The following is a 55,443-nucleotide window of genomic DNA, read 5'->3' as shown; positions in this document are numbered from 1 at the left end:
CGTCGGCGCCGGCGTTGAGCGCCTGGACGATGTCGCTCTCGCCGTCGCGGCTGGTGAGCATGATGGCGGCCGGTGGCGCTTCCATGTGTTCGCGGGTCCAGCGCAGCAAGGCCAGGCCGGTGAGATCCGGCAGTTGCCAGTCGAGGATCAGCAGGTCGAAGGTTTCCCGGCGCAGTTGCCGCAGCAGCTCTTCGCCCCTCTCGAAGCTGTGCAGCGACCAGGGCTGTTCGCCGTGCTCGGCCATTTGCTGCAGGGTCTGCTCGACCCGGCGCAATTCGGCCGGTTCGTCGTCCAGTATCGCAACGCGCATACGCGATCATTCCTTTTCGTTGGGCGATGGGTCGGGACTGCAAAAGTCGGCGGCCCGGTGTTCCGGCGTCCGCTATGATTCTTTGAAATCATTCAGACACGCCCTCAGACCTTTGGCCGATGAAACCATTCAACCCGCCCTGCCCCGTTCCCCATGAATAACCCGCGCCGGCACGAAAGCCGGGTGCCGAGCCAGGTGCAGAGGCTGTTTCGGCGGCTGGTGCGCGAGTGGTTGTGGATAAGTCTAGTGCTATTGCCGCTGACTGCGCTGTTGTCGTGGCGTTCGCAGCTCAACCTGAACGATCCCTCGCCCGTCATGGGCGCGCTGCTGTCGGTGGCGCTGGTGACGAGCGTGCTGGGCCTGCTGCTGTGGCGTCCGCGCCTGGCGCTGTGGCTGACCCTGATCGGCATGGCCTGCGCGCTGCTGGCCAGCGCCGGGCTGGCGGAACTGCGCCATTGGTGGTCGCCGACGCCGGCGGTGCTGGGGATGCTGTTCGGTTACCTGATCTGGAACTGGCGGCGCCTGAGCGTGGTGCTGACGTACTTCGGCTGGGAGCTGGCGCGCCTGGACAGCGAACCGAAGGTGTTCCCTGAGCGCCGCCGCACCCGGTTTCAGGGCGCCGACCGCCTGCAGGGGCAGATCATGGCGCTGGAACAGGCCATGAGCCGCACCCGCGACACCCGGCGCTTCATTGCCGATGGCCTCGAATACCTGCCGGTGGCCACCCTGATCAGCGACCCGCAGGGGCAAATCCTGCTGGGCAACCGCAATGCGCGGAACCTGTTCGGCAGTGACCTGGTGGGGGACGACGTGCTCGATCAACTGGCCCGTCTCGGCTATCCCGAACTGGACCAGGCGCCGCGCCCGCTGCTGTCCGCCCTGCCGCTGCTGGAGTTTCGCGACCGCAAGGACCGCAGCCTGCGGCTGGAACGGGCGGCGTTGCTGCCGGTGGACGGCGACACGCCGATCGGCTGGCTGCTGAGTCTGACCGACCTCAGCGCCGAGCGGGCGGCGGAAGAGCAGCGCAGCGTGCTGCTGCGGTTTCTCTCCCATGACCTGCGCGCACCCCATTCGGCGATCCTCGCCTTGCTGGACGTGCACCGGCACCAGGCCGGCGGGGACTCGCCCCTGTTCGAGCAGATCGAGCGCCAGGTACGGCGGGCGCTGGATCTCACCGATGGCTTCGTGCTGCTGGCCCGCGCCGAATCCCAGGCCTATCAGTTCCAGCCGAGCCTGTTCGCGATGCTGGTGCTGGACGTGCTGGATCAGGCCCTGCCCATCGCCCAGCAAAAGCGCATCGAATTGCTCCACGACATGGACGAGCCCGCCCAGGAACGCCTGGTCATGGCCGATCAGGGCCTGCTGACCAGGGCCCTGTTCAACTTGCTGGAGAACGCGATCAAGTACAGCGATCCGGGAACGGCAGTGCGTCTGCGCATCCGTTGCCACGAAGACTGGTTGTGCATCGAACTGACGGATCAGGGCAAGGGCATCGCCGCCGGGGAACTGCCTGAGCTGTTCAGCCAGTACCGGCGTTTTTCCTCCGCCCAGGGCATCGACGGCGTCGGGTTGGGGCTTTCGATGGTCAAGGCAGTGGTGGATCACCACGGTGGACGGATCGAGTGCCTGAGCGTGGTCGGGCAAGGCACCACGTTCCGCCTGGAGCTGCCGCTGCTGGCGGAAGAGCACGCATAAAAAAACCGGCTATATCAGCCGGTTCCTTTGCGCCCGGAAAAACTTATGCACCATTTCCGGGGTTTTATGAGCTTGGGAAATATATAAGTAAATCAATTATTTAAAACTTGAATCCGCTGCTTTTCAACGAACTCGTACACAGGTTATCCACAAAATCTCAGACAGTGGCCTCACCGTTGGCGACAGGCGCCGGCGGCAACGAGCCCATGTCTCGCTGGGCCTGCTCGTTCCAGGCCTGGACCCGGTCGTTCAGCTCGGCGATGGCCCGCGGGCCTGAGCCTTCGGCGTACATCGGCTGGCCGATGACCACGGTGATGACGCCCTGCTTCTTGCCCCAACCGGTCTTGGGCCAGAACTTGCCGGCATTGTGGGCGACCGGCAGCACCGGCAGCGACGCGTTCACCGCCAGGGCAGAACCGCCCCGCGAGAACTTGCCCATGGTGCCGTAGGGAACGCGGGTGCCTTCAGGGAAGATCAGCACCCACACGTTGTCCTTGAGCAGTTCGTCGCCCTTGGCCGCCACATGCTTGAGCGCGGCTTTCGGGTTGTCGCGGTCGATGGCGATGGGGCGCAGCATGGCCATCGCCCAGCCGAAGAACGGCACGTACAGCAGTTCGCGCTTGAGCACCTGGCTCAAGGGCTGGAAATAGGCGGAGAGAAAGAACGTCTCCCAGGTGCTCTGGTGGTTCGACTGAATCACGCAGGGCCGGTCAGGCACGTTTTCCGCGCCTTTGACTTCGTAGCGGATGCCGAGGAACACCTTGCTCAGCCACAAGGCGCAGCGGCACCAGTACACGTTGATGAAGCGATAGCGCGCCTTGAACGGCAGAAAGGGCGCGATGAAAAAGCTCAGGCTGCACCACAGCAGGGAACTGGTGCCCAGCAGCAGGTAAAAGAGAGCAATTCTGATGGCCTGCAGTATCGACATGGCGACGTTTACCGTTACGGGCGATGCCCGACTGTTCAAGCGCACTCCCGATCAATCCTTGGTCAGGAACGTCAGAAGCACTCTAGTTGTGGATAAGTTCTGCGGCAATCGCCGCCAGATCGTCAAAAATCAAGGTGCCGACCGGCAAGCTTTTGGCCTGGGTCCTTTCGCCCTTTCCGGTCTTCACCAGAACAGGCTGTGAATCGACGGCTTTGGCGGCCTCCAGGTCACCAAGGCTGTCGCCCACGAACCACACGCCGGCCAGGGGCACACCGTAATGCTGCGCAATGGCCTTGAGCATGCCGGGTTTGGGTTTGCGGCAATCGCAGCCCTCGTCCGGCCCGTGCGGGCAATGCACGATCAGCCCGACTTCGCCGCCCTGCTCGGCCACGAGCGCGCGCAGGCGCGCGTGCATGGCCTCGAGGGTGGCGAGGTCGTAATAGCCGCGGGCAATGCCCGACTGGTTGGTGGCCACCGCCACCGTCCAGCCGGCCTTGCTCAACTGCGCGATCGCTTCGATCGAGCCGGGCAGCGGAATCCACTCCTCCACCGACTTGATGTAAGCGTCGGAGTCGAAGTTGATCACTCCGTCCCGATCGAGAATCAGCAGCTTCAACGGCAATCCCTCAACCCAGCAGCGAAATGTCGGCAACGCCGAGGAACAGGTTACGCAGACGCGCCAGCAGCGCGTAGCGGTTCGCCCGTACGTTGGCGTCGTCGGCATTGACCATCACGGCTTCGAAGAACGCGTCCACCGGTTCGCGCAGGGCGGCCAGTCGCGCCAGCGATTCGCTGTACTGGCGCGCAGCGGCCATCGGCTGCACGGCCTGGTCGGCCTGCTGAATGGCGGAGTACAGGGAGAACTCGTTGGCGTTGTCGAAGTACTTGGCCTCGACCACGGTCGGCACCGAGCCTTCCACCTTGCCCAGCAGGTTCGACACGCGCTTGTTCACCGCCGCCAGCGCCGCCGCTTCCGGCAGCTTGCGGAACGACTGCACCGCTTGCACGCGCTGGTCGAAGTCCAGCGCCGAACCCGGCTTCAGGGCACGCACCGACAGGTAGGTGGCGACATCCACGCCTTCGTCTTCGTAGCGGGCACGCAGACGGTCGAAGATGAACTCCAGCACCGCGTCGGCCAGGCCGGCGGCCTTGACCTTGGCGCCGAAGCCGTTCACCGCGAAGGCCACGGCGTCGTTCAGGTCCAGGTCCAGCTGCTTCTCGATCAGGATCCGCAGCACGCCCAAGGCCGCACGGCGCAGGGCATACGGGTCCTTGCTGCCGGTCGGCAGCATGCCGATGCCGAAGATGCCGACCAGGGTGTCGAGCTTGTCGGCGATGGCCACGGCCGCACCGGTCAGGGTGGCCGGCAGTTCGGCGCCGGCGCCGCGCGGCATGTACTGCTCGTTCAGCGCCAGGGCGACGTCTTCCGGCTCGCCGTCATTGAGGGCGTAGTAGTAGCCGGCCACGCCTTGCATTTCCGGGAACTCGCCGACCATTTCGGTGGCCAGGTCGCACTTGGACAGCAAGCCTGCGCGGGCCGCCCACGAAGCGTTGCCGCCGATGCGCGCAGCGATGTAGGCCGCCAGCCTGGAAACGCGTTCGGCCTTGTCGTAGACGCTGCCGAGCTTTTCCTGGAAGACCACGTTCTGCAGACGGTCGTTGAACGCTTCGAGTTTCTGCTTCTTGTCCTGCTTGAAGAAGAACTCGGCGTCGGTCAGGCGCGGGCGAACCACTTTCTCGTTGCCGGCGATGATCTGCTGCGCATCGGTGCTCTCGATGTTGGCCACGGTGATGAAGCGCGGCAGCAGCTTGCCGTCGGCGTCCAGCAGGCAGAAGTACTTCTGGTTGTCCTGCATGGTGGTGATCAGGGCCTCTTGCGGCACGTCGAGGAAACGCTCCTCGAACGAGCACACCAGCGGCACCGGCCATTCGACCAGCGCAGTCACTTCGTCGAGCAGCGCCGGCGGCACGATCGCGGTGCCTTCCTGGCGGGTGGCCAGCTCTTCGGTGCGCTTGCTGATGATCTCGCGGCGTTCGTTGGCGTCGGCCAGCACATACGCGGCGCGCAGGTCGGCCAGGTAGCTCGACGGCGAACCGATGCGCACGTTTTCCGGGTGGTGGAAACGGTGGCCGCGGGACTCGCGGCCGGCCTTCTGGGCAAGGATGGTGCAGTCGATGACCTGGTCGCCGAGCAGCATCACCAGCCATTGGGTCGGACGCACGAACTCTTCCTTGCGCGCAGCCCAACGCATGCGTTTGGGGATCGGCAGGTCGTTCAGCGAGTCTTCGACGATGGTCGGCAGCAGGCTGGCGGTCGGCTTGCCGGCGATGTTCTGGCTGTAGCGCAGTTTCGGACCGCTCTGGTCGATTTCGCTCAGCTCGACGCCACACTTCTTGGCGAAGCCCAGGGCGGCCTGGGTCGGATTGCCTTCGGCATCGAACGCAGCCTGGCGCGGCGGGCCGTCGAGGTTGATGCTGCGGTCCGGCTGCTGGGTGTCCAGCGCGGTGATCAGCACCGCCAGACGGCGCGGCGCGGCGTAGACGGCCTTGCCCCGGTAGTTCAGGCCGGCGGCCTGCAGGCCTTTCTCGATGCCGGCCAGAAACGCTTCGGCCAGGGTGTTCAGGGCTTTGGGTGGCAGTTCTTCGGTGCCCAGTTCAACCAGAAAATCTTGAGCACTCATTGTGCAGCCTCCAGCTTGGCCAGTACTTCGTCACGCAGGTCCGGGGTCGCCATCGGGAAGCCCAGCTTGGCGCGGGCCAGCAGGTAGGCTTGGGCGACGGAACGCGCCAGGGTGCGCACGCGCAGGATGTATTGCTGACGCGCGGTCACCGAGATCGCCCGGCGCGCATCCAGCAGGTTGAAGGTGTGCGAGGCCTTCAGCACCATTTCGTAGCTCGGCAGCGGCAGCGGCTGGTCGAGTTCGATCAGGCGCTTGGCTTCGCTTTCGTAGAAGTCGAACAGTTCGAACAGCTTGTCGACGTTGGCGTGCTCGAAGTTGTAGGTGGACTGCTCCACTTCGTTCTGGTGGAACACGTCGCCGTAGGTCACCTTGCCGAACGGGCCGTCGGCCCAGACCAGGTCGTAGACCGAGTCCACGCCCTGCAGGTACATGGCCAGGCGCTCAAGGCCGTAGGTGATTTCGCCGGTCACCGGGTAGCACTCGATGCCGCCCGCCTGCTGGAAGTAGGTGAACTGGGTCACTTCCATGCCGTTGAGCCAGACTTCCCAGCCCAGGCCCCAGGCGCCGAGGGTCGGCGATTCCCAGTTGTCTTCGACGAAACGGATGTCGTGCACCAGCGGGTCGAGGCCCACGTGCTTGAGGGAGCCCAGGTACAGCTCCTGGAAGTTTTCCGGGTTCGGCTTCAGCACCACCTGGAACTGGTAGTAGTGCTGCAGGCGGTTCGGGTTTTCGCCGTAGCGGCCGTCAGTCGGACGGCGGCTTGGCTGCACGTAGGCGGCGTTCCAGGTTTCCGGACCGATGGCGCGCAGGAATGTAGCGGTGTGGAAAGTGCCGGCGCCTACTTCCATATCGTAGGGCTGAAGTACCACACAACCTTGCTCGGCCCAGTACTGCTGGAGCGCGAGGATCAAGTCTTGGAAGGTACGCACGGCTGGCGTAGGCTGGCTCACGAAATTCACCTGTTTCTTGGGCTGCGATTTAAAGAGCGGGAGTATACCCGATTCAGTCGCGCCACCACCCCCTGGAGCCTTATGCCACGCTGCTTTTGGTGCACCGAAGATCCGCTGTACATGGCTTATCACGATCAGGAGTGGGGAACGCCGCTGCGCGAGGCGCAGGGATTGTTCGAGTTGCTTTTGCTCGAAGGGTTCCAGGCCGGGCTGTCGTGGATCACCGTGCTGCGCAAGCGCGAGCGCTACCGCCAGGTGCTGTTCGGCTTCGACGCGCAGCGGGTGGCGCAGATGAGCGACGCGTACATCGCCGAACTGATGCTCGATCCGGGCATCATCCGCAACCGCCTCAAGCTCGAGGCCGCCCGGCGCAACGCCCGGGCCTGGCTGGCGCTGGAGGATCCGGCAGGGTTCCTCTGGTCGTTCGTCGGCAACGAGCCGGTGGTCAACCATTTCAAGGACCGCAGCGAGGTCCCGGCCATCACCCCGCAGGCCGAAGCCATGAGCAAAGGCCTGAAGAAGGCCGGCTTCACCTTCGTCGGCCCGACCATCTGCTACGCGCTGATGCAGGCCTCGGGCATGGTCATGGATCACACCCGGGACTGCGACCGCTACGCGCAGCTCGTCAACGCCGGTTAGAATGGCCGCCTCGCGCACAGCACAAGATCAGGAGTGACCTGTGGATAAGTTTAAAGGCGCCTTGCTGGTAGGCGCTCTGCGGCTGTTTGCCCTGCTTCCGTGGCGGGCCGTGCAGGCCGTGGGTTCGGCGATCGGCTGGATCATGTGGAAAACCCCCAACCGTTCCCGCGACGTGGTGCGGATCAACCTGGCCAAGTGTTTCCCCGCGATGGATCCGGCCGAGCGCGAGCGCCTGGTCGGCCAGAGCCTGAAGGACATCGGCAAGTCCCTGACCGAAAGCGCCTGCGCCTGGATCTGGCCGGCGCGGCGCTCCATCGAGCTGGTGCGCGAAGTCGAAGGCCTGGACATCCTCAAGGACGCCCTGGCGTCCGGCAAGGGCGTGGTCGGCATCACCAGCCACCTGGGCAACTGGGAAGTGCTCAACCACTTCTACTGCAGCCAGTGCAAACCGATCATCTTCTACCGCCCGCCGAAGCTGAAGGCGGTGGACGAACTGCTGCGCAAGCAGCGGGTGCAACTGGGCAACCGCGTCGCCGCCTCCACCAAGGAAGGCATCCTCAGCGTCATCAAGGAAGTGCGCAAAGGCGGTGCGGTGGGCATCCCCGCCGACCCGGAACCGGCCGAATCCGCCGGGATCTTCGTGCCGTTCTTCGCCACCCAGGCCCTGACCAGCAAGTTCGTGCCGAACATGCTGGCCGGCGGCAAGGCGGTCGGCGTGTTCCTGCACGCCTTGCGGCTGCCCGACGGCTCCGGCTACAAGGTGATCCTCGAAGCCGCGCCCGAAGCCATGTACAGCACCGACACCGAGGTGTCCTGCGCCGCGATGAGTCAGGTGGTCGAGCGTTACGTCGCGGCCTACCCGAGCCAGTACATGTGGAGCATGAAACGCTTCAAGAAACGTCCGCCGGGCGAGGCCCGCTGGTATTGAGTCGATTGGCATGATCTGTGGATAACCTTCCCGGGGAAGGTTATCCACAATCGTTCATTCAAGGGCGCAGCAGATGTCCGAACACCGCAAATCGTTTCGCATCAAGATCACTCACGAGAGCTTCGGCGAATGCCTGGGCCAGACCCGCAACCTGTCCACGACCGGGGTGTACGTCGAGCATCCGCGCCTGGCGTCGTTGCCCAAGGGCGCGGTGGTGTACGGCCAGGTCCAGGACTTGCCCACAGGCGCGCCGCGGGTGCGGATGGAAGTGGTGACGGTGGACGCCGAAGGCATCGGCCTCCGTTACCTGTAGCGTCGCAGGGTCAGCGGGGCTGGCGGTCGAGCTTCTTGAGGAACACCGTCATTTCCTTTTCCGCCTGCTTGTCGCCGTGGGCGCGGGCGGCCTCCAGGCCCTGCTCCCACGCCTGGCGTGCGGCGGCGGGCTCGCCCGACGCGAGCTGCGCCTTGCCCAGCAGCTTCCACGCCGCCGAATACTTCGGATCGAACGCCACGCAGCGCTGCAGATGCTCAGCCGCCTTGGCGTTCTCCCCCAGATCCAGGTAACCCTTGCCCAGGCCGAAGCGCAGCAGTGCGTTATCCACACCCTTGGCGAGCATTTTTTCCAGGGATTCGATCATCGCTGGACTCCTTTGCCGGTTGTGTCAGTTGTCGGTCGGGCTCAGACAGATCGCTGCTCCCACAGGGGCCGGAACAGGCACCACCAGCCTCAGAAGAAGCTCAACCCCACATGGAACAGCTTCTCCACATCGCGGATGTGCTTCTTGTCCACCAGGAACAGGATCACATGGTCGCCGGCCTGAATCACCGTGTCGTCGTGGGCGATGATCACTTCTTCGTCGCGGATGATCGCGCCGATGGTGGTGCCCGGCGGCAGGGCGATGTGTTCGATGGCCTTGCCGATGACCTTGCTCGACTTCGCGTCGCCGTGGGCCACCGCCTCGATGGCCTCCGCCGCGCCCCGGCGCAGCGAGTGCACGCTGACGATGTCGCCGCGGCGCACGTGGGCCAGCAGGGTGCCGATGGTCGCCAGCTGCGGGCTGATGGCGATGTCGATGTCGCCGCCCTGGATCAGGTCGACATAGGCCGGGTTGTTGATGATCGTCATCACCTTCTTCGCCCCGAGGCGCTTGGCCAGCAGCGACGACATGATGTTGGCCTCGTCGTCGTTGGTCAGGGCCAGGAAGATGTCGGCGTCGGCGATGTTCTCTTCCAGCAGCAGGTCGCGGTCCGAGGCGCTGCCCTGCAGCACCACGGTGCTGTCGAGGGTGTCGGAGAGGTAGCGGCAGCGCGCCGGGTTCATCTCGATGATCTTCACCTGATAGCGGCTTTCGATGGCCTCGGCCAGCCGTTCGCCGATCTGCCCGCCGCCGGCGATGACGATGCGCTTGTAGGTTTCGTCGAGGCGGCGCATTTCGCTCATCACCGCGCGGATGTTCTCCCGGGCGGCGATGAAGAAGACTTCGTCGTCGGCCTCGATCACCGTGTCGCCCTGGGGCAGGATCGGCCGGTCGCGGCGGAAGATCGCGGCGACCCGGGTCTCGACGTTCGGCATGTGCTCGCGCAGCTGGCGCAGCTGCTGGCCCACCAATGGCCCGCCGTAGTAGGCGCGCACCGCCACCAGTTGGGCCTGGCCTTCGGCGAAGTCGATCACTTGCAGCGCGCCCGGGTGCTGGATCAGGCGCTTGATGTAGTTGGTGACCACCTGCTCGGGGCTGATCAGCACGTCCACCGGAATCGCTTCGTTCTGGAACAGCTGCTCTTCGCGGGTCAGGTAGGCGGCCTCGCGCACCCGGGCGATCTTGGTCGGGGTATGGAACAGGGTGTGGGCGACCTGGCAGGCGACCATGTTGGTTTCGTCGCTGTTGGTCACCGCCACCAGCATGTCGGCGTCGTCCGCGCCGGCCTGGCGCAGCACGGTGGGCAGCGAGCCGCGGCCCTGCACGGTGCGGATGTCGAGGCGGTCGCCGAGGTCGCGCAGGCGTTCGCCGTCGGTGTCGACCACGGTGATGTCGTTGGCTTCGCTGGCCAGGTGTTCGGCCAGCGTGCCGCCGACCTGCCCCGCGCCGAGGATGATGATCTTCATCCAGTCACTCCGTTGAATCCGTTTAGCCGCGCGCGGCAGCGATCTTGATCAGCTTGGCGTAGTAGAACCCGTCGTGCCCGCCCTGTTGGGCCAGTAGCTGGCGGCCGTGGGGCTGCTTGACGCCGGCCGCCGTGGCCAGGTCCAGCTCCCGGGCGCCGGGGGTGCGCTCAAGGAACGCGGCGATGACCTCGGTGTTCTCGGTGGGCAAGGTCGAGCAAGTGGCGTAGAGCAGGATGCCGCCCACCTCGAGGGTTTTCCACATTGTGTCGAGCAGCTCGCCCTGCAGTTGCGCGAGGGCGGCGATGTCGTCGGCCTGGCGGGTGAGCTTGATGTCCGGATGGCGGCGGATCACGCCGGTGGCCGAGCACGGCGCGTCGAGCAGGATCCGCTGGAACGGCTTGCCGTCCCACCAGGCGGCGGTGTCGCGGCCGTCGGCGGCGATCAGCTCGGCGCTGAGGCCGAGGCGGTCGAGGTTTTCCCGGACCCGCACCAGCCGCTTGGCTTCCAGGTCCACCGCCACCACGCCGGCCAGCGCCGGTTCGGCTTCGAGGATGTGGCAGGTCTTGCCGCCGGGGGCGCAGCAGGCGTCCAGCACCCGTTGGCCCGGCGCCAGGTCCAGCAGGTCGGCGGCCAGTTGCGCGGCTTCGTCCTGGACGCTGATCCAGCCCTCGGCAAAACCCGGCAGGCTGCGTACGTCGGCGGCGGCCTCAAGCACGATGCCGTCGCGGCTGAAAGTGCACGGCTGCGCGGCGATCCCGGCGCCGGTCAGCAGCGCGAGGTAGGCGTCGCGGCTGTGGTGGCGGCGGTTGACCCGCAGGATCATCGGCGGGTGTGCGTTGTTGGCCTCGCAGATCGCTTCCCACTGCTCGGGCCAGAAGGCCTTCAGGGATTTCTGCAGCCAGCGCGGGTGGGCGGTGCGTACCACCGGATCCCGGGCCAGTTCGGCGAACAGCGCTTCGCTTTCCCGTTGCGCCCGGCGCAGCACGGCGTTGAGCAGGCCTTTGGCCCAGGGCTTCTTGAGCTTGTCGGCGCAGCCGACGGTTTCGCCGATGGCCGCATGGGCCGGCACCCGGGTGTAGAGCAGTTGGTAGAGGCCCACCAGCATCAAGGCCTCGACGTCCGCGTCGGCGGCCTTGAACGGCTTCTGCAGCAGTTTTTCCGCCAGGGCCGACAGCCGCGGCTGCCAGCGGGCGGTGCCGAACGCCAGGTCCTGGGTGAAGCCGCGGTCGCGGTCCTCGACCTTGTCCAGTTGCGTGGGCAGGGAGCTGTTGAGCGAGGCTTTGCCGCTGAGGACGGCGGCCAAGGCCTTGGCGGCGGCCAGACGTGGGTTCATGGGGCGTCCGCCGTTTCGCCGAGGACGGTGCCGACGGCGAATTTCTCGCGGCGGCTGTTGAACAGGTCGCTGAAGTTCAGCGCCTTGCCGCCGGGCAGTTGCAGGCGGGTCAGGCACAGCGCCTGGTCGCCGCAGGCGACGACCAGACCGTCCTTGCTGGCGCTGAGGATGGTGCCGGGGGCGCCCTTGCCGTCGGCCAGGGTGGCCGCCAGCACTTTCAGCGCTTCGCCGTCGAGGGTGCTGTGGGTGATCGGCCACGGGTTGAAGGCGCGCACCAGGCGCTCCAGTTCGATGGCCGGACGGCGCCAGTCGATGCGCGCCTCGTCCTTGTTCAGCTTATGGGCGTAGGTGGCGAGGCCGTCGTCCTGCACTTCGCCTTCCAGCGTCCCGGCGGCGAGGCCGGCGATCGCCTGCACCACGGCCGGCGGGCCCATCTCGGCGAGGCGGTCGTGCAGGCTGCCGCCGGTGTCGTCGGCGCCGATCGGGGTGATGACCTTCAGCAGCATCGGGCCGGTGTCCAGGCCGGCCTCCATGCGCATCACGGTCACGCCGCTTTCGGCGTCGCCCGCTTCCACGGCGCGCTGGATCGGCGCCGCACCGCGCCAGCGCGGCAGCAGGGAGGCATGGCTGTTGATGCAGCCCAGGCGCGGGATGTCCAGCACCGCCTGCGGCAGGATCAGGCCGTAGGCCACCACCACCATCAGGTCAGGCTTGAGCGCGGCCAGTTCGGCCTGGGCGTCGGCATTGCGCAGCGTCGGCGGCTGCAGCACCGGGATATGGTTATCCACAGCCAGTTGCTTGACCGGGCTCGGCATCAGTTTTTGCCCGCGGCCGGCCGGCCGGTCCGGTTGGGTGTAGACCGCCACGATCTCGTAAGGGCTGTCGAGCAGGGCCTTGAGGTGTTCGGCGGCGAATTCCGGGGTGCCGGCAAAAACGATGCGCAGTGGCTCAGTCATTCAGGGTTCTCTAAGTGCAAAGCGTCTTGAAAAAGAAAAAGGCTTGCCGCAGCAAGCCTTTGAAGGAGGGCATCAAGCGTTCTGGCGGTGGAGCTTTTCCAGTTTCTTCTTGATGCGGTCGCGTTTGAGCGTGGACAGGTAATCGACGAACAGCTTGCCGTTGAGGTGGTCGCATTCGTGCTGGATGCACACCGCGAGCAGGCCTTCGGCGATCAGTTCGTAAGGCTGGCCGTCGCGGTCCAGGGCCTTGATCTTCACTTTCTGCGGTCGGTCGACGTTCTCGTAGAAGCCCGGCACCGACAGGCAGCCTTCCTGGTACTGCTCCATCTCGTCGGTCAGCGGTTCGAACTCGGGGTTGATGAACACCCGGGGCTCGGTGCGGTCTTCGGAAAGGTCCATCACGACGATACGCTTGTGCACGTTGACCTGGGTCGCGGCGAGGCCGATGCCCGGCGCTTCATACATTGTTTCAAACATGTCATCGACCAGTTGACGCACTTCGTCGTCCACTACGGCCACGGGTTTGGCGATAGTGCGAAGGCGCGGGTCCGGAAATTCGAGGATGTTCAAAATGGCCATAGGCTTGATTGCTGCACGTGTGAGGTAAAGTCGGGTCGATGGCCTGGCGGGTCCGAGGATGCAGGCTACCGTTGTGAAGCGTAGCCCCTGGCTTTTGCAGTGCAGGCCGGGGCGAGCCACGGGGGCTCTGACGATTCACGCGAAAGCACATGATAAAGGGATTCACCGCATGAGGAAAACACTGTTCGCCCTGCTGCTTCTGGCCTCGGCCGGCGTCGCGCACGGGCAAGTGCAGCTCAAGGAAGGTTTTCCACGGCAATACACGGTGGTTTCGGGGGACACCCTCTGGGACATCTCCGGCAAATACCTGCGCGAGCCCTGGCAATGGCCGCAGCTGTGGCACGCCAACCCGCAGATCGAAAACCCCAACCTGATCTACCCGGGCGACACGCTGACGCTCGACTACGTCGACGGCCAGCCGCGCCTGACCCTCAACCGCGGCGCCTCGCGCGGCACCATCAAGCTGTCGCCGCGGGTGCGCAGCAGCCCGGTGGCCGAGGCCATCCCGAGCATTCCGCTCAAGTCCATCAACAGCTTCCTGCTCAGCAACCGGATCGTCGACAAGGTCGAGGATTTCGACAAGGCGCCGTACATCGTCGCCGGCGATGCCGAACGGGTGCTCAGCGGCACCGGCGACCGGATCTTCGCCCGCGGCCGCTTCGACATGAGCCGGCCTGTGTACGGGATCTTCCGCCAGGGCAAGGTCTACACCGACCCGCAGAGCAAGGAATTCCTGGGGATCAACGCCGATGACGTCGGCGGCGGCGAGATCATCGCCACCGAAGGCGACGTGGCCACCCTCGCCCTGCAGCGCACCACCCAGGAAGTGCGCCTGGGCGACCGCCTGTTCAGCGGCGAGGAGCGTTCGATCAACTCGACCTTCATGCCCAGCGCGCCGCAGACCGACATCAACGGCCTGATCATCGACGTGCCGCGGGGCGTCACCCAGATCGGCGCCATGGACGTGGTGACCCTGAACAAGGGCAAGCGCGACGGCCTGGCCGAAGGCAACGTGCTGGCGGTGATGAAGACCGGGGAAACCGTGCGCGACCGGATCACCGGCCAGCCGCTGAAGATCCCGGACGAGCGCGCCGGCCTGCTGATGGTGTTCCGCACCTACGACAAGCTCAGTTACGGCCTGGTGCTGAACGCCACGCGCTCGCTGGCGGTGCTGGACAAGGTGCGCAACCCTTAGTTGGCTTCACAAGTTACCAACAGAGTTATCCACAACTTGTCCCGAACGGTTCGGGACGCCCGACGGTCAAGGATGATCCATGCAACTGTCTGCCTGTACGCCGGTTTCTCCGGCGGAACTGGAGGCGCGTTTGCGCCTCCACCGATTGCCGGACATAGGTCCCAAACGTTTCGCCAAACTGCTCGAAGCCTTCGGCTCGGCGTCCAAGGCCATCAGCGCACCGGCCAGCGCCTGGCGGGCGCTGGGGTTGCCGGCGACCTGCGCCGAGGCCCGGCGCTGCCCGCAGGTGCGCGACGGCGCCAGCCACGCATTGCGCTGGCTAGAGCGGCCGGACCGGCATGTGCTGATGTGGGGCCAGCCCGATTACCCGGCGCTGCTGGCGCAGATTGCCGATCCGCCGCCGCTGCTGTTCGTGGCCGGCGACCCGCAGATCCTGGAGAAGCCGCAACTGGCGATGGTCGGCAGCCGCCGGGCGTCGCGCCCTGGAACGGACAGCGCCGCTGCGTTCTCGCGCAGCCTGGCCGGGGCCGGTTTCGTCATCACCAGCGGGTTGGCGCTGGGCATCGACGCGGCGGCGCACCAGGCCGCCGTGGATGTCGGCGGACGCACCGTCGGCGTGTTGGGCACGGGGCTGGAAAATTTTTATCCACAGCGCAACCGACGGCTGGCCGACGCGATGATCGCCTCCGGCAGCGCGGTGGTGTCGGAGTTTCCGTTGGACACCGGCCCCGTCGCCGGCAACTTTCCCCGGCGCAACCGGATCATCAGCGGCCTGTCGCTGGGTGTGCTGGTGGTCGAGGCCAGCGTGGCCAGCGGTTCGCTGATCACCGCCCGGCTGGCGGCGGAACAGGGGCGCGAGGTCTTCGCGATACCCGGCTCGATCCATCACCCCGGCGCCCGGGGCTGTCATCAGCTGATCCGCGACGGCGCGGCACTGGTGGAGACCATCGAGCACATCCTCGAAGCCTTGCGCGGCTGGCAGCGCGTGCCGTTATCCACAGCCCCGTCGCCGGTCGATCACCCGTTGCTGCGGCTGCTGCATGCCGCGCCGCACACCAGCGAAGCCCTGGCCCAAAGCAGCGGCTGGGCCCTGCCCAAAGTGCTGGCGGCGCTGACCGAGCTGGAAATGGACGGCCACGCCGTGTGCGAAAGCGGCCGCTGGCTGGCGCGGGTGAGCTGACGTTCGGGAGGCTGGGTTTTGCGGGGAAGATCGGTAAACTGCGCGAAACTTGTTTGCGGAGAGTGTTTCATGGTCAACAGTTGGCGTATGCAGCAAGCCGCACGAGAGATTCGCGCCGGGGCGGTGATTGCCTACCCAACCGAAGCCGTCTGGGGGCTGGGGTGCGACCCGTGGAACGAAGAGGCGGTGGATCGGCTGCTGGCGATCAAGAACCGCTCGGCGGACAAGGGGCTGATCCTGGTCGCCGACAACATCCGTCAGTTCGACTTCCTGTTCGAAGACTTCCCGCAGGAATGGATCGACCGCATGGCCGCCACCTGGCCCGGGCCGAACACCTGGCTGGTGCCGCACCAGAACCTGCTGCCCGAGTGGATCACCGGCGTGCATGACACCGTGGCGCTGCGGGTCAGCGATCACCCGCAGGTGCGCGACCTGTGCGCGTTGGTGGGGCCGCTGGTGTCGACGTCGGCCAACCCCCAGGGGCGTCCGGCGGCGCGCACGCGGCTGCGGGTCGAGCAGTACTTCCGCGGCCAGGTCGACCTGGTGCTGGGCGGCATGCTCGGCGGGCGCAAGAACCCGAGCCTGATCCGCGACCTGGCGACCGGCAACGTGGTGCGCCCGGCCTGAGACCGGGTGCGCCGCCATCGCCGGCGGGTTGGCTTCAGGGCAACAGGATGGTCGAGCCGGTGGTGCGCCGCGCCGACAGTTCGGCCTGCGCCTTGGCGGCGTCCGCCAGCGGATAGCGTTGGCCTATCTCCACCTTGAGCTTGCCGGCGGCGATCATCCCGAACAGCTCGTCGGCCATGCGCTGCAGGCTCTCGGCGTTGTTGGCGTAGGTCGCCAGGGTCGGGCGGGTCACGTACAGCGAGCCTTTGGCCGCGAGGATCCCCAGGTTGACCCCTTCCACCGCGCCGGACGCATTGCCGAAGCTCACCACCAGCCCCCGCGGGGCCACGCTGTCCAGCGAGGCCGGCCAGGTGTCCTTGCCGACGCCGTCGTACACCACCGGGACCTTCTTGCCGTCGGTCAGCTCCAGCACCCGTTGCGCGACGTTTTCGTGGCTGTAGTCGATGGTCGCCCAGGCGCCGTTGGCCTTGGCCAGTTCAGCCTTTTCTTTCGAACTGACGGTGCCGATCAGTTTCACGCCCAGGGCTTTGGCCCACTGGCAGGCGAGCAGGCCGACGCCGCCGGCCGCGGCGTGGAACAGAATGGTTTCGCCGCCCTTGAGCTCGTAGGTCTGGCGCAGCAGGTACTGCACGGTGAGGCCCTTGAGCATCACGCCGGCGGCGGTCTCGAAACCGATGGCGTCCGGCAGGTGCACCAGGTTGGCTTCGGGCAGGACATGCACGTCGCTGTAGGCGCCCAGCGGGCCGCTGCCGTAGGCCACGCGGTCGCCGACCTTGAACCGGGTCACCGCGCTGCCCACCGCCTCGACGATGCCGGCGCCCTCGGCGCCGAGCCCCGACGGCAGGGACGGCGGCGAATACAGGCCGCTGCGGTAGTAGGTGTCGATGAAGTTCAGGCCGATGGCCTTGTTGCTCACGCGGACCTGCTGCGGGCCGGGCTCGACGGGCGAGTGGTCGACGTACTCGAGCACGTCGGGGCCGCCGTGGGCGCGGAACTGGATACGCTTGGCCATCTGCCTGCTCCTTGAGACATTCGGGAAGCCTGCTATCGAACCCCCAAGCTTGATCTTCGTCAACTGCGGCAGGTTCGCCTGCGATGGTATGCTGTGCGCCCATTTGCGCGGCGCCCCTTGTTTGCGGGGGCCGCGCACAGTTTTGCCCGATCCAAGGTGATGCCATGACGACCCGCACCGACGCCGTAAAGGCGTATCTGCTCGACCTGCAAGACCGCATCTGCGCCGCGCTGGAAACCGAAGACGGCGGCACGCGCTTCGTCGAAGACGCCTGGTCCCGTCCGGCCGGCGGCGGCGGTCGCACCCGGGTGATCGAGAACGGCGCGGTGATCGAAAAGGGCGGCGTCAACTTTTCCCACGTCTTCGGCAGCGGCCTGCCGCCGTCGGCCAGCGCCCACCGGCCGGAGCTGGCCGGACGCGGCTTCGAGGCCCTTGGCGTGTCGCTGGTGATCCATCCGCACAACCCGCACGTGCCGACGTCCCACGCCAACGTGCGCTTCTTCATCGCCGAAAAGGAAGGCGAGGAGCCGGTCTGGTGGTTCGGCGGCGGCTTCGACCTGACCCCGTACTACGGCAACGAAGAAGACTGCGTGCACTGGCACCGCATCGCCGCGCAGGCCTGTGCGCCGTTCGGCCCGGACGTCTACCCGCGCTACAAGGCCTGGTGCGACACCTACTTCCACATCAAGCACCGCCACGAACCGCGCGGTATCGGCGGCCTGTTCTTCGATGACCTGAACGAGTGGGACTTCGACACCAGCTTCGCCTTCATGCGCGCCATCGGCGATGCCTACATCGACGCCTACCTGCCGATCGTCCAGCGCCGCAAGCACGAGGCGTTCACCGCCAAGCAGCGCGAGTTCCAGGAGTTCCGCCGCGGGCGCTACGTCGAATTCAACCTGGTCTACGACCGCGGCACCCTGTTCGGCCTGCAATCGGGCGGGCGCACCGAGTCGATCCTGATGTCCCTGCCGCCGCAGGTGCGCTGGGCCTACGACTGGAAAGCCGAGCCCGGCAGCGAAGAGGCGCGCCTGACCGACTATTTCCTGCAAGACCGCGACTGGCTGGCCCAGGCCTGAGGAGTGTCGATGGACCGTTACGTCGTTTTCGGCAACCCGATCGGCCACAGCAAGTCGCCGATGATCCACAGCCTGTTCGCCGGGCAGACCGGCCAGCAGCTCGACTACAGCACCCTGCTGGCGCCGCTGGACGGCTTCAGCGACTGCGCCACGGCGTTTTTCCGGGAGGGGCGCGGCGCCAACGTGACCGTGCCGTTCAAGGAGGAGGCCTATCGCCTGGCCGACAGCCTGACAGCCCGCGCGCAACGGGCCGGCGCGGTGAACACCCTGAGCCGGCAGGCCGACGGCAGCCTGCTCGGCGACAACACCGACGGCGCCGGACTGGTGCGCGACCTGACGGTCAACGCCGGTTTCAGCCTGACCGGCAAACGCATCCTGCTGCTGGGGGCCGGCGGCGCGGTGCGTGGCGCGCTGGAGCCGTTGCTGGCCGAGCAGCCGGCGTCGGTGATCATCGCCAACCGCACGGTGGACAAGGCCGAGCTGCTGGCTGAACTGTTCTGCGACCTGGGGCCGGTGTCGGCCAGCGGTTTCGACTGGCTGCAGGAGCCGGTGGACGTGATCATCAACGCCACCTCGGCCAGCCTCACCGGCGATGTGCCGCCGATCGCCCCGAGCCTGATCGAGCCGGGCAAGACCCTGTGCTACGACATGATGTACGGCAAGGAACCCACCGCGTTCTGCCGCTGGGCCAACGAACACGGCGCCGGGGTGGTGATGGACGGGCTGGGGATGCTCGCCGAGCAGGCGGCGGAAGCGTTTTTCCTGTGGCGCGGGGTGCGCCCCGACACCGCGCCGGTGCTGGCCGAACTGCGCCGCCAATTGGCGCAATGACCCCACAGGGGCGGGTCAGTCCTCGAAGCGGATCGGGCACTTCTGCGGCCCTTCCAGTTTGAGCAGTTCCTCGACCACCTGCGGCCGCGCCCGGCGCAACGTCAGGCAACGGTCCTGGCTCAGCAGGCGCCGGGCCTCCTGGTGCAGCATCTCCACCCCTGAGTAATCGATGAAGTTGATCTGCTGCGCCTCGATCACCACCCGGGCGCCGTGCAGGCGTTGCAGGCGCACCTGCAGGTAGTGGCTGGCGCCGAAGAAGATCGAGCCGCCGACCCGCAGCACATCGTCCTCGCCGTCGCGCCAATGCTGCACCCGCGGCTGCGAGGTGCGCTTGAGGTAGAAGAACAGCGACGCCAGCACCCCGGCGTAGATCGCCGTCTGCAGCTCCAGCAGCAGCGTGGCGGCGCAGGTCAGGGCCATCACCGCGAACTCGGCGCGGCTGACCCGCAGCAAGGCGCGGATGCCGCGATGGTCCACCAGCCCCCAGGCGATCAGCAGGATGCTGCCGGCCATGGCCGGAATCGGAATGTGCGCGATCAGCGCGGCGCCGAACAGTGCGAACAGCGCCACCCACACCGCCGAAAACACCCCGGCCAGCGGCGAGCAGGCGCCGGCCTCGTAGCTCAGCCCGGAGCGGGTGAACGACCCGGCGGACAGCGAACCGGAAAAGAACGCGCCGACGATGTTCGACAGCCCCTGGGCGCGGACTTCCTGGTTGGCGTCGAGCAACTGCTGCGAACGGGCGGCGATGGACCGGGCGATCGACAGGCTGGTGACCAGCCCGAGCATGCCCACCGCCACCGCACTGGGCAGCAGGCGCAGGACCAGGTCCAGATCCAGCGGCAGCGCACTGAACGGCGGCAGGCTGCCGGTGAACGCGCTGACCAGCCGCACATGGCCGAGCATCGCCGGCCACAGCCACACCAGCAGGCTGCCCAGCGCCAGGGTGATCAACAGGGTCGGCCAGCGCGGCAGCAGGCGCTTGAGCACGGCGCCCACCGCCACCGTGGCGAGGCCCAGGGCCAGCGACGGCTTATCCACAGCCCCCAGGTGGCCCAGCAGGTCGGTCAGGCTCGCCAGCGCCGTGGCCTTGGCGGGCAGGTCCAGGCCCAGCAGGTTCGGCAACTGGCCGACGGCGATCACCACCGCCGCACCGAGGGTGAAGCCGAGCACCACCGAGTGCGACACGAAGTTCACCAGGGCGCCGAAGCGCAGCAGGCCGAGCAGCCACTGGAAGATCCCGGCCAGGAAGGTCAGCAGCAGGATCAGGGTGACGTAGTCCTGCGAGGCGGGGACGGCCAACGGGCTGACGCTGGCGTACAGCACGATCGAGATCGCCGCCGTCGGCCCGCAGATCAGGTGCCAGGACGAGCCCCACAGGCAGGCGATCAGCACCGGAACGATTGCCGCATACAGCCCGTACTCCGGCGGCAGGCCGGCGATCAGGGCGTAGGCGACCGACTGGGGCAGCGCGAGGATCGCGCCGCTGAGGCCGACGATCAGGTCGCGTCCGACGCTGGCGCGGGTTTGCCGGGGCAGCCAGGTCAGGAAGGGCAGCAGTGAACGGCGGCTGGGGAGGGCCATGGATCCTCTCGGATGGAATTTTGCGCAAGGGTATCAGGCACACACCCTCACAGGTGGCTTACGGCTTGCAGCTTACGGCTTGCAGCTTACGGCTTGCCGCTTACGGCTTGCCGCTTACCGCTTACCGCTTACCGCTTACCGCTTACCGCTTACCGCTTGCCGCTCGCCCCAGGCAATTCAGAGTCGGGCCCTGACCGCAGGCAGCGCGTCTTTGCCGTCCACGGTCTTCACCCCGTCCAGCCATTTCTCCAGCACCGCCGGGTTGGCCTTGATCCACGCCTTGGCCGCGTCGGCGTTGCTGATCTTCTTGTTCACCACCTCGGCCATGATGCTGTTCTCCATCTGCTGGGTGAACGACAGGTTGGTCAGCAGCCTGCCCACGTTCGGGCAGGCCTCGGCGTAGCCTTTGCGGGTCAGGGTGTGGACGCTGCCGGTGTCGCCGAAGTACTTCTCGCCGCCCTTGAGGTAATGCATTTTCAGTTGGACGTTCATCGGGTGCGGCGTCCAGCCGAGGAAGGTGACGAACTTCTGTTTCTTCACCGCCCGCGACACTTCGGCGAGCATCGCCTGTTCGCTGGACTCGATCAGTTTCCACTGGCCCATGCCGAAGTCGTCCTTCTTGATCATCTCCTGCAAGGAAATGTTGGCCGGCGCGCCGGAGCCGATGCCGTAGATCTTCTTGTCGAACTTGTCGGCGTACTTGTTCAGGTCGGCGAAGTCGTGCACGCCGGCGTCCCACACGTAGTCCGGCACGGCCAGGGTGAATTCGGTGCCGTCGAGGTTCTTCGCCAGTTGGGTGACGTCGCCGGTGGCCACGAACTTGTCGTAGAACCCCTGCTGCGCCGGCATCCAGTTGCCGAGGAACACATCGACCTGGCCGTCCTTCAGGCCGCCGAAGGTGATCGGCACCGCGAGGGTGTCGACCTTGGGCTTGTAGCCCATGCCGTCCAGCAGGAACCCGGTGATGGCGTTGGTGGCGGCGATGTCGCTCCAGCCGGGGTCGGCCATCTTCACGGTTTCGCAGCTTGCCTCGGCCCAGGCCTGGGCGCTGCCCAGCGCGAGCAGGCCGACCGTCACGATTGTGGATAACTTGACCATGGACTTCCCCTTTGCGTTATTGGTTTTGGCAGGGTTGTGGATAACGGGCCTTGCGCTCCAGGTCATCGAGGTCGATGTGGTTGCGCATGTACTGCTGGCTGGCGTCCACCAGCGGCTGGTGATCCCAGCTCTTGAGTGTGCCGAGTGTCAGCGCCCCGGCGACGAAGCGCCGCCGGCGCTGGCTGGCGAGCACGTCCCGGCGGATCGCCGGGATGTCCCAGCGGGCCCGCGCCTCGGCGAGAAAATCGTCGAACAACTGGCGATGTTGCGGTGAATGGCTGAGTTCCTCCTGTTCACGCGGGTCGTTGTCCACGTCAAACAGCAGGCAAGGGTCGTCTTCACTGTAGATAAACTTGTAGGCACCGCGCCGGATCATCATCAGCGGGCCCACCGTGCCTTCGGCCATGTACTCGCCGAACGCTTCGTCGTGCCCGCCCTGCCCTTGCAGGTGCGGCACCAGTGACCGGCCGTCCAGCGGCAGCCCGGGTTCCAGGCTGCCGCCGGCCAGTTCGACGAACGTCGGCAGCAGGTCGGCGGTGGACACGGCGGCGCTGACGCGGCGGGCGCCGAATTGGCCGGGGGCGCTGACCAGCAGCGGCACCCGGGCGGCCATCTCGAACCAGTGCATTTTGTACCAGAGACCGCGCTCGCCGAGCATGTCGCCGTGGTCGCCGGAGAACACGATGACGGTGTCGTCGGCCAGCCCGGTTTCCTCCAGGGTCTGCAGGAGTTTGCCGACGTTGTCGTCGATGTAGCTGCACGCACCGAAGTAGGCCCGGCGCGCGTCACGGATCTTATCCACAGGCAGCGGCTTGTCCCACAGGTCGTAGACCTTGAGCAGGCGTTGGGAATGCGGATCGAGCGAATGTTGTTCCGGGGTGGCCGGAAGCGGGATGTCGGCATTGTCGTACAGGTCCCAGAATGCCTTGGGAATCGTGTACGGGTCGTGCGGGTGGGTCATCGACACGGTCAGGCAGAACGGCCGGTCGCCGTCCTCGCGGACATGGTCGTACAGGTACTGCCGGGCCTTGAACACCACTTCTTCGTCGAAATCGAGCTGGTTGGTGCGCACGCACGGCCCGGCCTGCAGCACCGAGGACATGTTGTGGTACCAGCTGGGGCGCACGCCCGGCTCGTCCCAGTTCACCGCCCAGCCGTAGTCGGCGGGGTAGATGTCGCTGGTCAGGCGTTCTTCGTAGCCGTGCAACTGGTCCGGGCCGCAGAAGTGCATCTTGCCCGACAGCGCGGTGCGGTAGCCGAGGCGGCGCAGGTAATGGGCGTAGGTCGGGACGTCGGCGGGGAAATCGGCGGCGTTGTCGTAGGCGCCGATCTTGCTGGGCAACTGACCGCTGACCAGGGTGAAGCGCGACGGCGCGCACAGCGGGCTGTTGCAGTAGGCGGCGTCGAACACCACGCCCTGTTCGGCGAGGCGGCTGAGGTTCGGCAGCTTGACGGGCGACGGGCCGTAGAACGGCAGCATGGGCGCGGCCATTTGATCGGCCATGATGAAAAGAATGTTCTTGCGCTTCATGTGATCGCGGCATTCCATAGTGGAGAGTTATGCGACATTGCTGCGATTGAGCATGGATTCCGTGCCCGGTTCGGTAAAGCCCGCGCCGAACAATGACTAGGATAAGCACTGCTTATGTATGAAGCCCTTGGCGACCTTTCGCTGGACCTGCTGCGCGCCTTCGAGGCGGCGGCCCGTCACCGCAGTTTCACCGCTGCGGCGGTGGAGCTGGGCACCACGCAACCGGCCGTCAGCCAGCAGATCAAGCGGCTGGAGGAACAGCTCGGCGCGCGGTTGTTCGACCGGATCTACCGGGGCATCGGCCTGACCGAGGTCGGTGCGTTGCTGTTCGAACAGGTTGCCCTCGGTTTACAGAATATCGACGCAGGATTGAGCGCGATCAGCGCACAACAGCAGCATGAGGTGTTGCAGGTCGCCACCGACTTCGCCTTCGCCGCGTACTGGCTGATGCCGCGCCTGCACCGTTTCCACGCGGCCAACCCGCAGGTGGACGTGAGCCTGGTGACCAGCGAGCGCAGCCACAACATGCTGCGCACCGACATCGATGTGGCGGTGCTGTTCGGCGACGGGCGCTTCAAGCAGGGCGAAAGCCACTGGCTGTTCAGCGAAGAAGTGTTTCCGGTGTGCAGCCCGCAACTGCTCAAGGACCGCGCCCTGCCCCTGTCGCCCACGGCGTTGCTGGAGTTTCCGCTGCTGCACCTGCGGGGCGAGAACAGCAGCCGTTGGTTCGACTGGAGCGGGCTGTTCCGCGAACTCGGCCTCACCACCCCGCCGGCGCCGGGGCAGTTGCGCTTCGACAACTACACGCTGCTGATCCAGGCGGCCATCGGCGGCCAGGGCGTGGCCATCGGCTGGCGCCACCTTGTGGATAACTTGCTGACCCAAGGCTTGCTGTGCCGGCCCATCGCCGAGACCACCCTGTCGCGGCTCGGCTATTACGTGGTGCTGCCGCCGCGCAAGCGACGTGGGGCGCTGATTCAACGGTTCGTCGACTGGCTGATGGCCGAGCAGGCCGACAGCGCCCAGTCGTTGAACGGGCTGCCGTTGCCTTCGGTGGCGGTGTGAGCGGCTTTCAATTTCGATGCAGAGGATTGCAGATGCGACAGATCAAGGGTTATCACGCCCACATCTACTACGATGCCGGCACGATCGGCCAGGCCCGGGCGTTGTGCGAACAGGCCGCGCAACGGTTTGCCCTGACGATGGGGCGGATGCACGAGCGCCCGGTGGGCCCGCACCCGGACTGGAGCTGCCAACTGGCGTTCGGCCCCGAACTGCTGGGCGATGTGCTGCCGTGGCTGGCGCTCAACCGCAAGGGGCTGGTGGTGTTCCTGCACCCGGACACCGGCGACGACCTGCTCGACCACACCGAGCACGCGATCTGGATGGGCGCGGTGCGGCCGCTGGACCTGTCCATTTTCTGATCAGAGGGTTTCTTCCGGCTCCCCCGGCAAGTGCTCGTCCAGGTGCAGCCACGGCAGCCGGCTGTCGGTCCAGATGTGCCGGTCGGCCGGCGCCTGTTCCGGGTGGTCGAGGGTGGCGACGGTGACGTCGATGCTCTCGGGGCTCAGCCGTGTCGCCAGCGCCAGCTGCGCTCCGCACTGCGGGCAGAAGAACCGCGTGCAGGTGTCCGACGACTCATAGCGCGCCGGCGTGCCGGCCAGCCAGCGGAACTGCGCCGCCGGCGCCGTCAGCCACGTGGTGACGATGCCGCCGCTGACCCGCCGGCAGATCGAGCAATGGCAGTGGGCGATGTCATGCAGGGGCCCGCTGATCTGATAGCGGATGTGTCCGCAGTGGCAGCCGCCGTGGTGCAGTTCGTTCATGACCCTTCCCTCCCGTGCCCGGATCCATTGACTCTAGCCGCTTCCGACGGCCGGTTGGCCGTTCGCCCAAAGCTTTCGCCGGCGAAAGCTGGCTGAAAGCTTCCCCGATTAGGATCGCCCCCACTGCCGGCACCAGACCGGCTGGCCAATGCGTGCGCAACCTCGCCCGTGCGGCCCAATTAACAACAACAATGGTGATTCTGATGTCCTCTGCAACCCGCCTCCTCGCTGTCACTCCGCCCGTACGTTCCGTGCTTCCCGTTCTGCGCTGATCCCCAAGGTCCGCCCATTCCCTAGCCGCGCTACGCCTGGAGTATCCCCATGCTGACTTTCCTTGGCTTCGCCATGGTCATCACGTTCATGTTCCTGATCATGACCAAGCGCCTGTCCGCGCTGATCGCCTTGATCATCATCCCGATCCTGTTCGCGCTGTTCGGCGGCTTTGCGCCGAAGATCGGCCCGATGATGCTCGAAGGCATCACCAAGCTTGCGCCGACCGGCGTGATGCTGATGTTCGCCATCCTGTACTTCGCCCTGATGATCGACTCCGGCCTGTTCGACCCGGCCGTGCGCAAGATCCTCAAGCTGGTCAAGGGCGACCCGCTGAAGGTGTCGGTCGGCACCGCCGTCCTGGCGCTCGTCGTGTCCCTCGACGGCGACGGCGCGACCACCTACATGATCTGCGTGGCCGCCATGCTGCCGCTGTACAGCCGCATCGGCATGAGCCCGCGGATCATGGCCGGCCTGATCATCCTCGCCGGCGGCGTGATGAACATGACCCCGTGGGGCGGCCCGACCGCCCGTGCCGCCAGTGCGCTGCACGTGGATCCGTCGGACATCTTCGTGCCGATGATTCCGGCCATGGCCGCCGGCGTGGTGGCGATCCTGGTCATCGCCTACTTCTACGGCAAGCGTGAGCGTGCGCGCCTGGGCGAGCTGCACCTGGTCGGCGACGAGATCGACCACAGCGAAATCAGCGTGTCGCAGTTCCCGGACGCCCGCCGTCCGAAGCTGATCTGGTTCAACGGCCTGCTGACCCTGGCCCTGATGTGCACCCTGATCGCCGGCCTGCTGCCGCTGCCGGTGCTGTTCATGGTGGCGTTCAGCATCGCGATGATCGTCAACTACCCTTGCCTGCAGCAGCAGAAGGACCGTGTCGCGGCCCACGCCGGCAGCGTGCTGTCAGTGGTCAGCCTGATCTTCGCGGCGGGCATCTTCACCGGTATCCTGTCGGGCACCGGCATGGTCGACGCCATGTCCAAGAGCCTGCTGGCGGTGATCCCCGATTTCCTGGGCCCTTACCTGGCGGTGATCACGGCGCTGGTGAGCATGCCGTTCACGTTCTTCATGTCGAACGATGCGTTCTACTACGGCGTGCTGCCGGTGCTGTCCGAAGCGGCCAGCCATTACGGCATCACCGCGGTGGAAATGGCCCGTGCCTCGATCGTCGGCCAGCCCGTCCACCTGCTCAGCCCGCTGGTGCCGTCCACCTACCTGCTGGTGGCCCTGGCCGGGATCGAGTTCGGCGACCACCAGCGCTTCACGCTCAAGTGGGCAGTGCTGGTCTGCCTGTGCATACTGGCGGCCGCGCTGCTGTTGGGGACGTTCCCGCTGTTCAGCACGCTGTAACGGCATCAAACCTCCACGCCGCCAGCGCCATGCTGGCGTCGTGGTTTAACACTCGCTCAAAGGAATACACATGGAATGGCTGACCAACCCTGAGATCTGGGTTGCCTTCTTCACCCTGACCGCCCTGGAGATCGTCCTGGGGATCGATAACATCATCATGATTTCGATCCTGGTCAGCCGCATGCCCAAGCACATGCAGGCCCGCACCCGCATCTTCGGCCTGGGCCTGGCCATGATCACCCGGATCCTGCTGCTGCTGTCGATCACCTGGGTCATGCGCCTGACCGCCGACCTGTTCGTGGTGTTCGGCCAGGGCATCTCCGGCCGCGACCTGATCCTGTTCTTCGGCGGCCTGTTCCTTTTGTGGAAAAGCTCCCAGGAGATGTACCACGCGCTGGAGGGCGAAGACGAAAGCGACGACGCGCCTTCGGGCAAGGGCGGCAATTTCTTCTACACGATCATCCAGATCGCGATCATCGACATCGTGTTCTCCCTGGACTCGGTCATCACCGCCGTGGGCATGGTCTCCCACGTGCCGGTCATGGTCGCCGCGATCGTCGTGGCCGTGCTGGTGATGATGCTGGCCTCGGGCAAGATCAGCGAGTTCATCGACAAGCACCCGTCGCTGAAGATGCTCGCGCTGTCGTTCCTGCTGGTGGTCGGCACCGTGCTGATCGCCGAAGCGTTCGACGTGCATGTGCCAAAAGGCTACGTCTACTTCGCCATGGCGTTCTCGCTGGCCGTCGAAGCGATCAACATCAAGATGCGCGGCGCGATCGCCCGCAAGAAACAGCAGCAGGCGCCGGTGAAACTGCGCAAGGACGTGCCGGGCCAGTAACCCGCCAGGTCATTCGCCACACCCTGTGGGAGCGGGTTTGCCCGCGATGGCGGTCTGTCGGCCGACCCAACGGTCGAACCTGACGGCCCCATCGCGAGCAGGCTCGCTCCCACCGTTTTTGCGGTGGGGCTTGGTTCGGGTTTCATGACGCTTTTGTTTCAATCGACGCTTGGGCTGTGCGATGCTGGCGCCCAGACCGTTAGCCGACTACAGCTTAAATACAACTCGTAGAAAACGCGCGGCACCGTCCACTTGCCCCTCTGGGGCGCTGTCTTCACAGGGGGCCTGCAATGCTCACCCTGCTCAATCTGCTCTCCGCCGTGGCCCTGCTGATCTGGGGCACGCACATCGTCCGCACCGGGATCCTGCGGGTCTACGGCTCCAACCTGCGCCACGTCATCGGCCAGAACATGTCCAAGCGCTGGCTGGCCTTCATCGCCGGCATCGTCGTGACCGCGATGGTGCAGAGCAGCAACGCCACCGCCATGCTCGTCACCTCGTTCGTCGGCCAGGGCCTGATGGCGCTGACCCCGGCCCTGGCCACCATGCTCGGCGCCGACGTCGGTACGGCGCTGATGGCGCGGGTGCTGACCTTCGACCTGTCGTGGCTGTCGCCGCTGCTGATCTTCATCGGGGTGATTTTCTTCCTGTCGCGCAAGCAGACGCGGCTGGGCCAGATGGGCCGGGTCGCCATCGGCCTGGGGCTGATCATTCTGGCGCTGCAGCTGATCGTCGAGGCGGCCACGCCGATCACCCACGCCAAAGGGGTGAAAGTGATCTTCGCCTCGCTGACCGGCGATATCCTGCTCGACGCCCTGGTCGGTGCCCTGTTCGCGATGGTTTCCTACTCCAGCCTCGCCGCCGTGCTGCTGACCGCGACCCTGGCCGGCGCCAACGTGATCAGCCTGCCGGTGGCCATCGGCCTGGTGATCGGCGCCAACATCGGCAGCGGCGTGCTGGCGTTCATGAGCGCCAGCATGCAGAACGCCGCCGGCCGGCAAGTGGCGCTGGGCAGCCTGCTGTACAAGCTGATCGGGCTGCTGCTGATCATTCCGGTGCTCGACCCGTTGGTGCACTGGCTGGACAGCCTGGATTTCAGCGCCCAGGAAATGGTCATCGGCTTCCACCTGCTCTACAACACCGTGCGTTGCCTGGTGCTGTTGCCCAGCGTCGGGCCCATGGCGCGGCTGTGCGCCTGGCTGCTGCCGGAGCGCGAACAGGCCAACGGCACCGCCCGGCCCCGCCACCTCGATCCGACGGCGCTGACCACGCCGAGCCTGGCCCTGGCCAACGCCGCCCGGGAAACCCTGCGCATGGGCGACCTGATCGACAACATGCTCGACGCCGCCCTCGATGCGCTGCGCGGCAAGCAGACCGCCGTGACCCAGGAAGTGCGCCGGCTGACCGATGACGTCGAGGCGCTGTACAGCGCGATCAAGCTGTACCTGGCGCAGATGCCCCGGGAGGACCTGGGCGAACAGGACAGCCGGCGCTGGGCGGAAATCATCGAACTGGCGATCAACCTCAAACTGGCCGCCGACCTGATCGAACGCATGCTGCGCAAGGTGCAGCAACAGAAGACGTCCCAGCGCCGGTCGTTTTCCGAGGACGGGCTGGAGGAACTGGCCGGGCTGCACGCCCAGCTGATCGCCAACCTGCGGCTGGGCCTGTCGGTGTTCCTCAGCGGCGACAAGGAAAGCGCGCGCCAGCTGCTGCGGGAGAAGCGCCGGTTCCGCGCCCAGGAGCGGCGCCTGGCCCACGCCCATGTCAGCCGCCTGCAGCGCAAGATCGTGCAGAGCATCGAAACCAGTTCGCTGCACCTGGAACTGATCGCGGACATGAAACGGCTCAATTCACTGTTCTGCGGCAGCGCCTATGTGGTACTGGAGACGTCGGACACCGGCGCACTGGCGGCGGACGACATGACGGACATCACGCATTCGCCTTGAACGTCTGCAACCGTGGCCAGTCAGTTACAGTGATCCGGCCTTCAGGCCCTCATCTGAATGCATTCCCCGGCGGGAGCCGGCCTGCTGGCGATGAGGGCCTTGCAGGCACCCCGGATTCCCCTTTCAGCCGTACGGAAACTCGTTATGCGTCGCCTGCTGTTCGCCTGCCTGCTGCTCGGTTCCCTGCCCGCCCTGGCCCTGGATCGCTTCCAGGTCGAAGGCTATGCCCTGCCCAACGGCCTGCAGGTGCTGCTCAAGCCCGGCGCCGAGCGCGGGCATGTGGCGATCCGGCTGGTGGTCGGGGTCGGCATCGACGACTTCGGCTGCGACGAAAAGGAACTGCCGCACCTGCTCGAACACCTGCTGTTCAGCGGCACCGACGCCACCGGCGAAGGGGGCCTCGAGGAGCGCATGCAAGCCTTGGGCGGGGAATGGAACGCCTTCACCAGCAACGCCGACACCACGTTCGTCATCGAGGCGCCGGCGAAGAACCAGCGCAAGGTGCTCGACCTGCTGCTGGATCTGCTGACCCGCACGCGCATCGACGACAACGCGATCAATGCCGCCAAGCGCGTGGTCGAGCGCGAGGACGGCGGCCACTACACGCACCTGCGGCGCTGGCTCGACCGTCAGGACCTGGGCCACAGCGCGAGCAATCAACTGGCGGTGGAACTGGGGCTCAAATGCCCGCAGCGGGCCGAAGTCGACGGCCTGACCCGCGAGCAGCTGGAGAAGGTGCGCAAGGCCTGGTACGCGCCCAACAACATGACCCTGATCGTGGTCGGCGAGCTCGACCGGCTGCTGCCGGCCTATCTGGAACGGGCCTGGGGCGCGCTTGAGGCGGTCGACCCCAGCGAGCACCGGACGCTGCCGGACATCAGCAGCAGCGCCGCCCACGAGCGCACGCTGATGCGCGGCTTCATCGGCAACGGCGCCAAGCTGCACTGGCTGGTGCCCGAACCGGTGCTGGACGACCAGTACGACGAAACCTTCGACCTGCTCAAGGACTACCTGGACTGGGCGCTCTACCGCCGCTTGCGCCTGGGCCACGCGCTGTCCTACGGCCCGTGGGCCGAACGCGAGGTGTTCGGCGGCGTCGGCTTCATGAGCCTCAACGCCGATGTGGACCGCGACGACATCGCCCGGGCCGAGCGCGAATTGGAGGGGCTCAAGGCCGACCTGCTCAGGGACGGCCTCGACCCCGACACCTTCGCCCGCCTCAAGCAGGCGGCCATCGCCCACCAGGCCTGGGCCGTGCAGGGCAACAGCGCGCTGGCGGACTATTACTGGAGCGCCCTGGGCGACTACGAGGACGGCCGCTTCGCCGACCCTGCCCGGGAACTGCAAGGGGTGACGCTGGAGGAGGCGAACAAGGCCATGCGCGAACTGCTGCTGCAGCCGGGCTACCTGCGGATCGAGAAGCCGCTGCTCGGCGACGACCAGGTGCTATGGCTGCTGGGCGGCGGCCTGGGCGCCCTGCTGCTGATCGTGCTGGGCTGGCGCCTTCGCCACCGAAAACCTGACAACCCCTGAAGCTGTTGGCTCCCACAGGGGCCTGTCCGCTGATTTTACTGATCGGCAGCCTCGCCACGGCGCCCGGCGGGCGGTACTCTGTCGCAGTTTTTTCCTCGACCGCCGCGAACCGCCCCCATGCTCAAACTGACCCAACTGATCCAGCGCATCCTCGAACTGATGAAGCGCTATCCCGGGGTCATTGCGCTCGGCGGTTTCATCTCGGGGGCCGGCAGTTTCATCCTGGTGGACCGCCAGCAAGGGCTGGCCAGCTGGATCGCCACGATCATGCTGCTGAGCTGGATCTGGCTGATGCTGGAAAACAGCCTCACCCAACTGTTCACCCGGATCTTCAAGCGCGAGATCCCCGAGCCGCTGCTGCGCTACGCCACGCAGATGATCCACCAGGAAAGCCTGTTCTTCGTCCTGCCGTTCTTCTTCATCACCACGACCTGGAACAGCGGCCAACTGGTGTTCACCGGCCTGCTGGGCATCGCCGCGTTCATTTCGATCACCGACCCGCTCTACTACAAATGGCTGGCGCGGCGGCGCTGGGCGTTTCTGGCGCTGCACACCCTGACCCTGTTCGCCGCCCTCCTCACCGCGCTGCCAGTGATCCTGCACCTGACCACCTCGCAGAGCTTCAAATGGGCCCTGGGCATCGCCGTGGCGCTGTCGTTCCCCAGCCTGGCGTCGATCTTCCCGATCCGCACCGTGCGCAACGCGCTGGCCATCCTCAGCATCACCCTGGGCATCGGCGCCGTCGGCTGGGTGCTGCGTTCGTGGGTGCCGCCGGCGACGCTGTGGATGACGGACGTGGCGATCAGCACCCAACTGCAGGACCGCACCCCCGGCGACAGCCTCGAAGAGGTCAGCGTCGAACAGATCCGCAACGGCGGGCTCTACGCCTACACCGCGATCAACGCGCCGCGGGGGCTGGACGAGCGGATCTGGCACGTGTGGCAGTTCAACGGCAAAGAGGTCGACCGCATCGCCCTCGACATCCACGGCGGGCGCAAGGAAGGCTACCGGGCGTGGACGCACAAGCAGAACTTCCCGGCCGACCCGACGGGCAAATGGCAGGTGCGGGTGTTGACCGAGGACGGTCAGATGATCGGCGTGCTGCGTTTCAGCGTCCCGGGCAGCACACCGGCCAAAGAAAAGTAATCGGGTTCGTGCTATTACGTAGGTTCCCGTAACAGCCGCACACGCATGGAGCCTATGACCAGCAGCCCGATGGCCGGCAATGCCCGGCTGGACACCACGCTCACCCCTGCCCGCCTGCGGGTCACGGGCGACTGGACGCTGGCCCACTACGCCGGGCTCAAGCACCTTTGCCGAACGCTGCGCGGCCAGTACGGCGCCGACACCCCCATCGACCTCAACGGCCTCGGCGCCCTTGACACCGCCGGCGCCTCGCTGCTGGTGGAACTGCTCGGTTCCGAACGCCTGGGCCAGTCCGCCGAACACCCCGACTGCACCCTTTGCGCCGCCGACCGTGCGCTGCTGCAGACCGTGTACCGCTCGCTGACCGACTTCTGCGTGCCGGTCAAGGAACCGGAAATCAGCGTCAGCGTGCAACTGCTGACCCGCATCGGCCGCGCGGTGGACACGGTCTGGCAAGACACCCTGCAACTGCTGGGCTTCATCGGCCTGATCCTGGAGACCATCGCCCGCAGCCTGCTTAGGCCCAAGCGCTGGCGGATCACCCCGGTGGTGGCCCATATCGAGCAGACCGGCCTCGACGCCGCGCCCATCGTCGCACTGCTGACCTTTCTGGTGGGCGCCGTGGTGGCGTTCCTCGGGGCAACGGTGCTGGCCAGCTTCGGCGCGAGCATCTTCACCGTGGATCTGGTGGCGTTTTCCTTCCTGCGCGAATTCGGCGTGCTGCTGACCGCGATCCTGATGGCCGGCCGCACCGCCAGCGCCTTCACCGCGCAGATCGGTTCGATGAAGGCCAACGAAGAGATCGACGCGATCCGCACCCTCGGGCTCGACCCGATGGAGCTGCTGGTGGTGCCGCGGGTGCTGGCGCTGCTGGTGGCCCTGCCGATGCTGACGTTCCTGGCGATGCTCTGCGGCATCGTCGGCGGCGGCGTGGTCTGCGCGGTGTCGCTGGGGATTTCCCCGGCGATGTTCCTGTCCCTGCTGCAGACCGACATCGGCGTCCAGCACTTCCTGGTGGGGCTGGTGAAGGCGCCGGTCTTCGCGTTCATCATCGCGGCAATTGGCTGCCTTGAGGGCTTCAAGGTCAGCGGCAGCGCCGAATCGGTCGGCGCCCACACCACTTCCAGCGTGGTGCAGTCGATTTTCGTGGTCATCGTGCTCGATGCGGTGGCCGCACTGTTCTTCATGGAGATGAGCTGGTGAGCCGTCCACCCCGCGCGCCCGCCGAGGCGGTGATCGAAGTCCGTGGCCTGTGCAACCGTTTCGGCCGCCAGAGCGTGCACGAGCACCTGGACCTGGACCTGTACAAGGGCGAGATCCTGGCCGTGGTCGGCGGCTCCGGCAGCGGCAAGTCGGTGCTGCTGCGCAGCATCGTCGGCCTGCGCCGGCCCAGCGAAGGCAACGTCACGGTGTTCGGCCAGAACCTGCCGAGCCTGCCCGAGCATGAGCGTTCGTTGATCGAGCGGCGTTTCGGCGTGCTGTTCCAGAAAGGCGCGCTGTTCTCCTCGCTGACCGTGACCGAGAACGTCGCCCTGCCCCTGATCGAACACGCGGGCCTGAGCCGCGACGACGCCGAACACCTGGCGGCGGTGAAGCTGGCGCTGGCCGGGCTGCCGCTGTCGGCGGCGGACAAGTACCCCGCATCCCTGTCCGGCGGCATGATCAAGCGTGCGGCGCTGGCCCGGGCGCTGGCGCTGGATCCGGACATCCTGTTCCTCGACGAGCCCACCGCCGGGCTCGACCCGATCGGCGCCGCCGCGTTCGACCAACTGATCCTGACCCTGCGCGACGCCCTGGGGCTGAGCGTGTTTCTGGTGACCCACGACCTGGACACGCTCTACACCATCACCGACCGGGTGGCGGTGCTGGCGCAGAAAAAGGTGCTGGTGGCCGGGCCGATCGACGCGGTCTCGGAAACCGACGACGCGTGGATCCACGAATACTTCCACGGCCCCCGGGGCCGCTCGGCGCTCGGCGCCGCTTCACAGCTCAACGAGGTCTGACATGGAAACCCGAGCCCATCATGTGCTGATCGGCCTGTTCACCGTGATCGTGGTGGCGGGCGCCCTGCTCTTCGGCCTGTTTTTGGCCAAGTCCAGCGTCGACACCGAGTTCAAGGATTATGAAGTGGTGTTCAACGAGGCGGTCAGCGGCCTGTCCAAGGGCAGCGCGGTGCAGTACAGCGGGATCAAGGTCGGCGACGTGGTCAGTCTCCGGCTCGATCCCAAGGATCCGCGCCGGGTGCTGGCGCGGATCCGCCTGGGCGGCGACACCCCGATCAAGGAAGACACCCTGGCCAAGCTGGCCCTGACCGGCATCACCGGCACGTCGATCATCCAGCTCAGCGGCGGCACCCCGCAAAGCCCGAACCTCAAGGGCCACGACGGCAATCTGCCGACCATCGTCGCCACGCCCTCGCCCATCTCCCGCCTGCTCAATGACAGCAACGACCTGATGACCGGGGTCAACGAGCTGCTGCACAACGCCAACCAGATGTTTTCTGCGCAGAACGTCGAACGCATCAGCAACACCCTCGCTCACCTGGAACAGACCACCGGCGCGATCAACGACCAGCGCGGCGACCTGCGCCAGGCCATGCAGCAACTGGCGGCGGTGGGCAAGCAGGCCGGCAGCATGCTCGAACAGACGTCGGCGCTGATGCGCAACGCCAACGGCCTGCTCAACGATCAGGGCAAGCAAGCCTTGGGCAGCGCCGAACAGGCGATGAAATCCCTGGAGCAAAGCAGCGCCACGATCAACGGCCTGCTGAGCAAGAACCAGACTTCCCTGGACAGCGGCCTGCAAGGCCTCAACGGCCTGGCGCCGGCGGTGCGCGAACTGCGCGAGACCCTGAGCTCGCTGCGCGCCATCTCCCAACGCCTGGAGGCCAACCCCAGCGGTTACCTGCTGGGCAACGACAAGAACAAGGAATTCACCCCATGAAGCCGACCCGCCTCGCCCTCCTCGCCGGTTTCGTGCTGGCCGCTTCGTGTTCGATCCTGCCCAAGCCGGAGCCGCTGGACGTCTACCGCCTGCCCGCCGCCCAGGTGCCCGCCTCGCCTGGCCCCGCGGCCGTCCAGCACTGGTCGCTGCGCCTGAACAAACTGCAGGCCAGCGAAGCGCTGAACCGGCCGGGCATTGCCGTGATTCCCCAGGGCGACGTGATCAGCACCTACAAGGCCTCGCGCTGGAGCGACCCGGCGCCGGTGCTGTTGCGCAACCGCCTGCTCGACGGCTTTCAGCGCGACGGCCGGGTGCCGCTGCTGAGCACCGACGACAGCAACTTCCAGGCGGACCTGGAACTGGGCGGCAGCCTGCAAGCGTTTCAGACGGAATACGAGGGCAACGGCGCCAGTGTCGTGGTGTGCCTGGATGCGTTGCTGGTGCGCGGCTACGACCAGCGCATCCTCGCCAGCCGCCGCTTCGAGGAGCGCCAGCCGCTGCGCGATGTGCAGGTGCCGGCGGCGGTCGCCGGGTTCGGCCAGGCCAGCGACCGCCTGACCGCGAAGGTGGTGGCGTGGGCGGTGGAGCAAGGCCAGCGATTCGCATCGCAACCGCGGCCTTGAGCCCCGCACAGAACCCTATGGGAGCCAGCCCTGCTGGAGATCAGCCGAAGAACCAGTAGCACACGCCGATGGCGCCGAGCACGCCGGCCAGCTCCGCCAGCAGCGCACACCCCACCGCGTGCCGCGCCCGCTGGATGCCCACCGCGCCGAAGTACACCGCCAGCACGTAGAACGTGGTCTCGGTGCTGCCCTGGATCGTCGCCGCCACCAGCGCCGGGAAGCTGTCCACGCCGGAGGTCTTCATGGTCTCGATCAGCATCGCCCGCGCGGCGCTGCCGGAGAACGGCTTGACCATTGCCGTCGGCAGCGCATCGACGAAACGGGTGTCCCAGCCGGCCCACTGCACCAGATGGCGGATTCCGTCGAGGCCGAAGTCCAGCGCTCCGGAAGCCCGCAGCACGCCGATGGCGCAGAGCATGGCCACCAGGTACGGCAACAGGTTCTTGGCCACGTCGAAGCCCTCTTTGGCCCCTTCGACGAACGCTTCGTAGACCTTCACCTTGCGCAGCGCGCCGATCACCAGAAACAGCATGATCAAGCCGAACAACGTCAGGTTGCCGAGGATCGACGACAATCCGGCCAAGGCCGTGGCGGACATCGTCGCCAGCAATGCCATGAAGCCGCCGAGGATCAGTGCGCCGGGCAGCAGGTAGGCCAGCACCACCGGATCCCAGATGCGCAGGCGCTGCATGACCGCCACCGAGAGAAAGCCGACGATGGTCGAGCAACTGGTGGCCAGCAGGATCGGCAGGAACACCAGGGTCGGATCCGGCGCGCCTTGCTGGGCGCGGTACATGAAGATGGTGACCGGCAGCAGGGTCAGGGACGAGGCGTTGAGCACCAGGAACAGGATCTGCGCGTTGCTGGCCACGGTGGCGCTGGGGTTGAGCTCCTGCAGGGCCTTCATGGCCTTGAGGCCGATGGGGGTGGCGGCGTTGTCCAGGCCCAGGCCGTTGGCGGCGAAGTTGAGGGTGATCAGGCCGATGGCCGGATGGCCCGGCGGCACTTCCGGCATCAGTCGCAGGAACAGCGGGCCCAGGGCCCTGGCCAGCCATTCGACGATGCCGGCCTTCTCGGCGATGCGCAGGAAGCCCAGCCACAGGGTGAGGGTGCCGAACAGCAGCACCATGACCTCGACCGACAGCTTGGCCATGGCGAAGATGCTTTCGACCATCGCCGCGAAGATCCCGGCGTTGCCGCCCACCAGCCACTGCGCCAGCGCCGACACGGCCGCCACGATGAAGAAGCCAAGCCACAGGCCGTTAAGCATCAGTCAAATCCCCCCGGAAGATGCGGCGAATGATAGCGGGGCGGCCGAAAACGACAAACCCCGGAAATGATCCGGGGTTTGTTTGTGCGGCCACTGCAGGAGCCAGCAGGGCGTGTGTCAGTTCTTGGTGGCCTGGGCCGCCGGAACCTTGTCCTTGCTGCGCCAGTGCGGCAGGGAGTTCCAGTAGCGCTGACCCTTGGCATCGTCGTACATGCCTTCCCAGCGGGCGATGACCAGTACGGCCAGGGCATTGCCGATCACGTTCAGGGCGGTGCGCGCCATGTCCATGATGCGGTCGACGCCGGCGATGAACGCCAGGCCTTCCAGCGGAATGCCGACGCTGCCCAGGGTGGCCAGCAGCACCACGAACGACACGCCCGGCACGCCGGCGATGCCTTTGGAGGTGACCATCAGGGTCAGCACCAGCAGCAGTTGCTGGCTGATCGACAGGTCGATGCCGTACAGCTGGGCGATGAAGATCGCCGCGATGCTTTGGTACAGGGTCGAACCGTCGAGGTTGAACGAGTAGCCGGTCGGCACCACGAAGCTGCAGATGGCTTTCGGTGCGCCATAGGCTTCCATCTTCTCGATCACGCGCGGCAGCACGGTTTCGGACGAAGCGGTGGAGTAGGCCAGCACCAGCTCATCCTTGAAGATGCGCATCAGCTTGATCACCGAGAAACCGAACAGGCGAGCGATCAGGCCCAGCACCACGAAGCCGAAGAACGCGATGGCGACGTAAACCAGGATCACCAGCTTGGCCAGCGGCAGCAGCGAGGCGAAACCGAAGTTGGCCACGGTCACCGCTATCAGGGCGAACACGCCGATCGGGGCGTAGTTCATGATCATGTGGGTGACTTTGAACATGCTTTCCGAGACGCCCTGGAACATCTTCACCAGCGGCTCGCGCAGGTCCGACTGCAGGCTCGACAGACCGAGGCCGAACAGCACGGAGAAGAAGATGATCGGCAGCATCTCGCCGCGGGCCATGGCCGCGAAGATGTTCGACGGGATCAGGTTGAGGATGGTCTCGATGAACGCGTGTTCATGCTGTACTTCGGCGGCAGTGGCCTTGTACTTGGAGATGTCCACGGTGCCCAGGGTGCTCATGTCGATGCCGGCGCCCGGATGGAACACGTTGGCCAGCAGCAGGCCGACGACGATGGCGATGGTGGTGACGATTTCGAAGTAGATGATGGTCTTCAGGCCGATGCGCCCGAGCTTCTTGGCGTCGCCCACGCCGGCGATGCCGACGATAAGGGATGAAATGACGATCGGGATCACGATCATCTTGATCAGACGGATAAAGATATCGCCTGCCGGTTGCAGGACGTTGCTGATCCACCAGGCCTTTTCGGCGCTGAAGTGGTTGAGCAACGCGCCAATCGCAATCCCCAATACGAGACCGATCAGGATTTGCCAGGCGAGGCTGAGCTTTGCCTTCTTCATTATTTTTACCCTTACTTGCGTTTGACTCAGGCACATGCAGGAACTGGAACGCGCTCGGCGCAAAAGTCTGTGCATCTGCCTCCGTATAAGGTGCTCCGGAGCGCGTGTTTACGCTCTCCGGCAGGCGAAAAAAGGCGCAACTATTCCGATGCGGGGTTGCGCCGTCTAATGCCGTAAGCGACTACCCTATGCCGAATCGGCATGAGTTTTTTCAATTGAAACTGGCGTCCCAAGCGGTTCGATTGCGACATTCAGGCAGGCATAAGTGCCGTGAACCGGCCATTTCAGCGTAGCTGGCTTGTTTTTTCGGTGTCCTGAATCGGAAGAAAATTTGGGAAAAAACCTACAACGGAGAACGAAAAGGCCCGACATGAAATCGGGTTCTTTCTCGATATACGGTCGCCGCGAAACACCGCGAAACGGTTTTCGCCACAGTCTGAACGATTCAACAGTGAGCAGGACGCTCTAGATCAACGTTTGGCGCGATCGAAGCTTTCGGCAAGTCCGTCGGACCCTGGACGGACCGGCGAACTTGCGCGCAGCTTCATTGCCCTGGCCCGGCCCTCATCGCAGGCACTCCCTGTACCCGTAGGTCACTCCGACCCTGAAGCGGTCAGAACGTCCCGGCCCCTTGGCCATGCGCCGGCCTTCCTCGGGCGGGCGCAATGAAGGGCAGCCTGGCGCTGCCCCCATGTTCAATACCAGTTCGGATCCTTCTTCAGCGTTTCGGTCAGCAGTCCCTGCATGCCTTCATCGGGCTTGCCGAGGAATCGGTACGTGGCATGCCGCGTCGGCGACTTGTCCGCCGGCAGCCCTTCCGGCACATCGACCAGCAGGGCGTAGGCATGCTTCTTGTCGAAGCTGAAGGCGACGATCAGGCGGTGGTTCAGGCAGGTCTGCCCGGTCTCGCACAGCGGCCCCACCAGATACTGGTCACCGTCCTCTTCGACGGCATTCATCTGCTGCTGCGGCGCTCCGGACAGGTTCATCACCCATTCCGGCAGGCGTTCTTCTTTCTTCACCACTTTTTGCCAGGTGTCCCGGTATTGCGGGTCAGCATTGAGCAGCTCGTTGACGCGCGTCTGGCCATCATTGGCCGCCATCGCCATGGCGCAGCCGCCCATGAGCAGGGCGGCCGCCAGTGTCTTCACGACGCTCATGGTCAGCCTCGGCCGCGGCGGCCGAAGATAAAGGAAGCGATGAACATCACCAGGAACACGACAAAGAGAATCTTGGCGATGCCCGTGGCAGTGCCCGCGATACCACCGAAGCCCAGCACGGCGGCGATGATGGCAATGATCAGGAAGGTGATTGCCCAGCTCAACATGATGATTCTCCTCACTTCTGTTTTAAGGGTGTTGCCCGTCTCGGCGTTCGACGCCCAGATTCATTCAAAAGATCCAGCGTTCTTCGCGGGGCGCCTGATCCAGCGGTTGCGGCTGGTCGACGTCGACCATGCGCAGCGCGACGTCCTCGGCCTGGCGGCCGGCGGCCGCGCTGAAATGGGTCTGCACGGGGTGCTGGATCGAGATCAGGGGTTCAGGCACCTGGCTCTGTTCCCAGCGCAGGTATTGCTGGCACGCGATCAGGGTGACCAGCAGCGCGAGCAGGCCGAACAGGCCTTGCTGGATGTGCAGGGACGAGAGGCGGGCGGCGGTGGCGCTTGGGCGAGTCATCCTGGTGTCCTCACTCTTATTCGTTGGGGCGATCGATGTCTGCCCGGTCTGAGAGAGTCTTTGCAGAGCGCATGCCAGTTTTTTTGATCGAAAATAGTCAACAAAAACAATAAGTTATGAAATCAATCAAGGCAAATGACGACGCATCCTGCACGATGCCGCCTGTCACCGTCGTGCGAATTGCACGACCGCTCCGACAGACATTTCATTCTTTTTGAATGGATGACAGGGCACGGATGTCAGAAATGAGGCGAGGGGTGATGGCGAAAACCGCCATCGGCCGCAAAAGCCAGAGAAATCAGCGGATTAGCCGTACGGGCAGGAGGGAGCTACCCTGCCATGACTGGAATCGATCAGAATCGACCATGCAACTTGCCCGATTTTTCCGGGACTAAACCAAGACATTCACTTATGGAGCGTAGGAAAAATGGAATCAGCCACTGAGCATCAAGGCCGCATTCTGCTGGTGGACGATGAATCCGCCATCCTGCGAACCTTCCGCTATTGCCTGGAAGACGAGGGCTATACGGTGGCCACCGCCACCAGCGCCGCCCAGGCCGATGCGCTGCTGCAGCGTCAGGTGTTCGACTTGTGCTTTCTGGATCTGCGCCTGGGCGAAGACAACGGTCTGGACGTCCTGGCGCAAATGCGCGTTCAGGCGCCGTGGATGCGGGTGGTGATCGTCACCGCCCATTCGGCGGTCGACACGGCGGTGGATGCGATCCAGGCCGGCGCCGCCGATTACCTGGTCAAGCCGTGCAGCCCCGACCAGCTGCGCCTGGCCACGGCCAAGCAACTGGAGGTGCGCCGGCTCTCGGCGCGCCTGGAAGCCCTCGAAGGCGAAATCCGCCAGCCGAAGGACGGCCTCGATTCCCACAGCCCGGCGATGAAAGTCGTGCTGGAGACCGCGCGCCAAGTGGCGGGCACCGATGCCAACATCCTGATCCTGGGCGAGTCCGGCACCGGCAAGGGCGAGCTGGCCCGGGCCATCCATGGCTGGAGCAAGCGCGAGAAGAAGTCCTGCGTCACGGTCAACTGCCCGTCGCTGAACGCCGAACTGATGGAAAGCGAACTGTTCGGGCACAGCCGCGGCGCGTTCACCGGCGCCAGCGAAAGCACGCTCGGGCGGGTCAACCAGGCCGACGGCGGCACGCTGTTTCTCGACGAGATCGGCGATTTTCCCCTGACCCTGCAACCGAAACTGCTGCGTTTCATTCAAGACAAGGAATACGAGCGGGTGGGCGACCCGGTCACCCGCCGGGCCGATGTGCGGATCCTCGCGGCCACCAACCTCAACCTGGAGGACATGGTGCGCGACGGGCGCTTTCGCGAAGACCTTCTGTACCGCCTCAACGTCATCACCCTGCACCTGCCGCCCCTGCGTGAGCGCAGCGAAGACATCCTCACCCTGGCCGAACGCTTCCTGGCCCGCTTCGTCAAGGAATACGCGCGCCCGGCCCGGGTGTTCAGCGACGAGGCCCGCGAGGCGATGCTCGGCTACCGCTGGCCGGGCAACATCCGGGAGCTGCGCAACGTGGTCGAGCGCGCCAGCATCATCTGCCCGCAGGAGCGGGTCGAAATCAGCCACCTGGGCATGGCCGAGCAACCGGCCGCCAATACGCCGCGGATCGGCGCCGCCCTGAGCCTCGACGAACTGGAGCGGGCCCACATCGGCGCGGTGCTGGCCACCGCCGGCACCCTCGACCAGGCGGCCAAGACGCTGGGCATCGACGCCTCGACCCTGTACCGCAAGCGCAAGCAATACAACCTGTGAGCAGGTGACGATGAAGCTGGCGATGAAGTTGCGTACCCGGTTGTTCCTGAGCATTTCCGCGCTGATCACCGTGGCCTTGCTGGGTTTGCTGCTGGGCCTGGTCAGCGTGATGCAGATGGCCGGCAGCCAGGAAGCGCTGGTGCGCAACAATTTTGTCACTCTCGACCTGGGGCTCAAGCTGCGCCAGACCCTGGGCGACCAATTGATCATGATGCTGTCGGCAAAGCCCGACCCTGTGGCGTTCGAAGCCTCGCGGCAGCATTACCGCGATCTGCTGGAGGAGGGCATCGCCCACGAAGCTCAAGGCGATGACAACGCGTACGGCTTCAAACAGGCCAAGGACGATTACCGGCGCTTCATGGAGGTATATGACCGGTCGGCCACCTCCTTGAGCGACAGCGGCGAGTTGCGCGAACGATTCAACACCCTGCGCAACGGTTTGGTCACCGAACACAAGCGCGCCCTCGACAGTATCAATTCGGTGCAGCAGGACGCCCGCCAACGGGCGCTGCTGATCGCCGGCCTGCTCGGGCTGGTGGGCCTGGCGGTGCTGATCATCGGCTTCATCACCGCCCACGGGATCGCCCGGCGTTTCGGCGCCCCCATCGAGGCCCTGGCCAAAGCGGCCGACAGCATCGGCCAAGGCAATTTCGAGGTAACCCTGCCGATTTCCCCCGCCCTGGAAATGAACCAGCTGACACGGCGTTTCGGCCTGATGGCCGAAGCCCTGCGCGAGCACCAGGCCACCAACGTCGACGAGCTGCTGGCCGGCCAGCAGCGCTTGCAGGCGGTGCTCGACAGCATCGATGACGGCCTGCTGATGATCGACCGCGAAGGGCACCTGGAACACCTCAACCCGGTGGCCCAGCGGCAGTTGGGCTGGGACAGCGACCGCTGCGGGCAAGGATTGGGCGCGGCGCTGGGGCGGCCGGAGCTGGATGTCCAGCTGCAATCGGTACTGCGGGGCGGCACGCTGGAGCGCGCGCCGGAGGATCTGAGCGTCGAAGTCGATGGCGAAGCGCGGCTGCTGACGTTCAGCCTGACCCCGGTCAGCCACACCCAGGGCCATATCCTCGGGGCGGTGATGGTGCTGCACGATGTGACCGAGCAGCGTGCGTTCGAACGGGTCCGCAGTGAATTCGTCCTGCGCGCGTCCCATGAGCTGCGCACGCCGGTCACCGGCATGCACATGGCGTTCGGCCTGTTCCGCGAGCGGGCGAAGTTCGCCGAGGATTCCCGGGAATCCGACCTGCTGGACACGGTCAACGAAGAAATGCAGCGCCTGATGCAACTGATCAACGACCTGCTCAACTTCTCGCGCTACCAGAGCGGTTTGCAGAAGCTGTCGCTGGCGCCGTGCTCGATCGGGGATCTGCTGGAGCAGGCGCAATCGCGTTTTGCCGGCGCGGCGGCCGAGAAAGGCGTGACCCTGAGCGTCGAGGTGCAGGAGCCGTTGCCGCGGTTGCAGGCCGACCAGGCGCAGCTGGATCGGGTGCTGGACAACCTGATCGACAACGCCTTGCGCCACACCGCCCGCGACGGCTTGATCCGCCTCCAGGCCCGTCGCCACGGCGAGCGGGTGATCATCAGCGTCGAGGACAACGGCGAAGGCATCGCCTACGGTCAGCAGGGACGGATCTTCGAACCGTTCGTCCAGGTCGGGCGCAAGAAGGGCGGCGCGGGGCTGGGCCTGGCGCTGTGCAAGGAAATCGTCCAGTTGCATGGCGGCCGGATGGGCGTCTATTCGCGGCCGGGGCAGGGCACGCAGTTCTACATGGCGTTGGCGGTCTAGGCTTCGTCGTCGATCCGGCGCCCGGCCAGGCGCCGGCCGCGGGTGATCAGCTCGATGAACTGCACCGCGCTCAGGGCATGGGCGAACAGCCAGCCCTGGCCGAACTTCACGCCTTCGCTGCTGAGCAGCGCCGCCTGGGACTCGAGCTCGATGCCCTCGGCGATCACCTTCAGATCCAGCGCCTGCGCCATATGGATGATGTGCGGCGCGACCCCGCTGCTGGCGGCATCGTGGCCGAGGGCATCGATGAACGCCTTGTCGATCTTCAGGCAATCCACCGGCAGGGTCTGCAGGTAGGCGAGACTGCAATAGCCGGTGCCGAAATCGTCGATCAGCACTTGGTGCCCGACGTCGCGCAACGCTTGCAGGTTCTCCCGCGCCACCACCACGTCGATCAGGCCGCGTTCGGTGACCTCGAACGCGATCTGCCGCGCCGCGACCCGGTGCAGGGCCAGCAGCCGGGCCATGACCTGGCCGATGCGCGGCACCATCACGTCGCAGGCCGCCAGGTTCACCGAGATGTACAGCTGCGGATTGGCCCGCAGCAACTGGCCCAACTGCTCCAGCAGGCGCTGCAGGACGAAGTCGGTCATCTGCCGGATCTGCCCGGTGTTCTCAGCCATCGGGATGAACAGGTCGGGGCTGGTCAGCGTGCCGTCCGGCCGACGCCAGCGCAGCAGGGCTTCGGCGCCGACGCAGTTGCGGCTGTCGAGGTCGAAGATCGGCTGGTACAGCACCTGCAGCTCGCCCCGGCGGATCGCGCCGTGCAGCTCGGCGTCCAGCGACTGCCGCTGGCGCACCAGCCAGAACACCAGCAGGCCGACGAAGGCGCCGAGCATCAGGCACAGCGGCACCATCCACCACCAGAGCTCCGGGATGTGCATGCCGGTGCGCGGGGTGATCAGCACCAGTTGGTACTCCGGGTTGTCGGTGGGCATGCGGTAGATCAGGCGCGTCTGGGTCACCTGCAGCGCGTCCGGGTTCTTCGGCGGCCAGTGGTCGGTGGGCGGCCAGGCCTGCGGCACGCCGAGCACCGGAATCGCCCGCGACCCGTGATCGAGCACCACCAGCAGGCTGCTGCCGGGCGAGAGGTCGACCATGTCGGTCAGGTGCCCGCGGGAGGTGGCCACGCGGAAGTTGCCGCGGCCGAGCATCAGGGCGGCGCGGTTTTCGTCGGGTTCGGTGGTGGTGTTGAGCCAGTAGCTGTAGGTCGGGCCCTTGATGTCCGGCGGGCGCACCACCGACAAGGCATCTTGGCGCGGACGGTTGGAGCAGATCCGCGAAGCGTCCATGTAGGCGGCTTCGTAGACGAAGCGGTAATTGAACGTGACCTGCTGCAGGGTGGCGATCATTTCCTCGTCGCAGCTGCGCAGGGGTTGGGCCTCCAGGTCGTCGAGGCTTTCGCGCAGCTGGCCGAACAGTTGCTCGAGGCGGGCGAGGAAGCGTGCGCCCTGGGCGTTCATCTCCTGGCTTTCGTTCTGTTCGACCTGGCGCACCGCCACGAACAGCCCGCCGGTGATCAGCAGGCTCGCACTGAGGACAGCCGCGAGCATCGCCAAAAACCACGGGCGATAAAACCAGCCACGCAACGTCTCTCGGGTAGCTACCATCATGGATATCCGAAGAATTACCAATGAGTTATAGCTGCTGATTGCGATTTCGCCCTGACCGTCGGGCGGGCGTCATTATTTTGTCTGGTTCAGCACCACCAGCAACGCTGCCGTTTGCGCGTCCGGCGTGCCGTCGAAGCGCGAAGGGCGGTAATGCATCTGGAACGCCGCGAGCACGTGGCGGGTCGCCACATCCAGCTCGCCGGTCTGCGGGGTGGCGTAACCCAGCCGCGCCAATTGCATCTGGAACCAGCCGATGTCCGGCAGTTGCGCATCGAACTGCGCCTGCCGCCGGGCGACCGCCTGTTCGTTCGGCCACAGGCCCAAGCCTTCGGCGGCCAAGCGCTTCCAGGGGAAGAGCGGGCCCGGATCGAGCTTGCGCAGCGGCGCGATGTCGCTGTGGCCGATGATGTGGCGCGGGCTGATGCCGTTGCGTTGGCTGATGTCCTTGAGCAGCACGATCAGCGACTGCACCTGGGCTTCGCTGTACGGATACCACACGCGGCCGTTCGGGGTGTCCCGGAAGCCGGGGTTGACGATTTCGATGCCGATGGAGCTGGAGTTCAGCCAGGTGCGCCCTTGCCACTCGCTTTCGCCGGCGTGCCAGGCGCGCAGGTTTTCATCCATCAGTTTGTAGATGGTCGCGTTCTTGTCGTCGCCGATCAGGTAATGGCTGCTGACTTCGCCGTGGGTCAGCAGTTGCAGCGAGCGCTCCAGCGAGGCGGTGGTGTAGTGCACCACCACGTACTGGATGCGGCTGTCGTGGTTGGCCGAAGGGTGGCTGGTGTCGAATCGCGGGCCGCTGGCGCAACCGGCCAGCACGAGCAGCGATACGATGAGGGCAAGGAATTTCATGGTAGAGGGCAGTACACGCAAGACAATAATGCAACAGTGTAACGTACTGCCCGGCCCGGAGACGGCCATCGGCCCGATTTAAACAAAATGGAACAATTGCCCTCAGCCGGCCTCCACCCGGTTGCGCCCGGCGTTTTTTGCCCGATACAGCGCCTGATCGGCTCTTTTGAGCACCTGATCGCTGCGTTCTCCAGGCCGGAACGCCGCCAATCCCATCGAAATGGTGATCGTGACCCGCTCCCCCTTGAAGTGGAACGGGCAAGCCTCGATGGCCGCGCGCAAGGTCTCCAGCAACCGCACACCGACCGCCGGGGTGGTGGCCGGCAGCAGCAGGACAAACTCCTCGCCGCCGAAACGGGCGATGAAATCGGTGCCGCGCAGGCGTTTGCGCAGCACCGTGGCGATGATCTTCAGCACCTTGTCGCCGGCCAGGTGGCCGTAGTTGTCGTTGATCCGCTTGAAGTGGTCGAGGTCAAGCATGGCCAGGCTCAAGGTGTTGCCGTGTTGCTGCCACTGGGTCATTTCCTGCTCGAGCCGCTCGCTCCAGGCAGCGCGGTTGGGCAGGCCGGTGAGGGGATCGATCAGGGCCTTCTGGCGTTGCTCCTCGAGGTGCTCGCGGTAGCCGAGCGCTTCCTGCTCCATGTGGGCCACGCGCTCGGCCAGGCTCTTGAGGCGTGCGGCGACTTCCTGTTCACGGGCGTCGCGCTGCTTCTGGTGCTGGTCCATGGTGCCCAGCAGGCCTTCCAGGTGGTTTTCCAGCACTTGCTTGAGGTCGTCCAGGTCGGCGGCTTCCTGCACGCTGTTCTGCAGGCCGTCGACCTGTTCACGGATCTGCGTGTCCATGGCCCGGGCGGCGGAGCTGTTGTCGGCGTGCCCCTCGCTGGCGGCCTTGAGGTTGCTCTGGAACGCTTCGAGGCGTTCGTTGAGCTGTTGCAGGTACACCTCGAATTCGTGCTGACCGCTGTCGGTGATGGCCAGCATCAACGTCGCCAGATCGTCGAGGATCGGCAGCAGTTCGTACCAGTTCAAGCCGTTCTTCAACCGGTCGCGCATCGCCTCGGCTTGCGGGCGGTGGCGTTCGGGCAGCGTCAGGTCGTCCAGCAGACCGATCAGGGTGTCTTCGATGTGGCGGGCCACCGAGCTGTAGGACGGCTCAGGGGAATCCGGCAGGGCGTAGAGGATGTCGTGCTCGGCCTGTTCGGGGTCGATGGCCGCCAATGCCAGGGCGATGGGCTCGGGCAGAGGCAGGCTGTCGAGGATCATCGCGGCGGTGTTTTCGCCGGGGTGGATCAGCTCGTCCGGGTTGACCGCGACTGGCGCAGGCGCAGGCGCAGGCGCAACCGGAACCGGAACCGGTTCGGGGGGGGCCGCTTCGATGACCGTCGCGACGGGATCCTGTGGCGTGCGTTCGGCGACAGGAGCCTGCGACGTGAAGGCGAATACTTCCGGCTCCGGCTCCGGCTCCGGCTCCGGCAAGCTGGCCGGGCTCGGTAACGGTGCGGGCGCTGCCGCTTCGGTGGCGAGGCTTGCCCCTGGCAGGTGGCCGGCGGGTGCGGTCTCTTCGGGTTCGGCGACTGCGCTCGGGGCAGTCTCTTGTCGCAGGTCGGCCGGCGGGGCGTGCGGCGGCTCGGTGTGTTCGGCAGCGGGAGCCGCCGGCATTGGCGGTGCCGGCTCTGGCTGCTCGTCGTTGTCGCGGTTGCCGAACAGGCGTTGCAGCAGTCCGGGCCGGCCCGGCTCCGCCGGCGTCTCCAGCTGGCTCAGGGCCTTGCCCTGCAGGCCGCTGAGTTCGCTGAGCAGCAGCGGCATTTCCCGGGCCTGGCCGACGCGGTCGTCGAGCTGCTTGGCGAACTTCTTCAGCGGCCGGGCGACTTCCCGCGGCAGCGGCAAGGCCTGCAACTGGGTGACCAGCGCATTCAGCGCGGTGCTGACCTGGTTGATCCGCGTCTCCCGGCGTTGCTCGGAGTCGAGTACGGCCTTTTCCAGGCGCGGCAGCAGGGCGGCGAGGCCGGCGTCCATGTCGTCGGTGCGCACCACGTCGCGCATCTCTTTCATGCATTGGTCGACCACCCGGTCGGTGCCTTCGGCGGCCAGGGTGCTGCGCACCAGGCCACGGCGCAGCAGGTCGAGCCGGGCGTCCCAACGACGTTCGAGCTTTTCCTGCTGTTCGATGCTTTTGAGGTACTTCTCTTTCCAGCGCTGGGCTTCGTCGCTCATTCAGGGCTTCCGCGAAGGGCAGGACTCAACGCGGGCAATGCATCGGCCGTGAGCGAACCCGGCAGACGAATCTCTACCGCGACCGGCAGGTGATCGGAAATCGGTTGCGGCAGCACTTCGACCTTTTCCAGGGTCAGGGTCGGGCTGAGCAGGATATGGTCCAGGCAGCGCTGGGGGCGCCAGCTGGGGAATGTCGCTTCGAGCTGCGGGGCCAGCAGGCCGAGGTCGCGCAGCGGAGAGTGCTGCAGCAGGTCGCTGGCGTGGGTGTTCATGTCGCCCATCAGCACCTGGTGCTTGTAGTCGCCGATCAGGTCGCGGATGTACGCCAGTTGCAGCGTGCGTGCGCGGGGACCGAGGGCCAGGTGCATCATCACCACCACCAGCGCCTCCGCGCCTTCGCCGAAGCGCAGCAGGATGGCGCCGCGGCCCTTGGGGCCCGGCAGCGGATGGTCTTCGATCGCCCACGGCCGCAGGCGGCTGAGCACGCCATTGCTGTGCTGGGCCAGGCGGCCGAGGTTGCGGTTGAGCTGTTGGTACCAGTAAGGGAAGGCGCCGAGCTGGGCGAGGTGCTCGACCTGATTGACGTAGCCCGACCGCAGGCTGCCGCCGTCGGCTTCCTGCAGGGCCACCAGGTCGAAATCGCCGAGCAGGCTGCCGATCTTCTGCAGGTTGCCGGAGCGCCCGGTGTGCGGCAGCAGGTGCTGCCAGCTGCGGGTCAGGTAGTGCCGGTAGCGCTCGGTGGAGATGCCGACCTGGATGTTGAAGCTGAGCAAGCGCAGACGGCTGTCTGCGGGCAGGCCCGTGGACTCCAGGTGATGCTCGTTGACCTGCGGATCATGCAGGCCGACGAGGCGTTCGGCTCTCCAGCGGCGCATGGCGGTCGCCGCGCTTAGTTGGCGGCGGCCTTGTTGGACGCCCGCTCCTTGGCCACCAGTTGGTCAGCCAGCTGCAGTGCCTGCTCGGCGCCGCCGGCCGAGCCGATGTCGAAGCGGTACTTGCCGTTGACGATCATGGTCGGAACGCCGGAGATCTCATACTTCTTGGCCAGCTCGCGGGCCTTGACGATCTGGCCCTTGATGGCGAACGAGTCGAAGGTGGCGAGGAACTTGTCCTTGTCCACGCCCTGGGTGGCGAGGAAGTCGGCCATGTCGTTCTTGTCGGTCAGCTTCTTGTGTTCCTTCTGGATGGCGTTGAACACGGCGGCGTGGACGTTGTGCTCGACGCCCATGGCTTCCAGGGTCAGGAACATCTGGCCGTGGGCGTCCCACGGGCCGCCGAACATGGCCGGGATGCGCACGAAGTTGACGTCGGCCGGCAGCTTCTCGACCCAGGGGTTGATCACCGGCTCGAACGCGTAGCAATGCGGGCAGCCGTACCAGAACAGCTCCACCACTTCGATCTTGCCGGGCACGGCGACCGGCACCGGATTGCTCAGTTCGACGTAAGGGGCGGCAGGGGCCTCGGCGGCCTGGGCGGTCACGCCGAACAGGCTGGCAGCGACGAGGGCGGCGCTGATGATCAGATTACGCATGCTTTACTCCTGGGCAAATGGGTCGCCTCGCGCAGCCTGTCTGCGGACAGGTCGTGGCGGGCATGAGTCCTGTAGTGTAACGGCAGCGGCCACAAAAAAGGGCGGCCAAGGCCACCCTTTTTATACTTGCTTGAGCGGATTAATCGAGCGTTAACGTAACGGGGGGAGTCCCCTGCGCGCAACGCCCGGATCACGCCGGCAAGCCTGGCCTCAGTGCAGGCCTTGAATGTAGCTGGAGACGGCGGCGATGTCTTCGTCGCTCAGCTTGCGGGCGATGGTGCGCATGGTCATGGCGTCGCCGTCGTTGGTGCGTCCGGCTTCTTCCTTGCGGAAATCGGTCAACTGCTTGGCGACGTACTGGGCGTGCTGGCCACCCAGGTGCGGGAACCCGGCGGCCGCGTTGCCGGCGCCGTTCGGGGAGTGGCAGCCGGTGCAGGCCGGCAGGCCTTTTTCGAGGTTGCCGCCACGGAACAGGGCTTCGCCGCGGGCCACGATCTTGGGATCGGCGGCGCCGACGCTGCCTTTCTGGCTGGCGAAGTAGGCGGCGATGTCGGAAAGGTCCTGATCGCTCAGGTTGGTCAGCAGGCCGGTCATTTCCAGGACGGTGCGCTTGCCCGACTTGATGTCGTGCAGTTGCTTGGTCAGGTAGCGTTCGCCCTGGCCCGCCAGTTTCGGAAAGTTTGGCGCCATGCTGTTGCCATCCGGGCCATGGCAGGCACCGCATACGGCGGCTTTGGCCTGGCCGGCGGCGGCATCGCCTGCAGCATGGGCGAAGCCTGAGATTCCCACGGTCAACAGCAGACTCACGATCAGTTTGTTCATCAGCTAATCCAACTACGGCTAAGGGTTAAGAGTTATGGACCGGGCTTACTCTCGCTCATCCAGAGGATGATGGCTCGGTAATCCTCGGCACTGCAGTCCATGCACAAACCACGCGGCGGCATCGCCTTGAAACCCTGGGTCACGTGTTGCACCAGCGTCTCCATGCCCTTGGCCAATCTCGGCGTCCAGGCTTCCCGGTCGCCCATGCGGGGCGCCGTAGGGAGCTGGCCGGAATGACAGGCACTACAGACACGGTTGTACACGGCTTCCGGATCCTGTGCGGCCTGAATGCTGTGAAGCGGCATCAGGAGCCCGGCAGCCAGCAGCCATTTCGTCATAAAACGACCTTTTCAGGGTTGAGAGCGTTCTGCGTTCTGGTGCGCAATCAAGGTCTGTCGCTCTCGTGAACTTCATCCTACGCTGGGACAAAGCGCACACAAAATCTGCGGCATTATATACTGGCGTCACTGAAACGGAAGCGACCTCGCTTGCCGCGCCCATTCCCGGCGCCGTCCACATCGGAAATCCCATGCAGCTCAAGAACCCCATCCTCGGCCTGTGCCAACAGTCCACCTTCATGCTCAGCGCCGCCAAAGTCGATCAATGCCCCAGCGACCAGGGCTACGAAGTGGCCTTCGCCGGCCGCTCCAACGCCGGCAAGTCCAGCGCGCTGAACACCCTGACCCACGCCAGCCTGGCGCGCACCTCGAAAACCCCGGGCCGCACGCAGCTGTTGAATTTCTTCAAGCTAGACGATGAACGCCGTCTGGTCGACCTGCCGGGCTACGGTTATGCGAAAGTGCCGATCCCGCTCAAGCAGCACTGGCAGCGTCACCTCGAGGCTTACCTGGGCGGTCGCGAGAGTCTGATGGGGGTGATCCTGCTGATGGACATCCGTCACCCGATGACCGATTTCGACCGGCTGATGCTCGACTGGGCCGTCGCCGCCGGCATGCCGATGCACATCCTGCTGACCAAGGCGGACAAGCTGACCTACGGCGCCGCCAAGAACACGCTGCTCAAGGTGCAGTCGGAGATCCGCAAGGGGTGGGGCGACACGGTCTCGATCCAGCTGTTCTCCGCGCCCAAGCGCATGGGCCTGGAAGAGGCCTACACCGTGCTGGCGGACTGGATGGAGCTGGCGGACAAAGGCGCCGAAGCGGCGGCCGAGTAAACCGCAGGCAAAAAAAGCCCCGGACTTCATATGGGGAGGGAGAAGTTCCGGGGTTCAAGTTCCGAACCGCTAGGGCGGGGTTCAGATATCTGCCAACACTTAACACAACATAGGAGCATCGAAGGGCTTCACCAGCCATTCAGTAACTCTGAGTGGCCCTTCGCAAGATTAGTTCAGATTTTTTTCAAAAAGCTTTGGAATAACCCCAAGAGCGATCGGAACTAAGCTCGCTCCCGGGCCTTCGCCGCGACGCCATGCCGCAGCGCAGGCCCGTCCCAGACGGCTCAGTGAGCCTCGTCCCAGTTGTTGCCGATACCTACTTCGACCAGCAGCGGAACGTCCAGTTTCGCCGCACCGCTCATGTGCGTGCGGATTTCTTCGCTGACCTGGGCGACCAGGTCTTCGCGGACCTCCAGCACCAGTTCGTCGTGGACCTGCAGGATCACCTTGGCATCCAGCCCCGAGGCCTGCAGCCAGTTGTCCACCGCCACCATGGCTTTCTTGATGATGTCCGCCGCCGTGCCTTGCATCGGCGCGTTGATTGCCGTGCGTTCGGCGGCGGCGCGTTCCTGCGGCTTGTTGGAGTTGATCTCCGGCAGGTACAGGCGGCGGCCGAAGAAGGTCTCCACGTAGCCCTGGTCGGCCGCCTGCTTGCGGGTGCGTTCCATGTAGTCGCGCACGCCGGGGTAACGGGCGAAGTAGGTGTCGATGTAAGCCTTGGCGGTCTTGGTGTCGACGCCGATGTCCTTGCCCAGCTTCTGCGCGCCCATGCCGTAGATCAGGCCGAAGTTGATCGCCTTGGCGCTGCGGCGCTGATCGGAGGTCACTTCGTTGAGTTCGACCTTGAACACTTCGGCGGCGGTGGCGGTGTGCACGTCCAGGTTGTTGCGGAACGCGTTCATCAGGCCGTCGTCGCGGGACAGGTGGGCCATGATCCGCAGTTCGATCTGCGAGTAGTCCGCCGCCAGCAGCTTGTAGCCGGCCGGTGCGACGAACGCCTGGCGGATCCTGCGGCCTTCGGCGGTGCGCACCGGGATGTTCTGCAGGTTCGGGTCGCTGGAGGACAGCCGTCCGGTGGACGCCACCGCCTGATGGTAGGAGGTGTGGATGCGTCCGGTGCGCGGGTTGATCTGTTCCGGCAGACGGTCGGTGTAGGTGCTTTTCAGCTTGCTCATGGAACGGTACTCCATCAGCACCTTCGGCAACCGGTAATCGTCCTCCGCGAGCCGCGCCAGCACGTCTTCGGCGGTGGAGGGCTGGCCGGTGGCGGTCTTCTTCAGCACCGGCAGGCCGAGCTTTTCGTAGAGGATCACGCCCAGCTGTTTCGGCGAGCCCAGGTTGAATTCCTCACCGGCGATCTCGAACGCTTCGCGCTCCAGGGCGACCATCTTGTCGCCGAGCTCGATGCTCTGCACGCCGAGCAGGGCGGCGTCGACGAACGCGCCCTGACGCTCGATGCGCGCCAGCACTGGCACCAACGGGATCTCGATGTCGGTCAGCACGCTGGCCAGGCTCGGGATGGCATCGAGCTTTTCGATCAGGGCCTGGTGCAGGCGCAGGGTCACGTCGGCGTCTTCGGCGGCGTACGGGCCGGCCTGCTCCAGGGCGATCTGATCGAACGTCAGTTGCTTGGCGCCCTTGCCGGCGATGTCCTGGAAGCTCACGGTGGTGTGGTCCAGGTACTTCTGCGCCAGGCTGTCCATGTCGTGGCGGGTGGCGGTGGAGTTCAGCACGTAGGATTCGAGCATCGTGTCGAAGGCGATCCCGCGCACGGTGATGCCGTTGGCCGGGTCGCCGCCGATGGCGCAGTTGGCCAGGATGTTCATGTCGAATTTGGCGTGCTGGCCGACCTTGAGCTTGTTCGGGTCCTCAAGGATCGGCTTGAGCGCGCGCAGCACGGTATCGCGGTCCAGCTGTTCCGGTACGCCGATGTAGGAATGGGTCAGCGGAACGTAGGCCGCTTCATTGGCCAGCACGGCGAACGACAGGCCGACCAGTTGCGCCTGTTGCGCGTCGATACCGGTGGTTTCGGTGTCGAAAGCGAACAGTTCGGCGCTTTTGAGCTTTTCCAGCCAAACATCGAAACGCGCCTGGTCGAGGATGGTCTCGTAGCGGGTCGCGCTGGTCGCCTCCGGCGCTTCGGCGTCGGCGGCGCTGAACAGGTCAGCGGCCGGCTCAGGCTCGGCCGCGGCCTTCAGTTCGACGCGCTTGGCGTCGCGCTCCAGGTCGTTGAGCCAGCTCTTGAACTCCAGCAGGGCGTAGAGCTCGGCCAGTTTCGCGTGGTCTTCCGGGCCCATCTGCAGGTCGTCGAGGCCGACGTCCAGCGGCACGTCGACCTTGATGGTCGCCAGTTGATAGGACAGGAACGCCATTTCCTTGTGCTCTTCGAGCTTGGCCGGCAGGGTCTTGGCGCCGCGGATCGGCAGGGTCGGCACGATGTCGAGCTGCGCGTAGAGTTCGGTCAGGCCGCCGTTGACGCCCACCAGCAGGCCGGAGGCGGTCTTGGGGCCGATGCCGGGAACGCCGGGAATGTTGTCGGAAGAGTCGCCCATCAGGGCCAGATAATCGATGATCTGCTCCGGTGCGACACCGAACTTCTCCTTTACGCCCTCCACGTCCATCGAACTGCCGGACATGGTGTTGACCAAGGTAATGTGCCCGTCGACCAGTTGCGCCATGTCCTTGTCGCCGGTGGAGATGATCACCGGACGGTCGGCGGCCGCGCTGCTGCGGGCCAGGGTGCCGATCACGTCGTCGGCCTCGACGCCTTCGACGCACAGCAGCGGGAAGCCGAGGGCGATCACGCTCTGGTGCAGCGGCTCGATCTGCACGCGCATGTCATCGGGCATGCTCGGCCGGTTGGCCTTGTACTCGGCATACATTTCGTCGCGGAACGTCCCGCCCTTGGCGTCGAAGACGACGGCGAAGGGGCTGTCCGGATATTGCTTGCGCAGGCTCTTGAGCATGTTCAGCACGCCTTTGACCGCACCGGTCGGCATGCCTTTGGAGGTGGTCAGCGGCGGCAGCGCATGAAAGGCGCGGTACAGGTAGGACGAACCGTCCACCAGGACGAGGGGGGCTTGGCTCATGTGCAGGATCAACCTTTTCGGCGGGTCCGGCGCTAGAATAGCGGGACCGTTGACGACAAAGGGACAAGGTTATCATGCGTACGTTAAATCGCTTGCTGCTGGTCAGTCTGATCGCTGTCTCACCGCTGGCCGCGATCGCGGCGGATGATGCGCCGTCGGCGGATCCGGAGGTCACCATTCGCACGGAGGGCGACAGGACGATCCAGGAATACCGCCAGAACGGGTTCCTGTATGCGATCAAAGTCACCGTGAAGGGCGCGCCGCCGTACTTTCTGGTGCGTGCCGACGGTACCGACGCGAACTTCATCCGTTCGGACCAGCCGGATATGCTGATTCCGTCCTGGAAGATCTTTGAATGGAAGTAGTTCCTTAATTTCACCCGGCGCCGGCCCGACCCCGGCGCCAGAACTGAGCAGTTTTTGACCATGTCTGTGTTCACCCCCCTGGCTCGGCCCGAGCT

The 55,443-nt window shown here is 65.6% G+C and carries 53 protein-coding genes (2 of these 53 cut by a window edge); 25 read left to right on the top strand and 28 right to left on the bottom strand.

What is annotated here, in order from left to right:
• Positions 1-310, bottom strand: partial view of a response regulator transcription factor gene (locus KVG96_RS24490; RefSeq protein ID WP_217894365.1) — the 5' portion only. It extends 410 nt beyond the left edge of the window; 310 of the gene's 720 nt are visible here — the first part of the coding sequence; its start codon is at positions 308-310; its stop codon lies off the left edge, out of view.
• Between the two features lie 153 nt (positions 311-463).
• On the opposite strand from KVG96_RS24490, the gene KVG96_RS24485 reads away from it, so the two are divergent.
• On the top strand, positions 464-2,005 hold the full coding sequence (locus KVG96_RS24485; protein ID WP_217894364.1) for a sensor histidine kinase: 1,542 nt from the start codon (positions 464-466) through the stop codon (positions 2,003-2,005).
• A gap of 157 nt (positions 2,006-2,162) precedes the next feature.
• On the opposite strand, the gene KVG96_RS24480 is transcribed toward KVG96_RS24485, so the two are convergent.
• From KVG96_RS24480 to glyQ, 4 genes are all read right to left on the bottom strand, one after another.
• Positions 2,163-2,933, bottom strand: a complete 771-nt coding sequence (locus KVG96_RS24480) for a lysophospholipid acyltransferase family protein (RefSeq protein ID WP_217894363.1) — start codon at positions 2,931-2,933, stop codon at positions 2,163-2,165.
• 82 nt (positions 2,934-3,015) lie between these two features.
• Positions 3,016-3,555, bottom strand: coding sequence for a D-glycero-beta-D-manno-heptose 1,7-bisphosphate 7-phosphatase (gene gmhB, locus KVG96_RS24475; protein WP_217894362.1), 540 nt, complete (start codon positions 3,553-3,555; stop codon positions 3,016-3,018).
• A gap of 4 nt (positions 3,556-3,559) precedes the next feature.
• A complete protein-coding gene (glyS, locus tag KVG96_RS24470; RefSeq protein WP_217894361.1) occupies positions 3,560-5,614 on the bottom strand; it encodes a glycine--tRNA ligase subunit beta in 2,055 nt (684 codons plus the stop codon).
• On the bottom strand, positions 5,611-6,564 hold the full coding sequence (gene glyQ, locus KVG96_RS24465; RefSeq protein ID WP_022641565.1) for a glycine--tRNA ligase subunit alpha: 954 nt from the start codon (positions 6,562-6,564) through the stop codon (positions 5,611-5,613). The genes glyS and glyQ overlap by 4 nt, the downstream gene beginning before the upstream one ends.
• Before the next feature lie 81 nt (positions 6,565-6,645).
• On the opposite strand from glyQ, the gene KVG96_RS24460 reads away from it, so the two are divergent.
• The 3 genes from KVG96_RS24460 (at position 6,646) to KVG96_RS24450 (ending at position 8,444) form a co-directional block, all read left to right on the top strand.
• Positions 6,646-7,203, top strand: coding sequence for a DNA-3-methyladenine glycosylase I (locus tag KVG96_RS24460; RefSeq protein WP_217894360.1), 558 nt, complete (start codon positions 6,646-6,648; stop codon positions 7,201-7,203).
• A 40-nt stretch (positions 7,204-7,243) separates the two neighbouring features.
• Positions 7,244-8,131, top strand: a complete 888-nt coding sequence (locus KVG96_RS24455; RefSeq protein WP_085579300.1) for a lysophospholipid acyltransferase — start codon at positions 7,244-7,246, stop codon at positions 8,129-8,131.
• A 73-nt stretch (positions 8,132-8,204) separates the two neighbouring features.
• The gene (locus tag KVG96_RS24450; RefSeq protein ID WP_085579302.1) at positions 8,205-8,444 is read left to right on the top strand and encodes a PilZ domain-containing protein; all 240 of its coding nucleotides are present in this window, start codon (positions 8,205-8,207) and stop codon (positions 8,442-8,444) included.
• Between the two features lie 10 nt (positions 8,445-8,454).
• On the opposite strand, the gene KVG96_RS24445 is transcribed toward KVG96_RS24450, so the two are convergent.
• The 5 genes from KVG96_RS24445 to def form a co-directional block, all read right to left on the bottom strand.
• A complete protein-coding gene (locus KVG96_RS24445) occupies positions 8,455-8,769 on the bottom strand; it encodes a tetratricopeptide repeat protein (RefSeq protein WP_217894359.1) in 315 nt (104 codons plus the stop codon).
• A gap of 89 nt (positions 8,770-8,858) precedes the next feature.
• Positions 8,859-10,235 carry a Trk system potassium transporter TrkA gene (gene trkA / locus KVG96_RS24440; protein WP_217894358.1) on the bottom strand — a complete coding sequence of 459 codons (1,377 nt, stop codon included), beginning with the start codon at positions 10,233-10,235 and terminating at the stop codon, positions 8,859-8,861.
• 22 nt (positions 10,236-10,257) lie between these two features.
• Positions 10,258-11,568 (bottom strand): 16S rRNA (cytosine(967)-C(5))-methyltransferase RsmB, encoded by a 1,311-nt coding sequence (gene rsmB / locus KVG96_RS24435; protein ID WP_217894357.1) that lies wholly within the window; start codon positions 11,566-11,568, stop codon positions 10,258-10,260.
• The gene (gene fmt / locus KVG96_RS24430; protein WP_217894356.1) at positions 11,565-12,524 is read right to left on the bottom strand and encodes a methionyl-tRNA formyltransferase; all 960 of its coding nucleotides are present in this window, start codon (positions 12,522-12,524) and stop codon (positions 11,565-11,567) included. The genes rsmB and fmt overlap by 4 nt, the downstream gene beginning before the upstream one ends.
• A gap of 72 nt (positions 12,525-12,596) precedes the next feature.
• Positions 12,597-13,103: a peptide deformylase gene (gene def, locus KVG96_RS24425; RefSeq protein ID WP_217894355.1), complete on the bottom strand. Its 507-nt coding sequence runs from the start codon at positions 13,101-13,103 to the stop codon at positions 12,597-12,599.
• 169 nt (positions 13,104-13,272) lie between these two features.
• Between def and KVG96_RS24420 the strand changes: the two genes are divergently transcribed.
• The 3 genes from KVG96_RS24420 to tsaC all read left to right on the top strand — a co-directional run bounded on the left by KVG96_RS24420 (position 13,273) and on the right by tsaC (position 16,105).
• Positions 13,273-14,298: a LysM peptidoglycan-binding domain-containing protein gene (locus KVG96_RS24420; RefSeq protein ID WP_217894354.1), complete on the top strand. Its 1,026-nt coding sequence runs from the start codon at positions 13,273-13,275 to the stop codon at positions 14,296-14,298.
• 79 nt (positions 14,299-14,377) lie between these two features.
• Positions 14,378-15,478, top strand: coding sequence for a DNA-processing protein DprA (dprA, locus tag KVG96_RS24415; protein ID WP_217894353.1), 1,101 nt, complete (start codon positions 14,378-14,380; stop codon positions 15,476-15,478).
• A 69-nt stretch (positions 15,479-15,547) separates the two neighbouring features.
• Positions 15,548-16,105, top strand: a complete 558-nt coding sequence (gene tsaC, locus KVG96_RS24410; protein WP_217894352.1) for an L-threonylcarbamoyladenylate synthase type 1 TsaC — start codon at positions 15,548-15,550, stop codon at positions 16,103-16,105.
• Between the two features lie 34 nt (positions 16,106-16,139).
• Here the strand turns inward: tsaC and KVG96_RS24405 are convergent, their stop codons facing one another.
• The gene (locus KVG96_RS24405; protein ID WP_217894351.1) at positions 16,140-17,117 is read right to left on the bottom strand and encodes an NADPH:quinone reductase; all 978 of its coding nucleotides are present in this window, start codon (positions 17,115-17,117) and stop codon (positions 16,140-16,142) included.
• A 164-nt stretch (positions 17,118-17,281) separates the two neighbouring features.
• Between KVG96_RS24405 and hemF the strand changes: the two genes are divergently transcribed.
• Together hemF and aroE are read left to right on the top strand one after the other, a co-directional pair.
• Entirely contained in the window at positions 17,282-18,196 is a 915-nt protein-coding gene (gene hemF, locus KVG96_RS24400) for an oxygen-dependent coproporphyrinogen oxidase (RefSeq protein ID WP_217894350.1), read from the top strand.
• 9 nt (positions 18,197-18,205) lie between these two features.
• On the top strand, positions 18,206-19,027 hold the full coding sequence (aroE, locus tag KVG96_RS24395) for a shikimate dehydrogenase (protein ID WP_217894349.1): 822 nt from the start codon (positions 18,206-18,208) through the stop codon (positions 19,025-19,027).
• 15 nt (positions 19,028-19,042) lie between these two features.
• Here aroE and KVG96_RS24390 read toward each other — a convergent pair whose 3' ends face one another.
• The 3 genes from KVG96_RS24390 to betC all read right to left on the bottom strand — a co-directional run bounded on the left by KVG96_RS24390 (position 19,043) and on the right by betC (position 23,240).
• Positions 19,043-20,611: a SulP family inorganic anion transporter gene (locus tag KVG96_RS24390; protein ID WP_217894348.1), complete on the bottom strand. Its 1,569-nt coding sequence runs from the start codon at positions 20,609-20,611 to the stop codon at positions 19,043-19,045.
• Between the two features lie 177 nt (positions 20,612-20,788).
• Positions 20,789-21,709: a choline ABC transporter substrate-binding protein gene (gene choX, locus KVG96_RS24385; protein WP_217894347.1), complete on the bottom strand. Its 921-nt coding sequence runs from the start codon at positions 21,707-21,709 to the stop codon at positions 20,789-20,791.
• 16 nt (positions 21,710-21,725) lie between these two features.
• Positions 21,726-23,240 carry a choline-sulfatase gene (gene betC / locus KVG96_RS24380; protein ID WP_217894346.1) on the bottom strand — a complete coding sequence of 505 codons (1,515 nt, stop codon included), beginning with the start codon at positions 23,238-23,240 and terminating at the stop codon, positions 21,726-21,728.
• Between the two features lie 114 nt (positions 23,241-23,354).
• Here betC and KVG96_RS24375 point away from each other — a divergent pair, with 114 nt between their 5' ends.
• Positions 23,355-24,305, top strand: coding sequence for a choline sulfate utilization transcriptional regulator (locus KVG96_RS24375; RefSeq protein WP_217894345.1), 951 nt, complete (start codon positions 23,355-23,357; stop codon positions 24,303-24,305).
• Between the two features lie 32 nt (positions 24,306-24,337).
• Positions 24,338-24,664, top strand: coding sequence for a DOPA 4,5-dioxygenase family protein (locus KVG96_RS24370; protein ID WP_217894344.1), 327 nt, complete (start codon positions 24,338-24,340; stop codon positions 24,662-24,664).
• Here KVG96_RS24370 and KVG96_RS24365 read toward each other — a convergent pair whose 3' ends face one another.
• The gene (locus tag KVG96_RS24365) at positions 24,665-25,066 is read right to left on the bottom strand and encodes a GFA family protein (protein WP_217894343.1); all 402 of its coding nucleotides are present in this window, start codon (positions 25,064-25,066) and stop codon (positions 24,665-24,667) included.
• A gap of 321 nt (positions 25,067-25,387) precedes the next feature.
• Here KVG96_RS24365 and KVG96_RS24360 point away from each other — a divergent pair, with 321 nt between their 5' ends.
• The 9 genes from KVG96_RS24360 to KVG96_RS24320 all read left to right on the top strand — a co-directional run bounded on the left by KVG96_RS24360 (position 25,388) and on the right by KVG96_RS24320 (position 35,727).
• Positions 25,388-26,695, top strand: a complete 1,308-nt coding sequence (locus KVG96_RS24360; protein WP_085579342.1) for a CitMHS family transporter — start codon at positions 25,388-25,390, stop codon at positions 26,693-26,695.
• A gap of 70 nt (positions 26,696-26,765) precedes the next feature.
• Positions 26,766-27,533, top strand: a complete 768-nt coding sequence (locus KVG96_RS24355; protein ID WP_217894342.1) for a TerC family protein — start codon at positions 26,766-26,768, stop codon at positions 27,531-27,533.
• A gap of 290 nt (positions 27,534-27,823) precedes the next feature.
• Positions 27,824-29,482, top strand: a complete 1,659-nt coding sequence (locus KVG96_RS24350; RefSeq protein WP_217894341.1) for a Na/Pi cotransporter family protein — start codon at positions 27,824-27,826, stop codon at positions 29,480-29,482.
• 144 nt (positions 29,483-29,626) lie between these two features.
• The gene (locus tag KVG96_RS24345; protein WP_217894340.1) at positions 29,627-31,015 is read left to right on the top strand and encodes a M16 family metallopeptidase; all 1,389 of its coding nucleotides are present in this window, start codon (positions 29,627-29,629) and stop codon (positions 31,013-31,015) included.
• Between the two features lie 117 nt (positions 31,016-31,132).
• Positions 31,133-32,161 carry a DUF5924 family protein gene (locus tag KVG96_RS24340; RefSeq protein WP_217894339.1) on the top strand — a complete coding sequence of 343 codons (1,029 nt, stop codon included), beginning with the start codon at positions 31,133-31,135 and terminating at the stop codon, positions 32,159-32,161.
• 54 nt (positions 32,162-32,215) lie between these two features.
• Positions 32,216-33,364 (top strand): ABC transporter permease, encoded by a 1,149-nt coding sequence (locus KVG96_RS24335; RefSeq protein WP_217894338.1) that lies wholly within the window; start codon positions 32,216-32,218, stop codon positions 33,362-33,364.
• Positions 33,361-34,164 carry an ABC transporter ATP-binding protein gene (locus KVG96_RS24330; RefSeq protein WP_217894337.1) on the top strand — a complete coding sequence of 268 codons (804 nt, stop codon included), beginning with the start codon at positions 33,361-33,363 and terminating at the stop codon, positions 34,162-34,164. Before KVG96_RS24335 ends, KVG96_RS24330 begins: the two co-directional genes overlap by 4 nt.
• A gap of 1 nt (position 34,165) precedes the next feature.
• Positions 34,166-35,104 carry an MlaD family protein gene (locus tag KVG96_RS24325; protein ID WP_217894336.1) on the top strand — a complete coding sequence of 313 codons (939 nt, stop codon included), beginning with the start codon at positions 34,166-34,168 and terminating at the stop codon, positions 35,102-35,104.
• On the top strand, positions 35,101-35,727 hold the full coding sequence (locus KVG96_RS24320; protein WP_217894335.1) for an ABC-type transport auxiliary lipoprotein family protein: 627 nt from the start codon (positions 35,101-35,103) through the stop codon (positions 35,725-35,727). Before KVG96_RS24325 ends, KVG96_RS24320 begins: the two co-directional genes overlap by 4 nt.
• 40 nt (positions 35,728-35,767) lie before the next feature.
• Here KVG96_RS24320 and KVG96_RS24315 read toward each other — a convergent pair whose 3' ends face one another.
• From KVG96_RS24315 to KVG96_RS24295, 5 genes are all read right to left on the bottom strand, one after another.
• Positions 35,768-36,997, bottom strand: a complete 1,230-nt coding sequence (locus KVG96_RS24315; protein ID WP_217894334.1) for a nucleoside recognition domain-containing protein — start codon at positions 36,995-36,997, stop codon at positions 35,768-35,770.
• 117 nt (positions 36,998-37,114) lie between these two features.
• The gene (gene gltP / locus KVG96_RS24310) at positions 37,115-38,446 is read right to left on the bottom strand and encodes a glutamate/aspartate:proton symporter GltP (RefSeq protein WP_085579362.1); all 1,332 of its coding nucleotides are present in this window, start codon (positions 38,444-38,446) and stop codon (positions 37,115-37,117) included.
• A gap of 695 nt (positions 38,447-39,141) precedes the next feature.
• Positions 39,142-39,606 carry an inhibitor of vertebrate lysozyme family protein gene (locus KVG96_RS24305; protein WP_217894333.1) on the bottom strand — a complete coding sequence of 155 codons (465 nt, stop codon included), beginning with the start codon at positions 39,604-39,606 and terminating at the stop codon, positions 39,142-39,144.
• Positions 39,607-39,608: 2 nt separating this feature from the next.
• The gene (locus KVG96_RS24300) at positions 39,609-39,773 is read right to left on the bottom strand and encodes a DUF1328 domain-containing protein (protein WP_085579366.1); all 165 of its coding nucleotides are present in this window, start codon (positions 39,771-39,773) and stop codon (positions 39,609-39,611) included.
• A gap of 64 nt (positions 39,774-39,837) precedes the next feature.
• Entirely contained in the window at positions 39,838-40,122 is a 285-nt protein-coding gene (locus KVG96_RS24295) for a hypothetical protein (protein ID WP_217894332.1), read from the bottom strand.
• A 427-nt stretch (positions 40,123-40,549) separates the two neighbouring features.
• Here KVG96_RS24295 and algB point away from each other — a divergent pair, with 427 nt between their 5' ends.
• Both algB and KVG96_RS24285 read left to right on the top strand, forming a co-directional pair.
• Positions 40,550-41,896 carry a sigma-54-dependent response regulator transcription factor AlgB gene (algB, locus tag KVG96_RS24290; RefSeq protein ID WP_217894331.1) on the top strand — a complete coding sequence of 449 codons (1,347 nt, stop codon included), beginning with the start codon at positions 40,550-40,552 and terminating at the stop codon, positions 41,894-41,896.
• Positions 41,897-41,906: 10 nt separating this feature from the next.
• The gene (locus tag KVG96_RS24285) at positions 41,907-43,688 is read left to right on the top strand and encodes a KinB sensor domain-containing domain (RefSeq protein WP_217894330.1); all 1,782 of its coding nucleotides are present in this window, start codon (positions 41,907-41,909) and stop codon (positions 43,686-43,688) included.
• Here KVG96_RS24285 and KVG96_RS24280 read toward each other — a convergent pair.
• From KVG96_RS24280 to KVG96_RS24250, 7 genes are all read right to left on the bottom strand, one after another.
• On the bottom strand, positions 43,685-45,301 hold the full coding sequence (locus tag KVG96_RS24280; RefSeq protein WP_085579375.1) for an EAL domain-containing protein: 1,617 nt from the start codon (positions 45,299-45,301) through the stop codon (positions 43,685-43,687). The two genes, KVG96_RS24285 and KVG96_RS24280, sit on opposite strands and share 4 nt — an antisense overlap.
• A gap of 72 nt (positions 45,302-45,373) precedes the next feature.
• Positions 45,374-46,153 (bottom strand): N-acetylmuramoyl-L-alanine amidase, encoded by a 780-nt coding sequence (locus tag KVG96_RS24275; protein ID WP_217894329.1) that lies wholly within the window; start codon positions 46,151-46,153, stop codon positions 45,374-45,376.
• A 102-nt stretch (positions 46,154-46,255) separates the two neighbouring features.
• Positions 46,256-48,367: a GGDEF domain-containing protein gene (locus KVG96_RS24270; protein WP_217894328.1), complete on the bottom strand. Its 2,112-nt coding sequence runs from the start codon at positions 48,365-48,367 to the stop codon at positions 46,256-46,258.
• On the bottom strand, positions 48,364-49,242 hold the full coding sequence (locus tag KVG96_RS24265; protein WP_217894327.1) for an endonuclease/exonuclease/phosphatase family protein: 879 nt from the start codon (positions 49,240-49,242) through the stop codon (positions 48,364-48,366). The genes KVG96_RS24270 and KVG96_RS24265 overlap by 4 nt, the downstream gene beginning before the upstream one ends.
• 14 nt (positions 49,243-49,256) lie before the next feature.
• Positions 49,257-49,898, bottom strand: coding sequence for a thiol:disulfide interchange protein DsbA/DsbL (locus tag KVG96_RS24260; RefSeq protein ID WP_217894326.1), 642 nt, complete (start codon positions 49,896-49,898; stop codon positions 49,257-49,259).
• Between the two features lie 210 nt (positions 49,899-50,108).
• The gene (locus KVG96_RS24255; protein WP_217894325.1) at positions 50,109-50,720 is read right to left on the bottom strand and encodes a c-type cytochrome; all 612 of its coding nucleotides are present in this window, start codon (positions 50,718-50,720) and stop codon (positions 50,109-50,111) included.
• Positions 50,721-50,752: 32 nt separating this feature from the next.
• Entirely contained in the window at positions 50,753-51,058 is a 306-nt protein-coding gene (locus tag KVG96_RS24250) for a c-type cytochrome (protein WP_217894324.1), read from the bottom strand.
• Between the two features lie 191 nt (positions 51,059-51,249).
• On the opposite strand from KVG96_RS24250, the gene yihA reads away from it, so the two are divergent.
• On the top strand, positions 51,250-51,894 hold the full coding sequence (gene yihA / locus KVG96_RS24245) for a ribosome biogenesis GTP-binding protein YihA/YsxC (RefSeq protein ID WP_217894323.1): 645 nt from the start codon (positions 51,250-51,252) through the stop codon (positions 51,892-51,894).
• Positions 51,895-52,178: 284 nt separating this feature from the next.
• Here yihA and polA read toward each other — a convergent pair whose 3' ends face one another.
• On the bottom strand, positions 52,179-54,983 hold the full coding sequence (gene polA, locus KVG96_RS24240) for a DNA polymerase I (protein ID WP_217894322.1): 2,805 nt from the start codon (positions 54,981-54,983) through the stop codon (positions 52,179-52,181).
• 74 nt (positions 54,984-55,057) lie between these two features.
• Here polA and KVG96_RS24235 point away from each other — a divergent pair, with 74 nt between their 5' ends.
• Both KVG96_RS24235 and KVG96_RS24230 read left to right on the top strand, forming a co-directional pair.
• Positions 55,058-55,348 (top strand): DUF2782 domain-containing protein, encoded by a 291-nt coding sequence (locus tag KVG96_RS24235; RefSeq protein ID WP_085630392.1) that lies wholly within the window; start codon positions 55,058-55,060, stop codon positions 55,346-55,348.
• Positions 55,349-55,408: 60 nt separating this feature from the next.
• On the top strand, positions 55,409-55,443 hold the 5' portion of the coding sequence (locus tag KVG96_RS24230) for a homoserine kinase (protein ID WP_217894321.1). The gene runs 919 nt beyond the window's last position; only the first 35 of its 954 coding nucleotides appear in the window; its start codon is at positions 55,409-55,411; its stop codon lies beyond the right edge, outside the window.

The sequence above is a fragment of the Pseudomonas ekonensis genome (assembly GCF_019145435.1).
In the GTDB taxonomy this organism is placed as follows: Bacteria; Pseudomonadota; Gammaproteobacteria; order Pseudomonadales; family Pseudomonadaceae; genus Aquipseudomonas; species Aquipseudomonas ekonensis.
The sequence above is the reverse complement of the archived record's forward strand: the minus strand, read 5'-3'. Positions and strand labels throughout refer to the sequence as shown.

What these genes read in the sequence shown, in the direction of transcription:
- gltP (WP_085579362.1), bottom strand. Translation starts at nt 38,446, where the DNA reads ATGAAGAAGGCAAAGCTCAGCCTCGCCTGGCAAATCCTGATCGGTCTC.
- KVG96_RS24485 (WP_217894364.1), top strand. Translation starts at nt 464, where the DNA reads ATGAATAACCCGCGCCGGCACGAAAGCCGGGTGCCGAGCCAGGTGCAG.
- KVG96_RS24325 (WP_217894336.1), top strand. Translation starts at nt 34,166, where the DNA reads ATGGAAACCCGAGCCCATCATGTGCTGATCGGCCTGTTCACCGTGATC.
- KVG96_RS24255 (WP_217894325.1), bottom strand. Translation starts at nt 50,720, where the DNA reads ATGAACAAACTGATCGTGAGTCTGCTGTTGACCGTGGGAATCTCAGGC.
- KVG96_RS24295 (WP_217894332.1), bottom strand. Translation starts at nt 40,122, where the DNA reads ATGACTCGCCCAAGCGCCACCGCCGCCCGCCTCTCGTCCCTGCACATC.
- KVG96_RS24305 (WP_217894333.1), bottom strand. Translation starts at nt 39,606, where the DNA reads ATGAGCGTCGTGAAGACACTGGCGGCCGCCCTGCTCATGGGCGGCTGC.
- algB (WP_217894331.1), top strand. Translation starts at nt 40,550, where the DNA reads ATGGAATCAGCCACTGAGCATCAAGGCCGCATTCTGCTGGTGGACGAT.
- KVG96_RS24270 (WP_217894328.1), bottom strand. Translation starts at nt 48,367, where the DNA reads ATGAGCGACGAAGCCCAGCGCTGGAAAGAGAAGTACCTCAAAAGCATC.
- KVG96_RS24370 (WP_217894344.1), top strand. Translation starts at nt 24,338, where the DNA reads ATGCGACAGATCAAGGGTTATCACGCCCACATCTACTACGATGCCGGC.
- KVG96_RS24350 (WP_217894341.1), top strand. Translation starts at nt 27,824, where the DNA reads ATGCTCACCCTGCTCAATCTGCTCTCCGCCGTGGCCCTGCTGATCTGG.
- KVG96_RS24360 (WP_085579342.1), top strand. Translation starts at nt 25,388, where the DNA reads ATGCTGACTTTCCTTGGCTTCGCCATGGTCATCACGTTCATGTTCCTG.
- KVG96_RS24390 (WP_217894348.1), bottom strand. Translation starts at nt 20,611, where the DNA reads ATGGCCCTCCCCAGCCGCCGTTCACTGCTGCCCTTCCTGACCTGGCTG.
- betC (WP_217894346.1), bottom strand. Translation starts at nt 23,240, where the DNA reads ATGAAGCGCAAGAACATTCTTTTCATCATGGCCGATCAAATGGCCGCG.
- KVG96_RS24235 (WP_085630392.1), top strand. Translation starts at nt 55,058, where the DNA reads ATGCGTACGTTAAATCGCTTGCTGCTGGTCAGTCTGATCGCTGTCTCA.
- trkA (WP_217894358.1), bottom strand. Translation starts at nt 10,235, where the DNA reads ATGAAGATCATCATCCTCGGCGCGGGGCAGGTCGGCGGCACGCTGGCC.
- KVG96_RS24340 (WP_217894339.1), top strand. Translation starts at nt 31,133, where the DNA reads ATGCTCAAACTGACCCAACTGATCCAGCGCATCCTCGAACTGATGAAG.
- KVG96_RS24480 (WP_217894363.1), bottom strand. Translation starts at nt 2,933, where the DNA reads ATGTCGATACTGCAGGCCATCAGAATTGCTCTCTTTTACCTGCTGCTG.
- KVG96_RS24285 (WP_217894330.1), top strand. Translation starts at nt 41,907, where the DNA reads ATGAAGCTGGCGATGAAGTTGCGTACCCGGTTGTTCCTGAGCATTTCC.
- polA (WP_217894322.1), bottom strand. Translation starts at nt 54,983, where the DNA reads ATGAGCCAAGCCCCCCTCGTCCTGGTGGACGGTTCGTCCTACCTGTAC.
- KVG96_RS24300 (WP_085579366.1), bottom strand. Translation starts at nt 39,773, where the DNA reads ATGTTGAGCTGGGCAATCACCTTCCTGATCATTGCCATCATCGCCGCC.
- glyS (WP_217894361.1), bottom strand. Translation starts at nt 5,614, where the DNA reads ATGAGTGCTCAAGATTTTCTGGTTGAACTGGGCACCGAAGAACTGCCA.
- KVG96_RS24405 (WP_217894351.1), bottom strand. Translation starts at nt 17,117, where the DNA reads ATGGCCAAGCGTATCCAGTTCCGCGCCCACGGCGGCCCCGACGTGCTC.
- KVG96_RS24260 (WP_217894326.1), bottom strand. Translation starts at nt 49,898, where the DNA reads ATGCGTAATCTGATCATCAGCGCCGCCCTCGTCGCTGCCAGCCTGTTC.
- KVG96_RS24275 (WP_217894329.1), bottom strand. Translation starts at nt 46,153, where the DNA reads ATGAAATTCCTTGCCCTCATCGTATCGCTGCTCGTGCTGGCCGGTTGC.
- def (WP_217894355.1), bottom strand. Translation starts at nt 13,103, where the DNA reads ATGGCCATTTTGAACATCCTCGAATTTCCGGACCCGCGCCTTCGCACT.
- KVG96_RS24450 (WP_085579302.1), top strand. Translation starts at nt 8,205, where the DNA reads ATGTCCGAACACCGCAAATCGTTTCGCATCAAGATCACTCACGAGAGC.
- hemF (WP_217894350.1), top strand. Translation starts at nt 17,282, where the DNA reads ATGACGACCCGCACCGACGCCGTAAAGGCGTATCTGCTCGACCTGCAA.
- KVG96_RS24445 (WP_217894359.1), bottom strand. Translation starts at nt 8,769, where the DNA reads ATGATCGAATCCCTGGAAAAAATGCTCGCCAAGGGTGTGGATAACGCA.
- choX (WP_217894347.1), bottom strand. Translation starts at nt 21,709, where the DNA reads ATGGTCAAGTTATCCACAATCGTGACGGTCGGCCTGCTCGCGCTGGGC.
- KVG96_RS24460 (WP_217894360.1), top strand. Translation starts at nt 6,646, where the DNA reads ATGCCACGCTGCTTTTGGTGCACCGAAGATCCGCTGTACATGGCTTAT.
- KVG96_RS24315 (WP_217894334.1), bottom strand. Translation starts at nt 36,997, where the DNA reads ATGCTTAACGGCCTGTGGCTTGGCTTCTTCATCGTGGCGGCCGTGTCG.
- KVG96_RS24355 (WP_217894342.1), top strand. Translation starts at nt 26,766, where the DNA reads ATGGAATGGCTGACCAACCCTGAGATCTGGGTTGCCTTCTTCACCCTG.
- KVG96_RS24420 (WP_217894354.1), top strand. Translation starts at nt 13,273, where the DNA reads ATGAGGAAAACACTGTTCGCCCTGCTGCTTCTGGCCTCGGCCGGCGTC.
- tsaC (WP_217894352.1), top strand. Translation starts at nt 15,548, where the DNA reads ATGGTCAACAGTTGGCGTATGCAGCAAGCCGCACGAGAGATTCGCGCC.
- KVG96_RS24250 (WP_217894324.1), bottom strand. Translation starts at nt 51,058, where the DNA reads ATGACGAAATGGCTGCTGGCTGCCGGGCTCCTGATGCCGCTTCACAGC.
- KVG96_RS24335 (WP_217894338.1), top strand. Translation starts at nt 32,216, where the DNA reads ATGACCAGCAGCCCGATGGCCGGCAATGCCCGGCTGGACACCACGCTC.
- dprA (WP_217894353.1), top strand. Translation starts at nt 14,378, where the DNA reads ATGCAACTGTCTGCCTGTACGCCGGTTTCTCCGGCGGAACTGGAGGCG.
- KVG96_RS24265 (WP_217894327.1), bottom strand. Translation starts at nt 49,242, where the DNA reads ATGCGCCGCTGGAGAGCCGAACGCCTCGTCGGCCTGCATGATCCGCAG.
- aroE (WP_217894349.1), top strand. Translation starts at nt 18,206, where the DNA reads ATGGACCGTTACGTCGTTTTCGGCAACCCGATCGGCCACAGCAAGTCG.
- KVG96_RS24365 (WP_217894343.1), bottom strand. Translation starts at nt 25,066, where the DNA reads ATGAACGAACTGCACCACGGCGGCTGCCACTGCGGACACATCCGCTAT.
- KVG96_RS24320 (WP_217894335.1), top strand. Translation starts at nt 35,101, where the DNA reads ATGAAGCCGACCCGCCTCGCCCTCCTCGCCGGTTTCGTGCTGGCCGCT.
- rsmB (WP_217894357.1), bottom strand. Translation starts at nt 11,568, where the DNA reads ATGAACCCACGTCTGGCCGCCGCCAAGGCCTTGGCCGCCGTCCTCAGC.
- KVG96_RS24345 (WP_217894340.1), top strand. Translation starts at nt 29,627, where the DNA reads ATGCGTCGCCTGCTGTTCGCCTGCCTGCTGCTCGGTTCCCTGCCCGCC.
- yihA (WP_217894323.1), top strand. Translation starts at nt 51,250, where the DNA reads ATGCAGCTCAAGAACCCCATCCTCGGCCTGTGCCAACAGTCCACCTTC.
- KVG96_RS24280 (WP_085579375.1), bottom strand. Translation starts at nt 45,301, where the DNA reads ATGATGGTAGCTACCCGAGAGACGTTGCGTGGCTGGTTTTATCGCCCG.
- fmt (WP_217894356.1), bottom strand. Translation starts at nt 12,524, where the DNA reads ATGACTGAGCCACTGCGCATCGTTTTTGCCGGCACCCCGGAATTCGCC.
- KVG96_RS24375 (WP_217894345.1), top strand. Translation starts at nt 23,355, where the DNA reads ATGTATGAAGCCCTTGGCGACCTTTCGCTGGACCTGCTGCGCGCCTTC.